The sequence below is a fragment of the Streptococcus sobrinus DSM 20742 = ATCC 33478 genome, assembly GCF_000686605.1.
Taxonomy (GTDB): Bacteria; Bacillota; Bacilli; order Lactobacillales; family Streptococcaceae; genus Streptococcus; species Streptococcus sobrinus.
Genome location: NZ_JMLC01000005.1, coordinates 1 through 57,401 on the forward strand (window position 1 = coordinate 1; position 57,401 = coordinate 57,401).

Below are 57,401 nucleotides of genomic sequence, written 5' to 3' on the forward strand. Positions count from 1 at the left end.
TGTCAATCGAAAATGACTTTGTCCCGTCAAAATCAAGTTGATAGGAGAAAAAATCTGCTATAATTGTAGGCGAGAAGCCTTGTTCTTCTCAGCTTGAAATTCTTCATAGGATTTTCCAATCTTATGAAGATATTGTTTGAAAGATGCAAGTTTCCACGGGTGTGATTGTGGAGGAATATACTTGCGTCTTTCTTTTTTCTTTTCTTGGGCTGGTTCAAATTCATCTGAATGGCGTTCGTGTTCCTGTAAAGGCCTAGTAGCATAAGTCTTGTCAGCGATATTGAGGTAGATGTCACCGTTAAAAGCCTCAATAACCAAGGCTTTCGTTTTTCGGGCAAAGAAGACTTCCTTGTCTCCCTCAGTGGGTAAGTAAAACTTGTTTTGATAACGAATATGGTGCCCACTATCAATCACTCTTTCACTCACCCTAGCTAGAAGTAGATTCCTCTGAGCAGGCTTAGGAGCCTCCTCAAAAACGGATAAGCTTGCTTTGGCTCCGAACTGCTTGTTAAACCGCTTGATCCAGCCTTTTAGGTAACGGTTGGCTTGGTCAATGCTTGTGATACCATGCCTTTGGAGGTCAATCGGAAGGCGGGACTGCAGGGTCTGATTGAGCCTTTCGACTCGCCCCTTGGCTTGTGGAATAGATGAGGTCTTGATGGCGATGCCCAGCTGATGGCAGGCGTAGCCAAATTGCGTGAAGGTGTCCTCTTCCATCTTTTTGGACTGTTTAGAGACATAAGTGAAGACTGTTCGCTTATCGGTCAGGAACTGAAAAGGGATGCCTTGGGTTGCAAGAATCTGTTCCAAAACATGGTAGTAGCCCTTCAGGGTTTCTTGGGTGTCAAAGTAAGCCCCGACAATATCACCAGAGGCATCATCAATGGCGACGTGAAGATGGGTTTCCTCTTGTCCAAACCAAAAGAATTGACTGGCATCCATTTGGATAAGCTCGCCTCTATATTTTTTTCTAGCCCGACTAGGATGGGCTTTCTCTGGTTCTTCTAAGAAGTCGCTAGCAGTAGGGAGGAGTGGCTCTTCTTTAGCTTGCTTGCGTTTCTTAGCCTCTTTTTTTAAGCGTTTCTTGGTTTTTCGTTGTGTCTTAGGTGAGAGAAACCCAGCTTGATAGAGGAGCTTTCTCACGGTAGTATCGGAGTAACAGATGCCGTCTTCCTCAGCTAGGAGCTCACAAAAATGAACAACATTAGGTCTCATAGCTCCATAGTCTCGATATTTCCCAATAATTCTTTCTTTGATTTCTGGAGGCATAGTGTGGGCTGGCTGTTTCTGCCTATTCCCATGGATAAAAGCCTGCTTACCCTTATTCTGATAGGCAATGACTAGGCGATTCACCTGCCTTTTGGATATGCCAAGCTCCACACAGGCCCTATTCTTTGTTTTCTTTCCGTCACAGACTGCTTTAATAGTGATATATTTCTTAGTCTCAGTCATGGTTAGCTCATTTTTCCTCATCATTCTAGTTTAACAGATGGGACATTTTCTCCTTCGACCTAACTAAGACATTATCACTTTCGAATGATACTTTTTTGAAAAGGGAAAAGTAAGGCTTGGCTTCTTTTTCATTTTATGTTATAATGGCGGTGGAGCAACAGTTCTGCGTGAAGTGGGTCAGGGGAGGAATCCAGCAGCCCTAAGCGAGTGTGGATTGTGTGCTCTTTTTGCGTATAGAAAATAAACCCTATGAAATCAAGGTTTCACAGTTTTTTTGTTAGGTCGGATATTGAAAAAGGGGAAAAAAAATTCAAATTGAGATAATAGCTCTTTAGTGAATATGCTATAATATTTTTTGACACAAACGACACCGCCTTGGAAAGGGGTGAGTTGTCCTATGTGGCAAGAAATTTTCATAAATATCGTCGCACCAATTATTGTTGGGGTAGTGCTTGCACTATTTTCTAAATGGCTAAATAAGAAAGATGACGATTGAGTGCCATTAGCTCGGAACTTGGTAGTCGCAACCAAGTAAAAAAGCCTCCTACTTTGTGGACGATGTAGGGGGCTTTTCCGTTGCCTATGTGTAGGCAAGAAATTCTCATTCGCAAGTCTATTTTATCGAAGTTTGGAAGGTTTGTCAAATTTATTGTTATTAGGATTTGCTAACTTCAAGCACCCCTTAATCTTGAAAAACTGCCCCTAGAATTTTGGCCTAATTTGGGCAAAACGAGGACCTCAAGGACTAGTTTCCTGACTTCCCTGGCATGGGGTTAAGTTCGCTAAGAAGGAGCTTCTTTTTGTCTGACAAGAGCAATGTTGCACTAGAAGGGGTTCCTTTTGTCTATTAAGTAAGCAAGGGCTTTTTCGTGAGGTCACCTCCATGGCCTTTGGTGAGGGGGTGGCCCTACTTTTCGTCCTTGTTACCGGTTTCCTTTTTTCGCTAAAAAGGTTGAAAAATCACTAATAAAAGAGTAAACTGTATAGGAATATTGTTTAAAAAGGGAGTACCATAATGGGACATATTAAATTTGATTATTCAAAAGTTCTAGATAAGTTCATCGCAGCTCATGAAATTGATTACATGCAGCCACAAGTAACTGCACTTGATAAGGTTTTACGTGATGGTTCAGGTCAAGGTGGTGAAATGACTGGTTGGCTTAATCTGCCAGAGAACTACGATAAGGAAGAGTTTGCCCGTATCCAAAAGGCTGCTGCCAAGATTCAATCTGACAGCCAGGTCCTTGTTGTTATTGGTATTGGAGGTTCTTACCTCGGTGCCCGTGCAGCTATTGATTTTTTGAATAATTCCTTTGTCAACTTGCAAGCGGCTGATAAGCGTAAGGCTCCACAAATTCTTTATGCTGGAAATTCAATTTCTTCAAACTACTTGGCTGATTTGGTTGACTATGTTGCTGACAAAGATTTTTCAGTCAATGTCATTTCTAAATCTGGGACAACAACTGAGCCGGCTATTGCCTTCCGTGTTTTTAAAGAGCTCTTGGTTAAAAAATATGGTCAAGAAGAAGCTAACAAGCGGATTTATGCAACAACAGATCGTGCTAAGGGAGCGGTCAAGGTTGAAGCAGATGCTAATGATTGGGAAACCTTCGTCGTTCCAGATAGCGTCGGTGGTCGTTTCACCGTCTTGACACCAGTTGGCCTTTTGCCAATTGCTGCTTCAGGAGCTGACATCACTAAGTTGATGGAGGGAGCCAATGCAGCTCGGAAGGCCTATTCATCAGATAAAATTGCTGAAAATGAAGCCTACCAATATGCTGTTATTCGCAATATCCTTTATAGAAAGGGTTATGTGACTGAAATCTTAGCCAACTATGAACCATCTTTGCAATACTTTAGCGAATGGTGGAAACAGTTGGCTGGCGAATCAGAAGGTAAGGATCAAAAGGGAATCTACCCAACCTCAGCTAACTTTTCGACAGACCTACATTCACTGGGTCAATTTATTCAAGAAGGAATGCGGAACCTTTTTGAAACCGTTGTTCGTGTTGAAAAACCTCGCAAGAATATTACAGTTCCAGAAATGGCTGAAGATTTAGATGGTCTTGGTTACCTACAAGGTAAGGATGTCGACTTCGTCAATAAAAAAGCGACTGATGGCGTTCTCTTAGCCCACACAGACGGCGGTGTTCCTAATACCTTCCTGACCATCCCAGAGCAAGATGAGTACACACTCGGCTACACGATTTACTTCTTTGAATTGGCAATCGGTCTATCTGGTTACCTCAATGGTGTCAATCCGTTCAACCAGCCAGGTGTTGAAGCCTACAAGAAGAACATGTTTGCCCTACTCGGTAAACCAGGCTTTGAAGATTTGGGTGCTGAATTAAATGCTCGTCTTTAAGATGAATGCTCAATAATACTCAAGCAGTTCCTTAACAGGTCCTGCTTTTTTTGTTAAGAATTAGTGTACGGTTTTTTTTCTGACTCCTAAAAAAAGTGTCTTAATTATTTTTGTAAGCGTTTTATAATAAAACTAGAAAAATTACAAAGGAGCAGACAAATGAAAGATTGGTTAAATATCGCAGGAAAAACTGTTATTGTGACAGGGGCTTCATCGGGTATTGGTCAGGCTATTGTTAAAGAATTGCTTGACTTAGAAGTTAATGTGGTCAACTTTGATATTGCAAACAATGACTTAGAACATGAACATTATCTTTTTGTAAAAGTTGATGTCACTTCCCGTCAAGAAGTTGAAGCCGGTGTAGCAGCTGTAGTTGAGCGTTTTGGTACAGTTGATGCTGTTGTCAATAATGCCGGAATAAATGTTCCCCGTCTTCTAGTTGACCCTAAGGACCCTCACGGTCAGTATGAATTAGATGATGCTATCTTTGAGAAAATTACCATGATTAATCAAAAAGGTGTTTTCTTAGTCAGCCAAGCCGTCGGTCGCCTCCTAGTTGCTAAAAAACAAGGGGTTATCATCAATATGGCCTCCGAAGCAGGTCTGGAAGGATCCGAAGGCCAGAGCGCCTATGCGGCAACCAAGGCAGCTGTCTATAGTTATACACGTTCCTGGGCCAAGGAACTTGGTAAGCATGGTGTTAGAGTTGTCGGAATTGCTCCAGGAATCATGGAAGCAACCGGCTTGAGAACGCTTGCATACGAAGAAGCCCTTGGTTATACTAGAGGGAAAACGGTGGATGATATACGAGCAGGCTATGCTTCAACAAGCACTACCCCACTCGGTCGTAGTGGTAAGTTGAGCGAGGTAGCTGATTTAGTCGCTTATTATATTTCGGATCGTTCCAGTTATATAACTGGGATTACAACCAATGTAGCTGGAGGTAAGACACGTGGATAGGTAAATAGAAAGGGGAGAGAAAGTGGCAGTCGTTAATCGCTGGTATCAAATCTTAAATACCTTGGTGGCTCAGCACCATGTTTCACTAGATGAAATGCTGGGAATTCTTGAGGTCAGCCCTCAGACCCTCCAAAACAGCATTGAGCAATTAAATGATATTTTAGATCGAGATGTCCAAATTAGACAAGAAGATAGTATGCTCTACCTGGATGTGCTTGATTATGCCCGTTTAGAGGAGATTTTATCGGGAAAGTTGAGAAGGGAAACAGACTTCAACTCTTCCAGTAAAAGAGTTGCTTATCTTATTAAGCGCCTTTTACAGGCCAACCAGCCCTTGCTGATTGATGATTTGGCAGAAGATATGGGGGTCAGTCGTTCAACAATCAATAAGGATTTAAAAAAAGTTAAACGTCTGGCCAGTGACTATCAGATTAACATCACAGGGACACCTAATCGAGGCTTGGAGGCGATGGGGAAAGAGTTAGACTATAGACTTTTTTATACTGATGAAGTTTATGCTTACTTTGAGCTCAGCCATCTCCAAGACGAGACGCTCTTGTTTTTAGATCAGCTCCGCGAGAATTATTCTTTGCCAAAGAAAACCGAGGAACAGCTTAAAAAAGCTTTAGCCATTGGTATTTCTCGCATCAAACGTCAACGATTTTTATCTGAGGAAATTCCCTATTTCACTAATGAACTGAGAGAATCTGAGCTAATGGAGAAGCTGATTTACCACGTGGAATTGAATTATCAAATCTCCTTGAGTCAATACGAGCAGGACTTTCTCAGTTATCCTCTCAATCTTCAGTTTATTGATGGCCTGGTTTATAAGCCCTCTCCTTCGGACAATCTGGAGCGGATTTATCAGGCTATGATTAGTGAAGTCAAGGAGAAGCTTGATATTGATTTTGATCAAGAAAAACTCTTCCAAAATTTACAAACACATTTTAAATTCTTGCTCAATCGCTTGATTTTTCACGCTCAAGCTGGTGATATTTTTCATGGGGAGATACGGTTAAAATATCCTCTGGCTTATGAAATATCACGGGTGGCAGTTGAAAAGTTGCAGACCTACCTTCATCATTCGGTATCCCCTTCTGAAATCAGCTACCTAGCTCTTTATTTTGAATTGATTTTGAATGAGCGGAATCACGACTCTAGTAGCACCCGTCCGCAGATTGCTGTGGTTTGTACAACTGGACGGGGAACCGCTGCCATGATTAGTCGCCAGCTCAGGCGTGTTTTGGGCAATAACGTAGAGATTACTCAATTTTCTGAAGAGAGTTTTAATCCGCAAAATGATGACAACTACTTTGCTATTTTTACAACGATTCCCTTAAAATTGGAACAGCTGAAATCTCCAGTCATTAAAATCAGTAACCTTTTTGATGACCAGTGGTTGCGAGATGAGTGGCAGAAGGTCAACGCCTACCATCAGAGCCATCTGGAAACAGTTCAACTGAGATTTGTCAGATTGGCTCCCAGTCAATCCTATCTGTCCTATCTGGAAAGGATGTGTCAGTTACTTGAAGATGAAGGCTTGGTGGATGGTGCTTTTAAAAGTCGTATTTTAAACCGTGAGCAAAGGCAGTCAACCATTTTTGGGAATGATATTGCCTTTCCTCACGCCATTAATCAAGCTAGTTCGCAAACAATTTTAATCTTAGGCTTATTAGAGGAGACCTATCAAGCCGAAGATAAATCTGTTGATTTCATCTTCATGGTAGCCATTTCTGAGCAGCTAGATAATCAAACAGAGATAGAGCTTTTAGATCTCTACGATGATATTTTCCGCCTTGCCGGTAACCAGTCTGCCAAGAAGGACTTAAAACTGATCCAGACTCAGGAAGATTTTCTCGCTTTAGCCAAAAGTAAAGGAGTATTCTAATGAATTTTATCTACACTTTTGCGGTCTTTGTGGTACTTGCCTACATTGTACAAGTTATCTTAGGACTGCGACAGTTGAAACATTTTAACCGAGTTTACGCTAGATTACGGAAAAAAGGCCGGGTAGCAATTGGCCGCAATTCGGGTCGGATCAAGGCTGGAACAATCGTTATGTTTGCCATTGACGAAGAGGGTAAGGTTTTAGAGGGACAAAAGATGCAAGGGGTCACAGTAATGGCTAAGTTTAAGTCCATGCCAGCCTATCTTGGTCAGGACATCCACTATTTCGATCATTACAATCCTTTGGTTCGTCAAGAGAATAAATTGCTGCAGTTGGCTATTGAGGATGCTAGGGATGTCTTTTTAAAGACAGAGGCTGGTGTCTATCACGATGCTCCCCGAACCAGTCCATTTTCGGACCTTGGTTTGCGAGCCAGACTGCTCCTAGGCCATTTGAAAAAGCATAGTCAGTAAGTCCGAGTATTAAGCTAAATATTAAAAACTTGCTTATATAAGCAAAAGATAAAAAAGGAGTTTTTTATGAATTACGTTACAAAATTTGCTGAAGGCTTTATGAAGCTCTTTCAGTCGGGTGGTGAAACCTTTATGTCTTGGATGACAGGAATCGTTCCAGTTGTCCTCATGCTCTTAGTAGCCATGAATGCTCTTATTGCCCTTCTAGGTGAGGAGAGGGTTAATAAACTGGCAGCGATTTCTGCCAGCAACCCCATCAGCCGTTATATGATTCTGCCCTTTATTTCAGCCTTTATGCTGGGGAATCCGATGGCCATTAGTATGGGGCGTTTTATGCCAGAATACTATAAACCAAGTTATGTCGCCTCCCAGATGCAATTCTGCCATACCTCAAATGGGGTTTTTCCCCATATCAATCCAGGTGAACTCTTCGTTTGGTTAGGGATTGCTTCGGGAATCAAAACATTGGGATTGAGTCAGATGGACTTAGCCATCCGCTATTTGCTGGTAGGGCTGATCATGAACTTCTTTGCCGGCTGGATTACTGATTTTACAACCGCTTGGGTTTGTAAGCAACAAGGTCTGAGCTTGAGTAAGACCTTGAAAGATAGGTAGGAACGAGAAAGAGGTCTCTTATGAGTTACAAAAGTATAAAAGTTGTTAAAGGTAATGGTGGTTTTGGGGGTCCTTTGGTCATTACCCCAACGGATGAGAAGCATAAATTTATCTATATCACAGGTGGGGGTGAAAAGCCAGCCATTGTTGATAAAATCGTGGAATTGACTGGAATGGAGGCTGTTAATGGCTTTAAGACTTCGATTCCAGACGAGGAAATTGCCCTAGCTATTGTTGATTGCGGTGGAACCTTGCGCTGTGGTATTTATCCCAAGAAGGGGATTCCAACCATCAATATTGTGGCAACTGGTAAAAGTGGCCCCCTAGCCAAATACATTACGGAAGATATCTATGTATCAGCTGTTGACCTCGATCAAATCACTGCTACTGATGAAGTGGGGCAAGCCAGTCAACCTGTCTCTGCCAGTGCGGAAAGCAAATCAGCCAGCAGTTATGATACCAGTAAAAAAATTACAGAGCAAAGGGCTGAGACCAGCTTTGTTGCCCGGATTGGTATGGGAGCTGGTAAGGTCGTGGCTGTCTTTAATCAGGCCGCGCGTGATGCCATTCAAACCATGTTGAATACCATTCTCCCCTTCATGGCCTTCGTGTCACTCCTGATTGGTATCATTAATGGTTCCGGAATAGGAAATTGGATTGCCAAGCTGATGATTCCCCTAGCTGGTAATATTTGGGGCTTAATCCTAATTGGCTTTATCTGTTCACTCCCATTCTTATCTCCACTTTTAGGGCCAGGTGCCGTTATCTCCCAAATTATCGGTACCCTGATTGGTGTTGAAATTGGGAAGGGTCATATTCCTCCTCAAATGGCACTGCCAGCCCTATTTGCTATCAATACGCAAAATGGTTGTGACTTCATTCCAGTAGCCTTGGGTCTTTCAGAGGCAGAGGTCGAAACCGTTGAAGTCGGTGTACCATCTGTTCTTTATTCTCGATTCTTGAGTGGTGTACCTCGTGTTATCGTCGCTTGGGTTGCCAGCATCGGTTTGTATCAATAAGGAAAGTAAATTAGAAAAGAGGCTTGCATGGCGAAGATATTTGAAACAAAAGTACTGGTAGTTGGTCCAGAGGCTCAAGAAATGATTGATGGAGCGGATATGATGATCCTCTTTGGAGAAGGTGCCCCTCAGGACTTAGCGGAATACTGTTTCATGATTGATAATAAGGATTTAACTGGACCAATCCAAGTCGGTGGTCATTTAGTTGTTGACGGGCAAGTCTTTCCCATAACCTCCGTTGGTGATGTGGTTGAAAAAAATCTAATCAATCTAGGGCACATTACCATTTCCTTTGATGGGGATAGTGAGGGAAGCTTGCCTGGGACTCTGCATGTTTCCGCCCCTGATAAAATTCAACTGAGCCAGGGTTCGCTCATCCAGTTATTTAATGATTAAACAATTACAAATCAACAGACTTGAGACATTGCACTCAAGTCTTTTTTGATGTTTTAGTCTAAAGGGGAGATATTCCGACAACCTTTGGCAGGGTGGAGTTTTTTGCAAACTTTCTTTGAAAAAAGGTCTACTTTTTAATATGATGAAAGCGTTTTATAATTTAAATAGATGGGGGAAGAATGGTATGAAGGACAGAACACAGGACATCTTAAACCGCTTGTTAGACTCAGAAATTCCTCTACCAGTAAAGTACCTTTCAACCAAATTTAAGGTTGGTGAGAGGACGATTCGTAATGAGATAGGCATCATTAACGAGCTCTTGAGACAGTGCCAGTTACCTCCAGTGAGCTCTATCCGTTCTAAGGGAATGCAAGTAAATCTATCTAAAACCGATAGACAGGAACTAGTGGACTTTATAAGTCATCATTCGGGTTTCAAATATCTTAGTCGGGAAGAAAGAGTACTGGATTTAATTTTGGACATAGCCTTTGGGGATAAACCTGTCTTTTTAAAAAAGAAGGAGGACTGTTATCAGGTGTCAAAATCTTCTATTGATGAAGACATCAGGCAGGTAAGGAAAAAACTAGCCCACTATCAGGTGGAAGTCCTTAGCATACCTAAGCAAGGCCTCCAGTTCCAAGCCAAAGAACAGTTTATCAGAACCATGCTTTTTTTCAATTTTGAGTTCAGTCTTAGTGGATGAGGATCAAGGGAAAAAACAGCTTGTTTATAAGTATCTCGATAAAGAACGCTTGCACCATTTAGATGCTATCTATAGCAGTGTTATTTCTCAGGTTGAGGTGAGTCCCTATCGGATAAACTTTAACCTTTTGGCCTATATCTGGCTTGACCGGCTGAGTCGTGGTAGCTATAGTGCTCCTTCCACTCGAAACATGAACTATAAAGAAAAAAATGATTGTATTTACAATTATATCAATAGGGTCCTGGACGAATTTAGGCTTGGGGCAGATATGGAGGAGAAACATTACATTTATTTTTTACTTAATAGCCCTAAGTAAAGAAGAAAACTACCACCCCTCCAATTGGTTGGACCTTCAGCTGTTGATTATGCAGCTGATTCAGTTTATGGAAGAGGAAACAGGGATACCCTTCAACAAAAAGGAGGCTCAATTTCAAGAAGCCTTGTACAGCCATATGGTTGGTATGGTTGAGCGTATAAAAATGGTCTGCAGTTAGTAAATCCCCTTAAAGATAAAATCAAACAGACCTATGGTCTGGTTTATGATGTCCTTGAAAAATTTTTGAGAAGAGAACAGGAAAAGCTTGGCGGTACCATCACCGATGATGAGATTGCTTTTTTAACCATCCATTTTTCGACAGCCTTGAGTGAACTCAATCAGAATAATGAATATTGGTATCGGGCGATAGTAATTTGTAATCATGGTATAGCAACAGGTCGTTTACTAGCAGAGAACTTAAAAGAGTACTTCAATATAGAAGTTTTAGCGGTTCTAAGCAGTCGAGAAATTAACTTGGTTGAAAAATTTGACGTTGATCTAGTTTTTTCAACGGTCAAGCTAGACTATCAAGTCAAGCCTATTATGATTATGGATACCATCTTTTACGAGGAGACAAAGTTAATGGTTCATAATTTTTTAGAGACCAATCGTCAATATCAGAGAGTGATTGCTAGAAAAAGTGACTATACGGAAATGTTTCAAGTGCTGCTAAAGAAAATAGAAGCTAATTTTGGAGAGTTGACTAAAAATTTTTATAACGATTTAGAAATTCTATTTCGGAAGAATGGGCTAACAATTAATCAGAAGGAGGTACAGCCTATGATTCAAGATGTATTATCTGATGATAATATCTCATTTGAAAAGGGAGATTTTACATGGCAAGAAGCAATTCAAGAAGTCTCAAAGCCCCTATTGAAAAAGGAAATTATTACCGAAAATTATGTCCGAACGATGATAGAGGATGTGGAAAAGTACGGCCCCTATATAGTGATTGGCCCTCATCTGGCTTTGGCTCATGATCGGCCAGAAGACGGGGCAAAGCGATTGGGACTGAGTTTGGCCATTTTTGTACAATCGGTTACCTATTTGAAGCTGGTGTAGCAAAGATATTTGGAGAACGCGGAGATAAAAAGAAATCTATGGAAGATATTGAAATGCCTAAGGCCTTTGAATTTTTACAAGACACCTATCTCTCGGTAATGGTTGTTATGGTACCTCTTTATATTATTACGGCAGCTTTCGCAGGATCGGAAGCTGTTGATACGGGTAGTCAAAACTATTTGATGTACGCCTTCCTACAATCCATTCAATTTGTTGTTGGTATCTACGTCTTGCTGGCTGGCGTTCGACTTTTACTTGGAGAGATTGTTCCCGCTTTTCGTGGTATCGCCATGAAATTGGTTCCAGATGCCATTCCTGCCCTAGATTGCCCGTCTTCTTCCCTTACTCTCCCAATGCTGTGATACTAGTTTTTATTACTACAACAATTGGTACTATAGTAGCCATGTTTATCCTGCCCATCTTTGGCTTGGCCATGATTCTGCCAGGGATGTTGACTAATTTCTTTGCCGGCGGTACTGCTGGAATATTTGGTAATGCTGTCGGTGGACGTAGAGGAGCAATTATTGGAGGAATTGCACATGGATTCTTTATCACTCTTCTGCCAGCCCTTTTGGTTACAGCCTTTAGCTCGTTAGGTTTTGTCAATGCAACAGCGACTGATGTTGATACGGTTACGGCAGCTCTACTCTACTATTGGATTTTAAGCCCAATCTTTAAAATGTTTTAGTTAACCTAGCAGCTTAAGAAAGGAGGATAACTATGTTTAATTTTTTAAAGAAAAAGGCTAAACCTAGTTCAGATGATCAAATAGATCTACCCGAGTATAGTCAGGAAGAGTTAGAAAGCTTTAAACAGGAATTGGAATCCCTCTTGCATGTAAAAGAAGCCCATATGAAAGAAGCTGCTTATTTTGAAAAAATAGGTCTACTCTACGCCAAACTATCTCAAGATGAAGCTGCCATCAGTCATTTAGAAAAGAGCTTATCTCTTAAATTATCCATGGGAGATGGTTATAAGAAACTGATGTCACTTTACAATCGAAAAAGGAGGGAAGCAGCTAAGTCCCAGGATGATGAGTTGATTGAGTATTATATGGGAAAAATGGATGACATGCGAAATATTGCTAAAAAAGTGACTCTAACAGCTAAGGAGGAATAACGATGTATAAAACTTTAAAAGAAATTACAGATTATGCAGACCAACTAAATATGACAGTCGGTGCCTTCAATATGCACAATTTGGAAATGCTCCCAGGAATGATAAGGGGGGCACAGGAACTTGGTCTGCCAATCGTGATTCAAACTAGTGTGGCAACGGCCCAATATATTGGTTACGATGTTATCGTAGCGGTCTGTAAACAGCTGGCTAATAATGATTTGGTTGATGTGGCCCTTCACTTAGATCACGCCAGAGACTTTGATGCCATTAGGGATGCTATCGAGGCTGGTTATTCGAGTGTCATGTTTGATGGCTCAAATTTACCCTTTAAAGAAAATATTGCCAAAACCAAGGCGGTTGTAGACTATGCTCATGCCAGAGGAGTTTCTGTAGAAGGGGAGCTTGGCACCATTGGAGGAACTGAGGAAGGTATTTCGGTTTCTGACGATGATAAAGAGTACACTAGACCTAATGATGCTGTTCGCTTCCTAGCAGAAACTGGTGTGGATGCTCTGACAGTTGGAATTGGAACTAATCACGGTCAATTTAAATCTAAAACCAATGTCCAAATCCCTTTGCTTAAGGAGATTCATAATCTTGTTGACGTTCCCCTGGTTATCCACGGTGGGACAGGAGTTAAGGAAGAAGATTATCCAGAATTAATCAATAATGGTATTAGAAAATTCAATGTTGGAACCGAACTCTTAGTCGGTTGGACAGCAACGGCTAAGGAAACATTTGGAGCAACCGAGGTAAATAAGTCTTTACGTTACAATATTATTCCTTGTAACGATAAGGTCAAAGAAATTGTCAAACACAAATTAAGCCTCTTCATGAATGAGGAGAGTCCTCTAAAATAGGAGACAGTAATGAAAAAGTATTTACTATTGATTGCTGGCCCACCCGCAACGGGGAAATCTTATCTTGTTAACTTAATTGAAGAAGAGCAACCAGATTTATATAAAATAAGTCCTGATGAGCTAAAAGACTCCATTGCGGATAGCAAGGGGTTTAACTGCTTAGAAGAAAAATCAGCTTTGGAAAAAATTGTATGGAAATCCTATTATCAAGCTTTAGAGGCTTATATGATGGTGGGGAAGAAGATTATCGTTAGTGAATATCCTTTTTCTGATAAACAAAAGCCAAGTTTGGCGGATTTAGCAAACCATTATTCTTATGATGTGATTACGATTAGGTTAGTAGCCGATTTTGAAGTTCTTTGGCAGAGACGATATCGTCGTGATCGAGAAAACAGTAGGCATCTAAGTCACATTATGACCCATTATCATTATGGTGATAACTTGATTAATCGTGAAGACGCAGACAATCATATTACTAAAAAGGAATTCTTAGATATTATTACCAATAGAGATTATAACCATTTTCAATTAGGTCAACTATTTGAATTTGATGTTAGTGATTTCTCAAAGGTTGATTATTCTGACCTTTTGTCTTATCTTGCGAAATTATAACTCCGTTATTAATAGAGAAAATAAATATTCTAATCTCCATCTAGCAATAACTTTCGGAAGTCAAAAATTGGCCCCACTAGCAATGTGGGACCTATTTTAACTTTAACTAGGGTTCTTTCATCGTATGGCGTTTTCCTGCAGCGATAGCCTCGCTCTCTTTCATTTGAACGACACGACTCCTGTTAGTGTTGCCCGGCATATTACCCATTGAGTACCAATAGACATCAGCCGTCCCATCACGGGCCACGTAGACGGTAGGGTCTTGTTCTTGAGGACTGGTCTCTTGGTCAGGAGCCTGAGGAGCAGGCTGGGGTTGACTAGAGGGTTCAGATGAACTATGCTTCGTTTTTCTTGTCCTTTTTGTCTTTCTTGTCTTTTTAGATTTCCTTACCTGTTTCGCTTTTACACTAGAGAAATGCCGAGTTGACTGGGTAGAACTTGGGGATAGTGTATTAGAGCTAACATCAGATTCACTAATAACTGACAAACAAAAGAGGCTTACAAATGTTATGAATAAATAGGTAATTTTTTTCATCAATTCTCTCCCAATTAACTATGAAAACGTTTGCAAGTCTATTATACAAGCTTTAGCGGGAGAAAACAAGAGATTTTTAAAAAATTACAAAAAGATTATAAAAATGATTGCTGAGTTAAGACCAAAACGGTCAATCTGAATAAGCAAAGAAATTCCTTACTCGAAATCAGTAGCAAAGAAGTAGGCTAACCGGATATTTATTGAATTTGAACAATAATAAACCACCCTAAGCCAATGTTGAGGGTGGCTCAATTTTCTTACTAGTTACTTAGGAGACTGGGATAGCCTCTTACTTTTCTTCCTTGCCAGCTAGTTCCTTACCAAGCTCAATGATGTAATCCTTGAGGTCATCCTTGACTTGAGGGTGCTGGAGGGCGTAATCGATGGAGGTCTTCATGAAGCCGAACTTATCACCAACGTCATAGCGTTTACCGGTGAATTCACGGGCAAAGACCCTTTGCGTTTTGTTTAGGGTGTCAATGGCATCGGTCAGCTGAACTTCATTGCCTGCCCCAGGTTCTTGGGTTTCTAAGATTTCAAAGATTTCCGGTGTCAGGAGGTAGCGGCCGATAATAGCCAAATCACTTGGGGCATCCTCAGGATTTGGTTTTTCGACAAAGGTTTCTACGGAATAGAGTCCGTCATGGCCCTGGCCTTGAGGTGCAATGACTCCGTAAGCAGAAACTTCGTCGTGGGGCACCGGCATAACGGCGATAGTAGAAGCATGGGTTTCCTTGTAATCGTTGATGAGCTGCTGAGTCAAAGGAACAGCCTTGTCATCGGTAATATCCATCAGGTCATCACCCAACATGACAACGAAAGGTTCATCGCCGACAAATGCCATGGCTTGCAGAACCGCATCTCCTAAACCACGTGGATGGCTTTGGCGGATGAAGTGAAGATTGATAGCCGTTGTATCATTGACCAGCTTGAGCAGGTCAGTTTTACCTTTTTGCTCCAAGTTGTATTCCAATTCGAAGTTGGAGTCAAAGTGGTCTTCGATAGAGCGTTTAGCCTTACCTGTCACGACCAAGATGTCTTCAATTCCTGACTTAAGGGCTTCCTCAACGATAAATTGGATAGTCGGTTTATCCACAATCGGCAACATTTCTTTGGCCAGAGCCTTGGTTGCTGGTAAGAAACGGGTTCCCAATCCAGCTGCTGGGATAACAGCTTTTCTAACTTTAGTCATACTATCTTTCGTTTCCTTCTTATTTATTTTTCTTCCGTTTATTTTTTATTATCCTGCCATTCATTTTCTGAACGCAGTTCATTGGACATCATATTAAAGATAGATTCCTTGATATCGGCTCCTTCGTAGATGGCCTTGTAAATGGCTGAAGTAATTGGCATGTAGACACCCAGCTGTTGAGCAAGTTCATAGGCCACCTTGGTGGTTGAAATTCCTTCGATGACCATACCCATATTGCGCTCAACATCTTCCAGTTTTTCACCGCGACCTAGTGCATCCCCAGCCCGCCAGTTGCGGGAGTGAACGGAGGTTCCGGTAACAATCAGATCCCCAACTCCAGACAGACCGCTGTAGGTTAGAGGATTGGCTCCCATTTTAACCCCAAGACGGGTAATCTCAGCTAAGCCACGAGTAATGATGGCAGCCTTGGCATTGTCGCCGTAGCCCATACCATGCAGGGCCCCAGCTCCGACAGCAATGATGTTTTTCAGGGCTCCAGCGGTTTCCACACCGATAACATCCTGATTGGTATAGAGGCGGAAGTAATGGTTACTGAAGATTGCTTGAACATACTTAGCGGCTTCCAAATCTTTGGAGGCCGCCGTAATCAGGGTGATATCGCGGACAATGGTTTCTTCGGCATGGCTCGGTCCTGAGACAACCACGATGTCGCTGCGCAAATCGGCAGGAATTTCTTCCTCCAGAATGGTTGAGAGACGTTCGTGAGTACCAGGTTCTAGCCCCTTAGAAGCGTGCATGACGACAACCTTGTGGTCGAGGATTTCCGCTACCTGCTTGGCGACCAGACGGGTCACCTTGGTTGGCACGACAAAGAGAATGGCATCAACCCCATCTAGGGTTTGGCCCAAATCCTTGTAAGCCTTAATCTTTTCATCCAGCACAATATCCTTGAAATAAAGGGTATTCATGTGCTTCTCATTGATTTCATCAATTTGTTCAGGGATATTTCCCCAAATGCGGACCTCGTGCCCATTGTCATTGAGAACCTGGGCAAGGGCAGTCCCCCAAGAACCCGGTCCCAAAACAGCAACTTTTTGTTTTGTCATAATAGGTCTCCATATCATAGTATCGCCTTCATTATATCATATTTAATGGTCGCAAAGAGAGGAAAAAAGGAAGGAGTTTTAGGAAATTGAGAGAAATAGGCTTTAGGTCATTATATCTTTGGTTCCAGCCCTGTATGAGCCTAGGAAGGTAGAAGAGAAGAACTATCAAAATTCAGTTTTGGAAATTTGATGCGTATAAATTATCGGACTGGGAAATTTTCCCTAGAAAATCACGAGATAAGCTAGTTTTTTCCTTTTTATTGCCGAATATCTTAGTGTATAATAGGAAACAGTAAAAAACTGTTGTGAGGTTAAATATGGCGAAAATTCGTGGTTTCGAGCTGGTCAGCTCATATGACAATCAAGATCTGCTTCCCAAGCGGGAGACGGCTCATGCGGCTGGTTACGATTTGAAGGTGGCAGAAACTACCCAAATTGAGTCAGGGCAAATCGTCCTGGTACCGACGGGGGTCAAGGCCTACATGCAACCAGGAGAGGTTCTCTATCTCTATGACCGCTCTTCTAATCCTCGCAAGAAGGGGCTGGTTTTGATTAACTCGGTTGGGGTAATTGATGGCGACTACTACGGTAACCCCAATAACGAGGGCCATATTTTTGCCCAGATGCAAAATATTACCAATAAAAAGGTGAGTTTAGAAGTCGGTGACCGGATTGTTCAGGCCGTCTTCGCCCCTTATCTGGTAGCGGATGACGACCAAGCGACCGGCACTCGTACCGGCGGTTTTGGCTCAACGGGGAAATAGGTGACAAGATGTCAGACTATCTATTGGTGATTGACATGCAGGATGATTATGTAGGTCCGGGAAAGCTCCATTCCAACCCCGACCTTGTTGGGGCCATCAATAACAAGATTGTAAGCTATCCCCAAGACAGGGTTGTCTATATTGTCAATCGTTTTTTCTGGGAATTTAGCCGGCAGGAAAAGAAGCTAATTGCGCCCCTACTCAAGGTCTCCAATCAGGTCTTTGAAAAGCGTCGAGCTTCCTGCTTCACTAATCCAGAACTCTTGAAATTTTTAAGGGACCATCAGGCTCGCTCCCTTGAATTTGTTGGTGTAGATGGCAATTGCTGTGTTAAGCATTCGGTGCTGGCATCAGCAAAACTGGGCTTTGAGACGACCGCAGACTTGTCCGCAATCGGTGTAGCTAACAAGAAGCATTTTCCAAAAACCAAGAAGAAATGGGAAGTTGCAGGGGTTAGAATTACCTCTGACTAATTCCGACGAGCAAGTAAGATAGACTTGCTTATCTTCAAGTTGTCAAGTCCTCAAGCAAATCATGGAAGAAAAGGAGTTTTATTATCGCTAAGAAAAAATCAACCTTTGTCTGTCAGGAATGTGGCTACAATTCGCCCAAGTATCTGGGCCGTTGTCCCAACTGTGGTTCCTGGTCCTCCTTTGTCGAAGAAAAGGAAGTCGAAGAGGTCAAGAATGCCAGGGTTTCCTTGACAGGCGAAAAGACCAAGCCAACCAAGTTGAAAGATGTTTCCTCCATTGATTATGCTAGGACCAAGACGGATATGGATGAGTTCAACCGTGTCTTGGGGGGTGGTGTCGTGCCAGGCAGTCTGGTCCTTATCGGTGGGGATCCCGGTATCGGGAAATCCACCCTACTCCTGCAAGTCTCCACCCAGCTGGCTAATAAGGGAACGGTCCTCTATGTTTCTGGGGAAGAATCTGCCGAGCAAATCAAGCTTCGTAGCGAGCGACTAGGTGATGTTGACAATGAGTTCTATATCTACGCGGAGACCAATATGCAAAATATCCGCACGGAGATTGAGCGTCTGCAACCAGATTTTCTAATTATCGATTCCATCCAGACGGTTATGAGTCCCGAAATTACTAGTGTTCAGGGCTCGGTTTCCCAGGTCCGAGAGGTAACTGCTGAGCTCATGCAGCTGGCCAAGAGTAATAACATTGCTACCTTTATCGTCGGGCACGTGACCAAGGAAGGGACCCTAGCTGGTCCGCGGATGTTGGAGCACATGGTGGATACAGTTCTCTATTTTGAAGGGGAACGCCACCATACCTTTCGAATTTTGCGGGCGGTCAAAAATCGTTTCGGTTCAACCAACGAAATCGGTATTTTTGAGATGCAGACGGGCGGTCTGGTTGAGGTCCTCAATCCCAGCCAGCTCTTTTTAGAGGAACGTCTGGACGGGGCAACGGGATCGGCTATTGTTGTCACCATGGAAGGAACCCGGCCCATCTTAGCCGAGGTGCAAGCCTTAGTCACACCGACTGTTTTTGGTAATGCCAAGCGAACCACGACAGGATTGGATTTCAATCGGGTTAGCCTGATTATGGCCGTATTGGAGAAACGCTGTGGACTCCTTCTGCAAAATCAGGATGCCTACCTCAAGTCGGCTGGTGGGGTCAAATTGGACGAGCCTGCCATCGACCTAGCTGTGGCAGTCGCCATCGCTTCCTCCTACAAGGAAGCACCGACCAATGCCCAAGATGCTTTCATCGGGGAAATCGGTCTGACTGGTGAAATTCGTCGGGTCAACCGTATTGAGCAACGCCTCAATGAAGCTACCAAACTGGGCTTTACCAAGGTTTACGCTCCTAAAAATGCCTTGCATGGCATTGTAATTCCTAAAAACATCCAAGTCATTGGCGTTTCAACCGTCGGGGAAGTATTAAAGAAAGTATTTAAGTCATGACAGAAAAACAAGCAAATGATGTCGTCTATGGGGTTCACGCCACCATCGAGGCCCTGGAGGCCAACACCGGCAATAAACTCTATATCCAGAATGACCTGAGGGGCAAGAATGTCGATAAAATCAAGGCTCTAGCGGGTCAAAAAAAGGTGGCCATTTCCTGGATACCCAAGAAAACCTTGTCCGAGATGACTCAGGGAGCGGTCCATCAGGGCTTTGTCCTGCGGGTTTCCCAATTTGCCTATAGCGACTTGGCGACCATTTTGGCCAAGGCGGACCAGGAAGAAAATCCCCTAATTTTGATTTTGGATGGTCTGACCGATCCCCATAATTTGGGGTCCATTCTTCGGACGGCTGATGCGACGGGCGTGGCTGGAATTATTATCCCCAAGCACCGAGCAGTCGGTGTCACCCCTGTTGTTGCTAAGACCTCGACAGGAGCGGTGGAACATGTGCCTATTGCTCGGGTAACCAATCTCAGCCAGACCCTAGATAATCTCAAGGCGGAAAATTATTGGATTTTTGGCACCGATATGGACGGTACGCCTAGCCACAAGTGGAATACCGCGGGCAAGATAGCCCTGATTATCGGCAATGAGGGTAAGGGAATTTCGGCCAACCTCAAGAAGCAGGTTGATGAAATGATTACCGTTCCCATGACTGGCCATGTCCAAAGCCTCAATGCCAGCGTGGCTGCAGCTGTTCTTATGTATGAAGTCTTCAGAAACAAGCTTTGAATGACTTTGCCCTAGCCCAGAGTGGGGGGCGGGTGAGCTAGATTGGAATAATCCCAGTCAACCTATCTATTACTCTGAGCTTTCTAAAAGTAGATAGCATTCTGGGCTCAGATGCCTGTAGTCTTCTGTGCTCAGACTTAGGTTTAGATAGGGTAAGCCTCTAGCTCTGCTTTCGCTCCTAGCACAAACTATCAAGGCCACCTCTTGGCCTTTTTATACTCTTTAAGGTTCAAAACCTGCTATTTTTTGCTTCAGCATGGACACAATTCGCTAAGATGCCGAGTACTTTAGTTAGATGACTGAAGGATAAAGTGATACTTTCGCCAAAGTGGTAGATTAGCAACAAGCACGGCCGTTGCTAATAATGGGAATTTTGAGAGAGATTTAGTCCGGTGGACTAAATCTGCCTGAGCTTAAAAACTCGAAAGCGAAGGGGCTCAAAATTTATCACGGGGCAAAGCCATCAGCTACTAAAGTAGCGATGTCTAACGCCAATCTCAATAGTGATTGGCTAGCCCCCTGATTAACTCGGTTAGGCCAGTAAAATCGGCTAGCCTAACCTCATGTCGTAATGAAACTCCGGAATTGAATGCGCCTACACCACTGTGGAAAAAGAGAAATCTGCCTTGGAGCTCTATTAGCTCCTTCGTCAGTCTTCCTATTTTCCTTTGCGGTGCTTAACGGCTCTGTATCTTGTGAGGAGTTTGCTTGCGTCCGCACTTTTTAACGACATTCCCTTTTCAAAATTGATATTATTTTGAAAAGGGAAATAGTAAGGTAGCTAGGTAAGTCGCTCTAGCGATTACCGTAGTTCATCAGGGATTTTAATCGCTGATGAACTTACTACGTTAGAAAGTATCAAAAATGAAAGTTTTGATGTTAAATGAGTATAAATTCACTCAAAAAGGAGGTTGCCATGAAAAAGAAGATTCTTTTGGTTGATGGCTACAATATGATTGCCTTTTGGCGGGAGACCTATCAGCTCTTCAAGACCAACCAGCTGGATGCTGCTAGGACCATCCTCCTGCAAAAGCTCAGTCATTATGCTAGTTTTGAAGATTTAGAGATTATTTGTGTCTTTGATGCCCAGTATGTTCCTGGCAGTCGCCAGAAATATGATGACTATGCTTTGACGGTTGTCTTTACTGAGGAGAATGAAACGGCTGATTCCTATATTGAGCGGATGGCGGCTGAGCTCAACAGCCCCCTCAATCGGGTTGAAGTGGCCACCAGCGACCTTAATGAGCAATGGACCGTCTTTTCCCAAGGAGCCCTGCGAGTCTCTGCCCGAGAGCTGGAGGAGCGGGTCAATGTGGTCAAATCAGACTTGGACAAGATGTCTAAAACTATTGACCTCTACACCCCTCGCCTAGGTTCGCTTGATGATGACCAGTTGGATAAGCTCCGCTCCATTTTGGACGACCTCTAGGACCTGAAAAGGACAAGTGACTAAGGGGTCTTACTTTTAAGTAAAAAAAATGGAAAGCCGTTGATTTAGAGGGATAAAATCATTTACAAATGCTCCAAAGTCGGTTATGCTAGTCTCTGGAGAGAGAAAATCAAATAATTCTTTGAGCATCAAAGCATTCCCATTCTTTGGTCTGCTTTTGGTATCCATTGAATTCTAGAAAAACGGAGGTTGGCATGACTTTTAAAATCATTACTGATTCGACTGCCGATTTAGACGAAAACTGGGCCCAGACTCAGGATATTGATATTCTCGGATTAACGATTACCCTAAATGATAAAACCTACCCCACAGCTGGTCCTGACCGGATTAGCAGTGAGGAGCTATTGCAGGCCATGAAAGATGGCGGTAAGCCAACGACCAGTCAGGTTAATGTCGGCCAATTTGAAGCTAGCTTTAGAAAATACGCCCAAGCAGAGCGACCAGTTCTTTATCTGGCATTTTCATCGGTTCTTTCAGGGACCTATCAGTCCAGCCAGATTGCTAGAGACTTGGTCTTAGAGGACTATCCAGAAGCCATCATTGAGATTATTGATACTAGGGCAGCTGCTGGCGGTGAGGGCTATCTTTCCATACTGGCGGCCCAGCTGCGAGACCAAGGGGCTAGTCTAGATGAAGTCAAGGCCAAGGTTCTGGATATTTTGCCTCGCCTGCGGACCCATTTCTTAGTAGATGACCTCTACCATCTTATGCGAGGGGGGCGATTGTCTAAGAGCTCTGCTCTGATTGGAAGCCTGGTCAATATAAAACCTCTTCTTTGGCTGGATACCGAGGGCAAGCTAGTTCCTCTGGCCAAACTGCGTGGGCGAAAAAAAGGTATCAAAGAGATGTTGACTCGGGCGATGACAAATGTGGAAGCTAGCACCGCTATCGTTGCCTATTCCAATGATGAGGCCAGCGCTCAAGACCTCAAGGAAAAATTGTTGGATAGTCCTGTTATTTCAGAAGTTCTCATCATGCCCCTAGGCCCAATTATCTCAGCTCATGTCGGCCCTAATACCCTGGCTGTCTTTACCATTGGCCATGACCCCCGTTAAATCCCAGCCTCGCGAGAAATCTCAAGATACAACGAACAAAGCAAATCTAGAATTGAGAAATCTTGCTTTGCAACGGTAGCCACCACCGCGGTCTGCCTATGCCTCTCACTAACTTCAAAAGAAAAGCATCACCACCGGCTTTCCTTTTTTCGTGTCGTCACGCATAAAGTCACTCTGCTGTCTTTTAGTTGAGTGGCTACGAAAGTTGCTAGTGCAACTTCCTATATTCCTGACTGACTCCAACCAGACAGTAAAAACGATTGTATCGTTATCATGTCGCTTCGTTAACTCACTTTGACCTACCTGCTGAAGGAAAACAAAGCCTTCTCCTTAAAACAGTTTTAGACAAAATCACTTGGATTTTCTTAGCCTTCTTTATTTTTTATTTAGACTTCAGCATGCAGAGTCTCTTGCTTGGCGGCAAAAATTTACATAATATGGGAGTTTCCCTGATTGCTAGTTTCGGATTTATTCTGGTGTCAGTTTTTCTTCTTCTCTTGATGCGGAAGCTCCAAGAACCACTATCCTTAAAGCCTTTGGCAACCACGAAATTTTCCCTATACTTTACAGCTTTTCCTGCTGTCATGGTTATTAATTTTTTGGGTAGCCTTGTGCGCATGTTTATGACTCACTCGACTACAAGCGCCAACCAAGCAGCTCTCAATAATCTGGAGATGCCATTTTACTTGTACTTCACTTTGGCAGTGCTTTTTGCGCCAATTGTTGAAGAACTCATTTTCCGAAAGTGTCTGCTGGAGAAGGTCTTTGGCTTTGATGGCTGGCTCAAGTGGGTTGGTTGGATTGTGACCGCCTTTCTCTTTGGCTACTTCCACCTCTACAGCGATCCTGGCGATATTGGTGGCTGGATTTCTTATGGAGGCATGGGGCTAGTCTTTGGCTTCGTCGCCATGCAGTCTAAGCGAATTGAGTACAGCATTGCCATCCACATGTCCATGAATGCTTTTGTTGTTCTGATGGGGTTTGTCGCGACATTGTTGCAACAACTTGCTCACTAGGATAAATAATTAAGATTAAGGTCGAGGAAGATAAGCTAGTCCCGACCTTATTTTTTGCCGGCAAAAAATGAAAAGAAGAATTTAAGAGCGAAAATTTACTTTTTACTGCAATCCCTGTCAAGAAGACAGTCAAATAGAGGATAGTTTAAGCAACCTTATTCCCGAATTCTAAAGGAGTCCGATTCTTGGCCATGCTTATAATTTAGCTGAAGAAGAAGTCTTGTCCGTTCAATATCACTTAGTTGAGGATTGTTATCTGCTGACTGACTGATATGCTGAAAGCACAGCCTTTTCTTGAATAAAAATATCCTCAGAAACCGAAATTCTGAGGAGTTTTACGAGTTCTAAAAGAAAAATTTTTAAGGCTATAGTTAATCCTAGAGTTCCTTGGCCCGAGCGATGGTCGCATCAATGCCGGAAATGACGGAAGCTGTTAAACCGGTCTTTTCCAAATCGGCTAAACCTGCAATGGTGGTGCCGCCAGGGCTGGAAATTTTATCCATCAAATCGTGGGGACTATCCTGACCTTGGCTGAGATTCTGAGCACTAGCCAGGACCGTTTGGGTCACGATGTCCACGGCTCGATTCTTAGGTAGTCCGTGTTTGACACCAGCCAGGGCTAAGGCTTCCATGAAAAGGTAGATATAGGCTGGACTAGAACCAGCCAAAGCCGTAAAGCTATCAAAGTCCTTTTCAGCAATCTCAAAGGTCGAGCCAAAGCTGTTGGTGATGGTCTTAGCCAGGTCCAAGAGTTGGTCATCCACCTGTTGATTGCGACAGATAGCCGTCGTACTTTGTAAAATCTGGGCATTGATATTGGGCATAATCCGAATCAGAGGCAGGCTTGGGTCGGTCAGTTCAGCCAAACACTCTAGGCTAACTCCAGCTGCCATGGACATGATGGGTTGGTGGAAAGTCAATTTGTCCAGAACTGAAGGCAGGACCTGAGGCTTGACAGCCAGGACAATCAGGTCAGCTTGGGTCACCAATTCGCTGTGTTGGGCTAGGGCTCTGACACCCAGTTCTTGGGCCTGACGGGCTGTTTTCTCAGGGTCCCGCCCTGCCACTAAAATCTCAAAGTCCGTTTTTTCTAGGCCCTTGATAATGGCTGTTGCCATCTTTCCTAGGCCGATAAATCCAATTTTCATAGTTCTAACCAAGACTTGCCCCGCTTGTATTCCAAAGAGCGGTCAGTCCAGTCCCTTTCCGTTAATAATTTTTGATAAGATCGACCGTTGAGCGGTCTAATTTTTTGAGGATGGCTTGCAAGAAGGCCTGAGCCTGATAGAAGTCGTCCAAGCTGTAAAGGGTTTGGTGGGAATGAATATAGCGGGCACAGACTCCAATGGTAGTCGAAGGTACACCACTATTTTGCAGGTGGGCAGCACCAGCATCGGTGCCACCTTTAGCGGCATAGTACTGGTACTTGACACCGGCTTCCTCCGCCGTTGTTAGCAGAAAGTCCCGCATATTGGCCAGCATAACATGGCCTGGGTCGTAGAAACGAATCAGCGTCCCATCGCCGATTTTGCCCTGTTCGCCATAGACGTCCCCGGCTGGCGAACAATCAAGGGCAAAGAAGAGCTCGGGGTCAAACTTGGTTGTCGAGACATGGGCTCCCCGCAGGCCAACCTCCTCCTGAACATTGGCTCCAGCAATCAGAGTGCTGTCCAACTGGCTATTTTTCAGACTTTCCAAAGCTTCAATCACCATGAGAATACCGTAGCGGTTGTCCCAGGCCTTGCTGATGACATTTTTCTGATTGGCCGTCAGAATGGCCTGACTATCAGGGACAATGATGTCGCCGGGCGTGATGCCAAAACTTTCAGTCTCTGCCTTATCGCTAAAGCCGCCATCAAAAATAATATCAGCGACCGTTGGCAGACTGGCTTGGCCCTTTTGGCCCCTTAGGAAATGTGGTGGAACCGAGCCTGAAATAAGGGGCAGTCTCTGACCAGAACGACTTATCAGGGTGAAGCGTTGCGAGGAAATCACCAAGGGATTCCAGCCACCGATGGCCACCGCCCGCAGGGTTCCGTCTTCCTTGATGTGGCTGACCATAAAGCCGACCTCATCCATGTGGGCTGCAATCATGACCCGAGGGGCTTGAGGTTCGGAGCTCTCCTTGATCCCAAAGAGGCCACCGAGACCGTCGGTTTCAATCCTGTCAACATTGGGGGCAATGGCCTGACGCAGGTAGTCTCGCACCTGCCCTTCATGGCCAGCCAAGCCCTTGAGACTGGTCACTTCTTGAATTTTACTAAATAAGTCTGTCATGACATCCTCGCTTTCTTATACTAATGAAAATCAAGATTTACCAAGGCAACGAAGTACAGACAGCTTTAAAGGTCTGGGAGACCTTTTGAAGTTGGAAATGGTGGAAACTTTGCTTTCCTCAGCAGAAACGGCAAAGTGAGTTAACGAAGGGAAATTTTGATTTTCGAAGGCTCTTAGTCTTATTTTAGCATAAAGCTAGCCATATGGCTGTCTCGCCTTGATTTTCTGTCTGTCGCCAAAGCCTTCTATTTATGATAAAATGAAAGACATGAAAAATAAGAAATTACTGCTGGCTGCCAGTCTGGCGGGTCTAGCAGGCCTAACAGCTCTAGGCTATGGTCTACAAGCAAAACTGGCCGACCGCAGGCAGGCCAAAATTTTGGCTGAAATCAGGGCTTATTTCAGCCAGATGGGGGACATTCAGGTTCTCTATATCAAGGATTACGAGAGCCAGGGGTCCAGTCTGTCAGGTGGTCTGGTCTTTGAAGATGGTCGTGTCCTTGATTTTGCCTATGATGCTGGCGATATTTTTTACAGTGAGGGTGATGCAGATGCTTAAACCAGACACTTATGAAGAATTAGCTACCTATTTGGAGCGAGAAGGCCGGATTGTCTTCTTGTTTACAGCGGACTGGTGCCCCGATTGTCAATTTCTCTATCCCTTCTTGGATGAGCTAGAGGCTAACAATCCAAGTCTGACCTTTGTCCAAGTGGACCGGGATGATTTTATGCTCCTGGCCCAGAAGTGGGATATTTTCGGCATTCCCAGTCTCATTGTCGTGGAAAATGGTCGGGAAATTGGCCGTCTGGTCAATAAACGCCGCAAGACCAAGGAAGAAATTAACCGCTTTTTAGCAGGATTAGAATAAAAAGAAGGAAGTCGCATCGCCATGATTTTTGCCTACAATAAAGAACAAGTCGGAGATGTCCTCATGGTCATCCTCCAAGATAGCAAGCCAATCGCCCGTCAAGTTGAGCGGAAAGGCAAGGTTGCCCGTGTTTATGCTGAAAAAGACGGTCGCACTCTGGCTTGGAATATTTTTGATGCCTCTAGCCTAATTGATTTGACGGGGAATGGTCAAGTTTTCCCTAGCGATAAGGATCTAGAGATTATCAATCAGGAATTGGCCCAGGAAGGCTTTGAGGAAAGGCTAGAAGCTACCCCAAATCCAGTCTTTGTCGTCGGTCAGATTAAGGAAATGGAAGCTCATCCAGACAGCGACCACCTCAATATCTGTCAGGTGGCTATTGGTCCAGGCCGGACCATTCAAATCGTGGCCGGAGCTCCCAACGCTGCTGTCGGACTCAAGACTATCGTGGCCTTGCCAGGTGCCATGATACCTAGTGGCAGCCTGATTTTCCCAGGCAAGCTCCGCGGTGTTGACAGCTATGGCATGATGTGTGCCCCCCGCGAATTAGACCTGCCCAATGCTCCCCAGAAGCGAGGCATTATCGAGCTAGATGATGCAGCCGTTGTTGGAGAGGCCTTCAATCCCGCCAAACATTGGCAAGGCTAAGGTTAGCCAAGCCTTCTATTCGCTAGAAAAATCTATAGAATTCAGAGGAAAAACAGAAAATTTTTCCTTTTTTTGTCTCCTTTTACGAATATAAAAGTAAGGAGGTGAACCTATGTATAACAAAGTCATTCTTATCGGTCGTTTGACAGCAGCTCCCGAGATGGTTAAAACACCCTCGAATAAATCTGTTACTCACATTACTCTAGCGGTTAATCGCCGTTTTAAAACTCAGGATGGCGAGCGGCAGGCTGACTTTGTCAATGTTGTTTTCTGGGGCAAGTTGGCTGAAAGCCTAGTTTCTTATGCCGGCAAGGGCAGTTTGGTTTCCTTAGATGGGGAAATTAGAACCCGCCACTACGAAAAGGATGGCCAGACCCACTATGTAACTGAAATCCTAGCCCAGTCCTTCCAGCTGCTAGAAAGCCGTGCCCAACGTGCCCTGAGGGAAAACAATGGAGCCAGTGACCTAACCGACCTAGTCCTCGAAGAAGAGGAACTCCCTTTCTAACATCCATTTTCTTTGTCCAATGTGATTCCCACTTCCCACAAGAAATCACATGAAAATTAGTCACCTGAGTTTGTCCATCGCTTGGGTGATTTTTGCTTTTCTCTAAAAAACTAATACTCATTAATCTTCAAAACTTTTAGCTGACGTCTCTGGCCTTGTTTAATCTTGTTAAAAAGGCACAAGATCCTAGCAAATGACGTAAGGATAGAGAGATACTTTCGCCAAAGTGGCATTATTAGCGACAACTGTCTTGTCGCTAATAACGGAAATTTTCGAGACAGTGGCTCGAAAATTAGCAATGAAACTCTGGAGGAGTTTGCTTGCGTCCGCACTTTTAAACGACATTCCATTTTCAAAATCGATATTATTTTGGAAATGAAAGAGTAAGGTGGCTAGGTAAGTCGCCATAGCGATTACCGTAGTTCATCAGTGATTTTTAATCTCTGATGAACTTGCTGCGTTAGAAAGTATCAAAATTGAAAGTTTTGATATTTGTTGAGTATAAAAGTGCCTATTGAAGAGAGACTGTTGGTAAAAAATAACCTTTAACTGACTAACCGTCAGCAGTGATGATTGCCTGACTAGCTCCTCCTTAAGCCCATAAAGTTGCTAAAATCGACCAACTTTATGGGGTAGGACACGAAACCGCAGATAATCCTTAGCTAGGGCAAAATGAGTTAACTAGGAATTTCTACCTGTCATCCCTAAATCCTAGCTACTATCCTGTGGGCAATGGGGTTTGACCACATACCCTTTCTTCTTAATTTCATAGTGAAGGAAAACAAAACCTAGAAAATGTTATAATGAAGGTAATTTAGGTCAAGGAGAAAAACTCATGCAAATTATTTTCAGTGACATAGATGGGACTCTGCTTAATCAGGAACATCAGGTGACTCGGGCAACGGCAAGAGCCATCAAGGCATGCGTAGATAAGGGACTATATTTTGTCCCCATCTCAGCTCGGATGCCGGAGGCTATTCGCCCAATTATTGATGAGATTGGTATCCCCAGCCCCATCATCGCCTATAATGGGGCCCTGATTCAGGCCCAGGATGGTACGGTTGTCGATAGCAAGATTATGGCCATGACTGAGGTCCTCTCGGTCTGCCATACCATTGAAAAGTTAGGCCAAGATCTAGCTTGGAATATCTATAGTTACAAGGCTTGGTATTCTTCCCAACAGGCCCACAATTTGGTTCACAATGAAGAAGTGGTCGTTGGCCTCAAGTCTCAGATTGCCGACCTGGACCAGTTGGCTAGCCTCAAGGAGGCCCACAAGGTCTTGGTTATGTGTCCGCCTGAGCGGACTGAGCAAGTCTTGCAGGCGCTAAAAGAAGACTATCCTGACCTGTCCATTGCCAAATCCCTCCCTCATCTGATTGAGGTCATGGCGACAGGTATTGACAAGGGTCAGGCTGTTAAGGCTCTTGCGGACTACTATTATGTGCCAATTTCTGAAACCATAGCCTTTGGCGATAACTATAATGACTTGGAAATGTTGGAGACCGTCGGTCAAGGTATCCTTATGGGCAATGCCCCTCAGGCCCTACAGGAAAGAATCGGAAAAGTCACGCTCGACCACAACCACGATGGCATCGCTCAGGTCTTAGAAAAAGAAATTCTCAAGTAAAAACTTGCCAGAGCTTGCCTTTGCAAAAATTAAGATCAGCCTCGCCATTAGAGACCTTCCTAGCCTTCCTTATCAGGTTAGTGATTTCCCTACCTAAGTAATTTAGAAAACTCTACGCGAATACTAAGTTAAAATCAAAATCTGACATTGTTTTCAAGTAGAAAAACTTTGTTGCGGGTTAATCTGCAAACGAAGTGAGCACAAACTGATATTTTCGCCGTAGTGGAATTTTCAGTGATAACAGAGGTATCACTGAAAACGGGGTTTTTGGGACTTGGGCTCAATCTTAAGAATGAAACTCTCAAAAAGAGTTTGCTTCCGTCCGCACTACTGTAAGAAAATATCAAAAATCGGATTTTGAAGTTTGATATGTATAAAATAGAGTTTTTTTCTTGACTAATTTTGACCAAATGATAGAATAATAACTGTAGCTAGCACTCGGATGATTAAAGTGCTAAAAAATCTTTTGGAGGTATGGTAATGTTAAAACCTTTAAGCGATCGTATCGTTGTAAAATTTGAAGAAGTAGAAGAGACCACAGCTAGTGGTTTTGTATTGGCGGGTAGCTCCCACGAAGCGACTAAGGCAGCCACTGTTTTGGCAGTCGGTCCTGGTAGTCGAACCCTGCATGGGGACCTGATTGCTCCAAGCGTTGCCCAAGGCGATAAGGTTTTGGTCGAAAATGGTGCTGGTCTTGATGTCAAAGATGGTGACGACAAGTTTTCTATCATCCGTGAAGCTGACATTTTGGCTGTGCTTGACTAAATTAGAAGCAAGCTCAGCTCAAGCAAAAGGTCAGTCTGCTTCTTAATGACTGACTAGAAAAATTTCTTGGTTTAGCTGGCCTAGCAGGATATGCTAGGTCTAGGATAACCCTAGCTTCTTCTTGCAAAGGACGAATTTGAGCTCCAAGTTGGAATCAAATTGCCCTTGTGAAGCCGCTAATCCAAGCAAGAGATAGATAAGAAAGACAGGTAAAATAAATGGCAAAAGATATTAAATTTTCAGCAGATGCACGCTCTGCCATGGTGCGTGGTGTTGACGTTTTGGCGGATACTGTTAAGGTAACGCTTGGCCCTAAAGGCCGCAATGTCGTATTGGAAAAATCCTTTGGATCACCTTTGATTACCAACGATGGGGTAACCATTGCCAAGGAAATCGAATTGGAAGACCACTTTGAAAATATGGGTGCCAAACTGGTATCAGAAGTTGCTTCCAAGACCAATGACATCGCTGGTGACGGGACAACCACCGCAACCGTTTTGACCCAGGCTATCGTTCGTGAAGGCCTCAAAAACGTCACAGCAGGTGCTAACCCAATCGGCATCCGTCGTGGTATTGAAAGGGCTGTTTCAACTGCTGTTGATGAACTTAAGGCAATCGCTCAACCCGTTGCCAACAAGGAAGCCATCGCTCAGGTTGCTGCCGTATCTTCTCGCTCTGAAAAGGTCGGTGAATACATCTCTGAAGCTATGGAAAAGGTTGGTAATGATGGGGTTATTACCATTGAAGAATCTCGTGGTATGGCAACCGAATTGGATGTCGTTGAAGGGATGCAATTTGACCGTGGTTACCTCTCTCAATACATGGTGACCGACAATGAAAAGATGGTCGCAGACCTAGATAACCCTTATATCTTGATTACAGACAAGAAGATTTCTAACATCCAAGACGTGCTGCCACTCTTGGAAGAAGTGCTCAAGACCAGCCGTCCTCTCTTGATTATTGCTGACGACGTGGATGGTGAAGCCCTCCCAACTCTGGTTCTCAATAAGATTCGTGGTACCTTCAATGTTGTGGCTGTCAAGGCTCCTGGCTTTGGTGACCGTCGCAAGGCCATGTTGGAAGATATTGCCATCCTGACCGGTGGTACAGTCATTACCGAAGACCTTGGTTTGGAACTCAAGGATGCTAGCATTGCTTCCCTTGGTCAAGCAGCCAAGATTACCATTGATAAGGATTCAACCGTCATTGTGGAAGGTGCTGGCTCAGCTGATGCCATCGCCGAACGTGTTGCTGTTATCAAATCACAATTGGAAAGCACCACATCAGAATTTGACCGTGAAAAACTGCAAGAACGCTTGGCGAAATTGTCCGGCGGTGTCGCAGTCATCAAGGTTGGTGCCGCAACCGAAACCGAACTCAAGGAAATGAAACTCCGCATTGAAGACGCCCTCAACGCTACCCGTGCTGCCGTTGAAGAAGGCATCGTTGCCGGTGGTGGTACCGCTCTGGTTAATGTCATTGAAAAGGTTACTGCCCTTGATTTGGCTGGTGACCAAGCAACAGGCCGTAACATCGTCCTTCGTGCTCTGGAAGAACCTGTTCGCCAAATCGCCCGCAACGCTGGTTATGAAGGTTCTGTTATCATTGAAAAACTCAAAGCAAGCAAGTCAGGAACTGGTTTCAATGCTGCCGATGGTAGTTGGGTCGATATGGTTGAAGCCGGTATCATTGACCCTGTCAAGGTCAGCCGTTCAGCCCTGCAAAATGCAGCTTCCGTTGCTAGTCTGATTTTGACAACCGAAGCTGTTGTCGCAGATCACCCAGAAGAAAATGCTCCCGCAGCTCCAGCCATGGACCCAAGCATGATGGGTGGGATGATGTGATAGGATAAGTAAAACTGGGTGCTAAAGGCACCTGTTTTACAACGGTAGCCCCGATGGTGGGCTACCTAATCCTACCACTAATTCAAAGGACGAAGTATTATCGACTTCGTCCTTTTCATGTCGTGTCCAATAAATTTAAGGGCGGCACTAAGGCCTAGGGATATCTGGCCAGCCCTTTGCTTGATTCAAGAGAATAATAAAAGAGGAAATCCAATCGGATTGCCTCTTTTTCGTGTCTTAATATGAGAGTATTACTTTAATCAGCTAATGCTTCTGGATTTTGAGCGACTAGGTTGCGGTAGAATTCCGCACGCGTTGTTTGCATGTAAGGATGGAGCCAAAGATAACCGATACCAAAGGTCAAACTTGCCAGGATAATCCAACCCAGGAAGCTGAGGTCCAGAACGAAGAGGCCCCATTATGGCCATCCATCAGACGGCGAGATTTAGTGATGGCTTCAGTGGCCGATAGGTTCTTGCCTTGACGCTTAAGGTCATCGACAATATAGGTGGACATAGCATAAGAGTAGGTTTTGATGATTCCTGGAATAAAGAAGAGCAGGCCCCAAAGAACTATGAAAATATATTGAAGAATCCAATTCAATAGGAATGCTCAAATACGACCTTCTGTAAAGCCTGCAAAAGTACTAGCAATGACATTTTCATCCTTACGATTATCAATAAAGTGAAGGAAACCAAGTGTAGCACTGGAAGCGATCAGCCCTAGAGTGAAGCCTCCTGCGCCAGTGAAAGGTGAGGTATGGAAGGTAAAGCGGAAGCTATCAGTCGTATTGGTTGTCGCATCATAATTAGTGACCCACTCTGCTGATGTTAAGATACTATGAATAATATCTAATTGAAGTAGGAACTGGATGAGCCAAACGACGGCAACAACTCCCACAGCCCATTTCCAATTACCAGAAAGTTTTTGTTTAGCTCTAGCTTTCAATTCACTGCGTGTCATAATCTTTCTCCTTTTTATTGTTAATGTGAAATGCTGACACAATAATGCTCTAAGGTTTTGTCTAATTGAACTACTTCCTTACTACAATAAGTATAATTATTTTCTGAAAATTGTAAAGCTCTAAATTAAAAATTTAATAATATTCTGCTCATAAGCTTAAAAAGCCCCACCCTATTTAGGCAAGCCTTTTTCAAAACTAGTTGATTGAGCCTTAATAATGACTTTTTCTCTGGTGAAAGGGTGGATAAAACTGAGTTGGTGGGCGTGGAGCATGAGGCGCCTGGCAGGGACCTTACTATAAAGGGGATCACCGATAATGGGGTGGCCGTGATGGGCTAGGTGGACCCGGATTTGGTGGGTGCGACCGGTTTCCAGTTGACAGTTAACCAGACTGGATGGTCCCTTAGGGCCAGAAAATTCCTTGAATCTGCGGACATGGGTGATGGCCGCTTTCCCCTTTGCTGTCACTAGGCGTTTCTTGCGGTCATGGCGGTCTCGGCCAATCTTATCGCGGTAAGTGCTGGTTCTGTTTGTTAGCCTCCCTTGTACCAGGGCCCAGTATTGTCGAGAAATTTTCTTGTCTTCTAAGAGGTGATTAAGGATGGGGAGGACAAAGGGATTCTTAGCCAAAAGGACTAGACCGCTGGTTTCCCTGTCCAGCCGGTGGACCACATAGCAGGCCTGTCCCACGTAGGCCGAAACATGGTTAAGGAGGGCGATTTCACCAGGCTGGTTGGCATGTGTCTTCATGCCTTCAGGTTTGTTAACGATGATAAGATGCTGATCCTCATAGAGGCAGTCCACCAGCTCCGCTTGACCAAAGGGAACGGCCTTCTTAGGATAATCGTCTTCATCGAAAAGGAGTGTAAGCTCATCACCGGCTCTGACGGGATTTTGCCAGCTACAAGTCTGTCCATTTAGCAGGAGGTGTCTCTTGCTTCTTAGGAAATGTCGAATTTTTTTGGGGACTAGCCATTGCCTTTCTAGGAGCTCCTCAACTGTCATTTCAGCAAAGGAGCTGGGGATTGGAATTTGGAATTTCATGCCTTTGATTTTAGCACAAATCAGGGTTTCTCTCTAGGTTTTTGGAAGAAACTTGCTATAATAGGGCTATGAAATTATTAGAAACAATCAAAGAAGGGGCCAAGAAATTTGGCCAGAAATTTTTGACTTCAAATAAAAAACAAAAGAAGAGAGGCCCTGCTAAGGCAGAGTCTGCCGATGGTGATGAACTGTCCATGACCCAAAAATTAGAGTCGGTTCCAGTGCACGAAAGTGCCTATCACCGCAGTCATGCGCCTCATCATCAGAGTCGACTGGACAAGTTGGTTGAGAAATACCCTAAGCTGGCCTTTCTCAAGATTATCATTCCCGACAAGCAGTCTTGGATTCGGCGTTTCTGGCGGCGGTACAACCTCAGCCGAATTTTAGCCATTGCTGTTGCAGGTTTTGTTCTCTTTACAGCGGCTTATCTTTTCTACCTGGCCAAGACCACCAATGTCTCTGACCTCCAGGATGCCCTCAAATCCTCGACAGTTATTTATGACCGCAAGGGTAAGGAAGCCGGCACCCTCATGGGAAATAAGGGAACCTATGTCGAGCTGGACCAGATTTCTGATGACTTGGAACATGCGGTGATTGCAACCGAGGATCGGACCTTTTATAAGAACCACGGTATCAACTATAAACACTTCGTTCTAGCCATTCTGACTGCTGGTCATTTTGGGGGTGGCTCAACCATTACCCAACAGTTAGCTAAAAATGCCTACCTCAGTCAGGAGCAGACAGTCACGCGGAAGGCCAAGGAATTTTTCCTAGCGGTCGAGCTTAATAAGAAGTATTCCAAGAAGCAAATTCTAACCATGTATCTCAACAATGCCTACTTTGGTAATGGGGTCTGGGGAGTTGAAGATGCCAGTCAGAAATACTTTGGGACTTCAGCGGCCAATCTAACCACCGACGAGGCCGCCACTCTAGCCGGTATGCTCAAGGGACCGGGAATCTATAATCCCCTCTATTCCACAGAAAATGCGACTAACCGCCGCAATACCGTTCTCCAGAACATGGTCAATGCAGGCTATCTCAAGGAGGCAGATGCCAAATCCTTTAAGGCCGTTGACATGTCCAGCCGCCTTCAGGACACCTGTTCGGGTAAGGATGAGAAGTATAATTACCCGTCCTACTTTGATGCGGTGGTCAACGAGGCCATCAATAAATACGGCATATCAGAAAAAGACATCCTCAACAACGGTTACAAGATTTATACTGAATTAGACACCAACTACCAGGATGGTATGCAGACGGTCTATGCAGACACTTCCCTCTTTCCAACCTCACCAACAGATGGCTCATCTGCCCAGTCCGCTAGCGTAGCTATTGATCCATCGACTGGGGGCGTTCGCAGTCTGGTTGTTCGCCTTAACTCAACCGATAATCCGACCTTTAGGGCCTACAATTATGCCACCCAGTCTTCTCGCAGTCCGGGTTCGACCATCAAGCCTCTGGTGGTCTATTCACCAGCTGTAACTGAAGGCTACGATATTGATGAAGACCTGCCCAATACGGTTCAAGATTATGATGGTTATGCCCCATCCAACTACGGTGGCATTGAATCTGAGAAGGTCCCTATGTATCAGGCCTTAGCCAACTCCTACAACATTCCAGCCGTCTATCTCCTGCATGAAATGGGCGTGGATACGGCCTTTGATTATGGTAAGAAATTTGGCCTCAATATGGACAAGGTGCCTAAAAATCTGGGGGTTGCCCTAGGTGGCAGTGTCACCACCAATCCTTTGGAGATGGCCCAAGCCTATTCGACCTTTGCTAATGGCGGGGTTATGAACGAGTCCCACTTTATTACCAAGATTGAGACGGCTTCAGGCAAATCTGTGGTTGAGTACAAAAAGGCTTCGTCGCGTGTCGTCAGCAAGTCGGTCAGTGACAAGATGACCAGCATGATGCTGGGTACCTTCTCCAACGGGACAGCGGTCAGTGCCAATGCTTATGGCTATACCATGGCTGGTAAGACTGGGACTACCGAGACCAGCTTCAACGAAGACCTGATTGGTGATGAGTGGGTCATCGGCTACACGCCTGACGTGGTTATTGCTCAGTGGATGGGCTTTGAGCACACCGATGAAAATCACTATATAATTGATAATTACGGAGCTTCGGACAATGTTTTCAGTCAGACTGCCAGCTACATTCTCCCTTATACCAAGGGAACAGAATTCACCCAAAAGAATGCCTATGCTTCTGACGGCCAAGACTTGACCTATGATGCTAGCAATAAGAACAGTAGTAGTAATTCCGATGAATCAAAGGGAATTATTGATAAAATTCAGGATGCTGCCGATGATGCTAAGAAGAAGGTCGACAAGGCTGTTGATGATTCAGGTATTGTTGAAAAAGCCAAGGATGCTTGGAATACCATCAAGGGATGGTTTGAGTAAGTTCTTGGCTTAGGAAAAACATTGAATTCGCCTAATCCTAATATTCACGGGAGCAAACCTTGCCCGTCGGCAGGCATATCATCACATAAAGAAAGTTAGGGGAGCCAGTCTCCCCTAACTTTTTTAGCCCAAAATAGTCGTAGAGAAGGCCAAGTGGAAAATGATAAAGGCCCCTCCTCCTTAACTGTCAAGAAGCGGTGGGTGAGTCTGAATCTTATTCCATGAAACAGTGCAAGGCCTTGACTTGCCTGCCAGCTTAATTCATGGTAAAATGATTAAGATTAAAACGGAGGCAATCATGTCGCAGAAAAAAGCCAGCCTAGCTTGCTCGGAATGTGGCTCACGCAATTATTCAATCAGTGTGAGTTCTACACCAAAGCCGACTCGCTTGGAAGTAAACAAATATTGTAAACATTGTAAGAAATATACCCTGCATAAGGAAACCCGCTAGTTAGCTAGCAGAAAGAGAGAGAAGCGTGAAATTTTTAGCCGGAATTTTTCAAATTTTAGAACATACTAGTTGGCCTACGCCAAGACAACGTTGGAAGGACTTCTTCGCAATTTTGGAATATACCTTATTCTTTACGGTAATCATTTATGCATTTGATTTTGTCCTGGTTGGGGAGTTAATTACCTCCTACAAAATGTAAACCTACCTTTTAAATAAGAACAGAAAAAAACCTAGCAAGGACGCTAGGTTTTTTGTCTGTAATGAGGGAGTCTTGCTTATCCCTACTGATCCGCTAGGCTCCTTAGCCCCTCTTCTAACATGCTCATGACTAAAAGTGTTTCTTGATCTTTAACCAATTTATTGGCTCCCTCTTCTAGGGTCTCGTAGAGGGTCTGGTAGTAAAGGCTATAGTCGCCTACCTCGGAAACGACCTTTTCTTGATGGTAGTTACCTTGAACATCCAGATAGGTTAAGCTGCCGTAGTCCTCAGGTCTATCTAAGCCAAAGTCTGCATGATCTGGTAGGTAGAAATGTTTGAGGTCCTCTTCCTGTCGGTCTTTTTTAGCCTTAATAAAAGTCCCCTTTTTGCCGTAAAGGGCAAAGCTAGGGCGGGCTTGAAGCCTAAAGTAGCTAGACTTGACAGAAACTTTGCAGGCACCATAATAGAGATCCAGATCAAAATAGTCATTCATTCGTTCTGACCCCAAGAGCTGGCGAACATCATAGTGAACCTGCTCAGGGGGACCAAAGAGGGAGATGACCTGATCTAAGGTATGACAAGCATGGGTGTAGAGGAAGCTCTCTTCCGGTTTGAAGGACTTGTTGGATTCAGGCACTTGGGGACGGTAATAGTCAAAATGCATTTCCATCTCGAGTAAGTCCCCCAATTTTCCACTAGCTAAGACTTTTTGGACCGTCAAAAAATCTGAGTCAAAGCGTCAATTTTGGTAGGCTTGGACAACTAGCCCCTGGGATTTAGCGAATTCAAAGAGTTCCCTGGCTTGGGCAAGATTATTCGTAAAGGGCTTTTCAACCAAGACATTTTTGCCAGCCTCAAGGCAGGTCTTGGCCAATTCATAGTGGGCAGACTGGGGCGTACAGATGGCTACTAGGCTAATTTCAGGGTCACTTAAAATATCATCTAGGTCGTGCGTGTAGTGAATGCCTTCTAATTCTGGCCAGCTGCTGTTGCTGCGTTGATAGATGGTCTTTACCAGAATTTTGTCAGCCAACTTTCTCACAAACGGCAGATGATAGCGATTGGTGCTCTTACCATTTCCAATATAAGCCATGGTTAACATAGGAGAAGCTCCTCTCTAACGGTGTTAAAGTATTTATTAAAAGAATGATGGACTTAGAGTTGTTCGGAGGTGATTTACATGATTGCTTACTTTCATAGATGAAGGCCCAGTCTCACCCTACTCACATTTTTTGGCTGAGAGCAAATTCCTCAAGCGACTCTAGCTCTGCCAGCAATGGCAGATAGGCTTATTGTAACCTTTTTTCAAGCATGAGCAAAGGATTTTTGCCTGATGAGCAAAATAAAACCCCCGAGACCTTAGTCTCAAGGATTGTCAATGATTATCCAGCTTGAAAGCCGCTAGTACCTGAATTAGAACTACTATTGTCATTGCCATCGTCATATTGTTCTTTCACATAGTCTTCAAGATTCTTGTAGCTCTTTTGGACCTTAGAACGGACGCTTTTTGCTTGGGATGTAGACATAGAGCGATAGGTTTCTCTGTAGTAAGGTTTAGAACCATCGTAATAGACAAAGATTAGTTCATCCCCTTTCCTAAAGTATCTTACCTTATAGTCGTCAAGACTTTCTGACTTTTCTGGTTTGCTAGGTGAATACAGGTAAGCATAGTCGTCATCAGTTCGGTGCGAAGCTGTTTGCTTTTGCTTATTGACAGTCAAAGTTCTTGTTGGATGTTCGTAGGAGGAGAAAGATACGGAATCACTACTAGCATCAAAGTAATTATAAAGAACGAAATTCCCGTCTTTATTGGATAGGTAGTATTTAAAGGTTACTTCACTGCTATCACTACCTGCGCGAGTGTCCTTATCATCCTTAAAATTTCCATTCTCGTAGTAGGTATCCCAGTCACCATCCTTATAGTAGGCAGATTCTTTGAGCTCCCAATCACCATTAGCAAGCTTGGTAGTGAGTTGTCTTTGAGAATGATGTCCCCAGAAGCCAGCCCCTAGTAGCGCTAAGGCGATAAGAACCATAATACCGATGTTGAGCCAAAGGGGCCAGCCCTTCTTGCCCCCCTTTTTCTTGAAGACTTGCCCCATCTTTTTGAAGGCAGAGGTTTTATTGGCCTGTCGCGCAACTGATGCTGCAGCCAGCGGTTGACCTTGGACAAGGGGAGCGGTAGGATTAGTTGTACCTGCTGGGGCATTCGGTGTTGCTACTCCTGTATTGATAGCTTGGTTAGCTGGTTGAGTTTGCAGAGGAGTTGAAGCCTGAGTTTGAGGGGCAGCGGTCTGCTCAGGAATTGCCTGATTAGGAATTTCTTGGGCCTTAGCTTGCTCAGTAGCTTGGACAGTTGTCTCAGGTTTAAATTCACCAGCCGAAGCAGCCTTTTGATAATCCTCCGGCAGAGGTTTCCGTCCTTGAGTTAGTTCGAAAAACTCGGCCCATTCTTTTTCATTCATCATAGTAATGGTCTCCTTAGTTAAATTTTCTCCTAAAAGAGTCAGATAGCAATAGTATATCATTTTTTGGTAAATTTTAAAAATTAGGAGGAAATTCTTTCTAAGTGCCAGAAATGTGCTATAATAAGGTGGCAAAGCCAAAGGAAGGCTTTTTTATATTGCTCTTGGTAACTAAGAAGGAATGAAAGGAAAATTAAAATGCTAGATTCATTTGATAAGGGCTGGTTTGTCCTGCAAACTTATTCAGGTTACGAAAATAAGGTCAAGGAGAACCTCTTACAGCGTGCGCAAACCTACAATATGACCGAAAATATCCTGCGCGTGGAGATTCCCACTCAAACCGTTAATGTTGAGAAGAATGGTAAGACAAAAGAAGTGGAGGAAAATCGCTTCCCAGGTTATGTTTTGGTTGAAATGGTCATGACCGATGATGCTTGGTTTGTCGTTCGGAATACTCCGAACGTTACCGGCTTTGTCGGATCTCACGGGAACCGTTCAAAGCCAACCCCGCTCTTGGAAGAAGAAATTCGTCAAATTTTAGTCTCAATGGGGCAAACAGTTGAAGTCTTCGACACTAATATCAAGATCGGTGATGTCGTGCAAATCATTGATGGAGCCTTTATGGGACAAGAAGGTCGCGTAATCGAAATCGAAAATAACAAGGTCAAAATCATGATTAACATGTTCGGCTCCGAAACCGCCGCCGAAGTAGAGCTCTATCAAATTGCCGAGCTAAATTAAGATAAAAAGCTGAGTCTAGGAAAACTCCTTGGCTCAGTTGTTTTTTGTCTATTGATACATATAATCCCTGGTCATGGGCATGGTGGATTTGGTATTTCCCTTGGAAAGCAGGTATTGAACCACGTCAATATTTCCGGCTTCAAAGGAGCCAGCACAGGCTTGCAGGTAGAGCTCCCACATACGAATGAAGCGCTCGTCATGAAGTTTTCGAACCTCGGGCAGATCCTTGTGGAAGTTCTCTGTCCAGATTTCCAGGGTCCTTTGATAGTGGCGCCGTAGAAACTCAATATCGGCAACTTGCAGACCAGCATCAGAAATGTGGTCTAAATTTTCAGTTAAACGAGGGCTATAGTCATCAGGGAAGATATACTTATTAATCCAGCCATTATAGCCATTGCCGTGATTGCCCCCTGCTTGACCAGAAATCCCGTGAATCAGGGCAAGGCCATCATCCTTGAGGTAGTTAAAGACAGTTTCAAAATATTGGCCCAGATTTTCTTTCCCCACATGCTCAAACATACCGACACTAGTGATATAGTCGTAGGGACCCTCTTTAATATCGCGGTAATCCTTAAGAATAATCTTGGCCCGACCTTCCAAGCCTTTTTCCTTAATCTTTTGGTTCACGAAGTTGACCTGTTCTTCACTGAGGGTAATTCCCGCAACATTCAATCCGTATTCTTCACAGGCCGTCAGCATGAGAGTACCCCAGCCGCAACCAATGTCCAAGAGGGCCTTGCCAGGCTGTGGATTGAGCTTCTTCCAAGCTGTCATCTTCGTGCTCAAAATAGGCACAAGAATAAGTCGCAGTCTTGTCCAGCCAAAGACGATAGAAGTCATTCCCGATATCATAGTGGCTTTGGACATCTGATTTACTGTCATCTTTAGTATGGGATTGCTTTGGCAGCAAGCGAACAAACTTACTATTTTTCAGGAAACTATCCGAAGCCCGATAGGCCGAGACAATCAGTTCTTGAATGGAGCCCTCAATTTCGATATCCCCATCCATAATCGCTTCTCCCAAAACGATAGAAGCATTTTTCGAAAGATTGGTTACCGAAATCTTCTTATTGAATTTTATTTTAACCTGTGGATTATCACCGTTATAAACCTCAGTCTTACCATTGGGGTAGGTGACCTGCAAGGGAATATCAAACGAGTTTTTTATGAGTTGTTTAACAATTAAGTTATTCATCATGAGAGCAACCCCCCCCTAATCATAATAAGCTCATTATAGTCCTCCCAAAGCACGATGGTAAATGATTGGCTTGGTCATTAGACAGAATAGACATACCTGTCCAATTTATTTGTAAGGTTCTTGCTTAAGGCTCTTTTATTTCCAAAACTTGCATCCCTTCTTTATTTGGTCTATGATAGAAAGAAAGTTTAAAGTGAGGTATCACCATGTCAAGTTTTGCTGAAGCTGTTGCCGCCTTTGAGGAAATTTCCGCACAAGCAGCTAAAGAAAGGATTGATTCCAAGGGAAAATTTATCCTCTTTGTCGGTCGTCCGACCTGCCCTTTCTGTCGTCGCTTTGCCCCTAAGTTGGCCCAAGTCGTTCAAGAAACTAGAGCCAAGGTTGCCTATCTTCACAGTGAGGATATGAGCCAAATTGAAGAAATTGCTGCCCTGCGGAAGCGTTACGGTATTGCGACTGTTCCGGGCCTCCTAGTGGCCAAAAATGGCTCAGTCAAGGTAGTCTGCGACTCCTCTCTAGACCCCGAGGATATTAAAGACTTTATCGCCTGATGGCATTTATAAAAAAGGCTCTGCCAGTTTTTTTACTAGCAGAGTCTTTCTTTATTATACTTCTGGGAAGAGCTTTTCAACGACCTTGGTGGTGATGACTTGACCAGGTCCCTTGGCACAATAGGTGTGCATATACATGAGGGGGTTAAAGTTGAGCTCAATACAGGTGGCATTCCTAGCCTCCTTAGTGTAAGGCAGGCTGTAGTCTGGGATAATTAAGTCCACCCCGCAGACCCAGGCTCCCATGGCCTTGGTCATCTGAGCCGCCAGTTCCAAGTAAGAAGGGTGCATCTCTTCGGTCATGTCAATGGAATCTCCACCAGTTGAGATATTGGAATTTTCTCTCAGATTGACACGAACATCCTTGTCAGGAATAGAGTCTAAACCGTAGCCCTGCTGGTCCAGCATCAATTGCTCAATCTCTCCTAACTGAATTTTTTCTAAGGGAGAGCGGTGGCCAGTTCCCCGCAGGGGATTGGCGTTTTTCTTTTCTACTAGTTGGGCGATGGTGGATTTACCGTCACCAACAACATTAGCCGCCTGACGCTCGACCACTCCCAGGGTCTCGCCATCCAGAACGAAGAAACGATACTCAGTCCCTGGGATAAATTCCTCAATCAAAACACTCTCATCCTCAGCAAAGGCCAGCTCCAGAGCCTTTTGGTAGTCTACCCGACTGGCCCCTTCCTTGAAAATGGAAATGCCTAGTCCAAAATTAGTGGACTTGGGTTTGATGACAATGGCCTTGGTGGCAAAGTTAGGGTAGGCGCTCAGGGCTTCTCCCAGCTGGTTAAATTCAGCCCCTGCAGGGACAGGAAAACCGGCCTTCTGCAAGATTTTCTTGGTGACAGTTTTATTTTCCATAGCTAGGGGAACGATAAAATTATCCTTGGCTGTCATATTGCCATCTTTGACGTATTCAATATGGTCACCCACCGAGAGCTTCAAAAATTGGTCGGACTCATCTAAGATTTCCAAGTTGATGCCCTTTTGGATGGTATCAAACATAATCAGCTGGGTTGAGAGCTCCATACCTTCAAAGCCCTTGAGGGCATAAGGAGCCTGCCAGGCTAAATAACTAAAACTTTGGCCCTGACTGCGACCAAATTCTTCCAGCGACCCATCCTTGATTTCCTTGACTAGACGACCACCAATAGTCAAGCTGGGGTCAGCCAACTGTTTCTCCAGCTTATCAACCAACTGACAATAGTAGCTAGGGACTTGGAAGTGCCTAATCAGTTCTCGCATAGCTGAGATGATTGATGAACTATCAGCCTCCCTAGGCAATTTAGCCAAGGGATGGGCTCTAGCGACTTGCTCATTAAGTTCCTCAGCACTTTGCAACTCTTGGTTAACGGTTTGGGGACCATCCAACCAGAGCAGAGCCAGGGCCAGAAGGTGAACCGTGTCCAAGGTCTCCTGAGCAATCCCCTGTTGGTCAAAGGGGTCAATGTCAAAGCAACGAAATTCTAAGTAGGTGATGCCTTGGCTAAGATAGTCCCGACTCCGTTTAGCTCCCCGCAGGCGAACTGGGGAGTAGAATTCTTTTTCGGCAATGAGACGACCATCGGCCACACAGGCCTCAATGTCCTCTACGTACTGCTCCAAGCTACTGTAGGACACTTTGACAGAATCATGATTGACATAGCCTAGAGAGCTGTTGCGAATGGAGCGAAGGGGACCGTCCAATTCTTGGTCAAAAAATCCTTTTTCAGCAAGAGGAGTAGCCCCGTAGAGGTAGGTTAGAAGCCAGCGGTATTTGATAAAGTTCTGGGCCAGTTTGAGGTAGAGGTCATTTTTAAAGGTAGCCAGATTCTTGTAACCACTGAGCTTAAAGAGTTGGTTCAGCAAATCTTGCCCCAGGCCATAATTATAGTGGATACCTGAAATGGTCTGCAATCTTTTGCCATAGACCTTGGCCAGATGCTGACGATAGCGACGCTCGAAGTCGTCCTCCAGTTGGGCAATGACAATCTCTTCTTCTGAGACCTGGGGTGGCATGGACAGGGGCCAAAGGTAGTCCTCCTTGTTTAAGCTACGACCGGCAACATCGGCAATCCCAGTTAGAAAACGTCGGGCTTCTTTGGTTGAGCTAGCAATAGGCGTAATCAGTTCAATCTGAGGCTCGCTGTAGTCGGTCTGGATATAAGGATGGAAATTGCGGGAGCCCAGTTTTTCGGGATGGGGTTTTTGGGATAAACGGTTAGTCTGGCGATCAATCCGCAAACTTTCGTGTTCGAGACCAAAAGTCCCCTGAAGAATTGGCAGGCTGGTGGGGCTATCTTGTAAGAGCTGGTCGACGGTCATAAAATCTCCTTTACTTGCAGTGCCTTATCAGAAAAAAAGTCAATCTTATCTCCACTATACAACGAAAAACCTTGACTTTCAAACTTCGGCTATAAATTGGTCATAATTTTTCCTTATGATAAAAGAGAAAATACTAGAATTTTAAAAATGTTCGGAATTTACCTATAAAATGAAGCAGAATAAAACCATTCCTTCATCTTTAGCCGATTTCATTGGTCAAATCTTGAAAAAAAGTCAGAAATTTCCTATAATAAGGTGTTGTAGAAAGCTGATAGGTGAGAGTCCTATCGTCTATTTTCCAGAAAGGGGAAAGGGCCTTATCTGGCCCTTTCGAAGTAAGCATATGACATCAGTAGTAGTCGTTGGAACCCAGTGGGGAGACGAAGGTAAAGGTAAAATTACAGACTTTTTGAGCCAGGACGCCGAAGTTATTGCCCGTTATCAGGGTGGTGACAATGCCGGCCACACCATCGTGATTGATGGCAAGAAGTTCAAACTCCACCTGATTCCTTCTGGTATCTTTTTCCCAGAGAAAATTTCTGTTATCGGTAATGGAGTCGTTATCAATCCTAAGTCCTTGGTGACAGAGCTGGACTACCTGCATCAGGAAGGCGTAAAAACCGACAGCCTGCGGATTTCGGATCGGGCCCATGTTATCCTGCCCTACCATATTAAATTGGACCAGCTGCAAGAAGCAGCCAAGGGAGATAATAAAATCGGTACGACCAACAAGGGTATCGGCCCTGCCTACATGGACAAGGCGGCCCGTGTTGGCATTCGGATTGCTGACCTCTTGGACAAGGACATCTTTGCCCAACGCCTCAAGGCAAACCTGGCTGAAAAGAACCGCCTCTTTGAAAAGATGTACGAATGTCAGCCCCTAGTCTTCGATGAGATTTTTGAAGAATACTACCAATATGGTCAAACCATCAAGGACTATGTGACCGATACTTCGGTTATCCTCAATGATGCCCTTGATGCCGGTAAGCGAGTCCTTTTTGAAGGGGCCCAAGGTGTCATGCTGGATATTGACCAGGGGACCTATCCTTTCGTGACCTCCTCCAATCCTGTGGCTGGTGGGGTGACCATTGGTTCCGGTGTCGGTCCAAGCAAAATCAATAAAGTTGTTGGTGTCTGCAAGGCCTACACCAGTCGGGTTGGCGATGGTCCCTTCCCAACAGAACTCAATGATGAGACCGGTAATCGCATTCGTGAAGTTGGCCATGAATACGGGACAACAACCGGTCGCCCACGTCGGGTCGGTTGGTTTGACTCGGTTGTCATGCGTCATAGCCGTCGGGTGTCAGGAATTACCAATCTTTCCCTCAATTCCATCGACGTCCTCTCAGGCCTACCAACAGTCAAGATCTGCGTGGCTTACGATTTGGACGGCAAACGTATTGACCACTACCCAGCTAGCTTGGAACAACTCAAACGCTGCCAGCCTATCTATGAAGAACTACCGGGATGGGAAGAAGACATCACCGGTTGCCGCGGCCTTGATGAACTGCCCGAAGCAGCTCGTAACTATGTTCGCCGGGTCGGTGAACTGGTCGGTGTTCGTATTTCTACCTTCTCGGTCGGGCCAGACCGAGACCAAACCAATATCCTTGATAGCGTTTGGGCTAATATTTAAGACAGTAAGACAGAGTCCTTGGGAATTTTTCCAAGGGCTTTTTCTATGCTTGATTTTTGGTCTGCAGTCATTTTTGGAACAAAGTGATTGACAGCAGTTCCCTAAAGTTTTAGAATTTAACCTGTAATAAAAATAGTAACAAAATAGAGTGAGTCGAAAACTCAAGCTCCTAAGGAGGTTTATATGAAAATTGCAGTTGTCGCAGCAAATGGGAAGGTCTCTCAATTAGTGATTGAAGAGGCACTTAAACGTGGTCATGAGGTTGTAGCCTTTTCCCGTAGTCAAAATCGCTCAAAAGCTGAAAACTTTGTTCAAAAGGATATTTTGGCTATGACCAAGGAAGACCTGACTGGCTTTGATGCAGTAGTTGATGGATTTGGTGCTTCAACACCAGAGACCCTGCCTCTACATACCAGAACTTCCCAACACTTGGCGGATTTACTTTCAGGCAGTAAGACCCGCTTAATTATTGTTGGTGGGGCTGGCAGCCTTTATATGACTGCTGAACATGATGTCCAACTCTGGCAAACACCGGATTTCCCTGAAGTCTTTCGACCTATAGCTGAGGCCCAAGCTGATGAACTAGCAGAGCTTCGTAAGCGTCACGATGTCAACTGGACCTTTATCAGCCCAGCCGCGGATTTTCAAGCGGATGCTCCAGCAACCGGTAGCTACCTTCTAGGTGGTGAAGAATTCTTTCTTAATGATCAAGGAGAAAGTGTCATTTCTTACGCTGACTATGCTAGAGCCCTAGTAGATATTCTGGAATCGGACGACCATATTCAAGAACGCATCAGCTTGGTTCGCAAATAGCTGGGTAAACCGATTTAAATAGATTTAATCCAATAAAAAGAGCGGAGTCCCTAATTAAGACTTCGCTCTTTTATGCTAGCTAAAAAGGACTGGATTCCTTTTATTTTTCCTGGGTCTTAGCGTTTAGCCATAGTGACAAAGGTAAATTTATCGGGACGGTAACTGATGGTACCGTATTGGAAGAGCTGACCGTTGGATAGATAGGTCAGGCTGGTAACGACAGCTACCATATTGAACTTGCCCAAGTCCGTATTATCCTTTTCTTCTTGGGTGGCATAGCGGAAGGAGATTTCTCGGCGGGAATGGGTAATCTTCAAGCCTAGCTGATTTTCTAGGTACTGATAGATTGATTTCTCAGCAATTTCCTTATTAAGATAAGGGACTACCCGACGATCAAAGTAAGAAAGCTCGAACTCAATCTTTTCACCAGCGATAATGCGACTGCGACCGACACGGTAGAAGTCTACGCTGTCATCCACCTTGAAAATGTCCATGATTTCTTGCTCACCTTGGATGATATAGAGGTTGTCCAATTGTGTCGTAATGTCAAGGTGTTCATCACGGTTGAGCTCATCAGAGGTCTTGATTTCAGAGAGGTAGTTATTTTTAGTCCGCCCATGCTCCATCACGATGGAATTACGGCCCCGCATTTTTTGAATATAGCCATCCAATTCTAAAAGCGACAGGGCTTTGCGAATGGTATCCTTAGAGTAACCATAGACCTCCATCAGTTCATTTTCAGTTGGCAACTCTTGGTTGGCTTGGAGTTTGCCTTCCTCAATTTGCTTTTTGATGTCCTCGTAGACCTGCTTATACTTGCTCATCATATCGTATTTTCCTTTAGTTTTATAGGATAATTCTACCATAAATTCTTACTTTAAGCCAGTTTTATACGTATCATTCATAAAAAAATCAAAAAGAATTACGTAAAACCATTGACAAAGAAAAACGCTTCCACTATAATTAGGCTGTAAAAATGATAATAAAAAGTCAAACTAGGAAGAATTAACCCAAACTAACCTAGTTAATGGAGGAATTTATGGGAAAACGAAAAAGTGGTGTCTTGATGCACATCACATCACTAGCAGGTGACAGAGGTATTGGTTCCTTTGGTCAGGCAGCCTATGACTTTGTTGATTTCTTGGAGGAAACCAAGCAAACCTACTGGCAAATCTTACCCTTGACGACGACCAGTTATGGGGATTCTCCCTATCAATCATTCTCAGCTGTTGCCGGCAATACTAATCTGATTGATTTGGATCTCTTGGTAGAAGATGGTTGGCTGAAGGCAGCAGACCTTGAAGCGGTTGACTTTGGGGATAACCCAGCTAGTGTTAATTACGGCCATCTCTTTGATGTTCATCGCCCCCTCTTGGAAAAGGCAGTCAAGGCTTTCTTACTTGATAAAAATGCCCAAGCAGCCCTAGCCAAATTTGAAGCTGATAACCAATCTTGGTTGGCTGATTATGCAGACTTCATGGCCTTCAAGGAACACTTCGACCTCAAGGCCCTCCAAGAGTGGGACGATAAGAAAGCCATCCAGCGTGACAAGGCGACTTTAGAGAAGCTTCGCAAGAAATTAGTCGATGTCATCGCCTACCACAAGGTGACACAATTCTTCTTCTTCCAGCAATGGCGGGCCCTTAAGGCCTATGCCAATAAGGCAGGCATCGAAATCATTGGCGACATGCCGATCTATGTCTCTGCTGATAGTGTGGAAATGTGGACCCAGCCCCAGCTCTTTAAGGCCGATAAAAATCGCAAACCACTCTATGTCGCAGGTGTCCCTGCCGACGAATTCAGCGATGAAGGTCAGTACTGGGGTAACCCAATCTATGATTGGGAGGCTCACAAGAAGTCTGGCTATGCTTGGTGGATTTACCGCATGCAAGAAGCCCTCAAGCTCTACGATGTCATTCGGATTGACCACTTCAAAGGTTTCTCTGATTTTTGGCAGGTCGATGCCAGCCATGATACCGCTAAATATGGCACCTGGCAGCCAGGCCCTGGCTATGACCTCTTTGCAGCTATTAAAAAGGCTCTGGGTGACCTACCAATTATCGCTGAAAACCTTGGTTATATTGATGAGAAGGCTGAAAAGCTCTTGGCGGATACGGACTTCCCTGGTATGAAGATTTTGGAATTTGGTCTCCAAGGACCAGATCCCCTCAATATGGACCTGCCTCACTTCTATACCAGTCATTCGGTAGCCTATACTGGTACCCATGACAATGAAGTGGTGCGGGGCTGGTACCACGGATTGGACGAAGAAGCTAGAGCCTACACCGATACCTACACCCATCGGGCACCAGGAGAACCGGTGACCCAGGCTATGCTGAGGACCCTTTATGCATCGGTCAGCGATATTGCTATCGCTACCATGCAGGATATCTTGGATCTTCCAGCTTCCAGCCGGATGAATACGCCAAATACCGTTGGCACCAACTGGCAATGGCGGATGACAGCCGATCAATTAACTGACGACAAGAAAGAATTTTTAAAAGCAATTACGCAGACCTATCACAGAGGATAAGAAAATGAGTTTTACGCAATATATAGAAGATAAAAAGGGAAGTAAGTTAGCAGATTTGGACAACAAGACCATTTATTTGGGCCTCATGGACTACGTTAAGGAAAAAGCTCAAGGTCTTGCTAAAAATACTGGTAAACGCAAGGTTTACTACATTTCAGCAGAGTTCTTGATTGGGAAACTGCTCTCTAACAACCTGATTAACCTAGGTATCTACAAGACGACCAAGGATGAACTGGCAGCAGCTGGCAAGGACATTGCCCAAATTGAAGATGAAGAACTGGAACCATCACTAGGAAATGGTGGTCTGGGCCGTTTGGCTTCATGTTTTATTGACTCCATCTCAACCCTGGGTATCAATGGGGAAGGTGTCGGCCTTAACTACCACTGTGGTCTCTTCAAACAAGTCTTCCGCAACAATCAACAAGAAGCTGAGGCCAACTACTGGATCGAAGATGATTCTTGGCTGGTTCCGACTGACATCAGTTATGACGTGCCTTTCAAGGATTTCACCCTCAAGTCACGTCTAGACCGGATTGACGTTCTCGGCTACCACAAAGACACCAAGAACTACCTCAATCTCTTTGACATTGACGGCTTGGACTACGGTTTGATTAAAGATGGGATCACCTTTGACAAGACCCAAATTCAAAAGAACCTGACCCTCTTCCTCTATCCAGATGATTCTGATAAGACTGGGGAACTTTTGCGAATTTACCAACAATACTTCATGGTTTCCAATGCCGCTCAACTCTTGATTGATGAAGCCTTGGAACGTGGTTCTAATCTCCATGACTTGGCGGATTATGCCTATGTGCAAATCAATGATACCCACCCTTCTATGGTCATTCCTGAGCTTATCCGTCTCTTGACTGAAAAGCATGGTTTCGACTTTGAAGAAGCGGTTGCTGTGGTTTCTAAGATGGTGGGCTATACCAACCATACCATTTTGGCCGAAGCCTTGGAAAAATGGCCTCTGGACTACCTCAATGAAGTTGTCCCTCACTTGGTTGTCATCATCGAAAAATTGGCTGCCCTCATTCGTGAGAAATATGCTAACCCAGCTGTGCAAATCATTGATGGAGACAAGCGGGTTCATATGGCCCACATGGACATCCATTTTTCAACTAGTGTTAATGGGGTGGCTGCCCTGCACACGGAAATCCTCAAGAACAGTGAGCTCAAGGATTTCTATGAGCTTTACCCAGAGAAATTCAACAACAAAACCAATGGTATTACCTTCCGTCGCTGGTTGGAATTTGCTAACCAAGATTTGGCAGCCTACCTCAAGGAAATCATTGGTGACAGCTATCTGACTGATGCCACTAAGTTGGAAAAACTCTTGGCCTTCGCTGATGACCCAGCTGTCCAAAAACGCTTGGCTGAGATTAAATTCAACAATAAATTGGCCCTCAAACGCTACCTTAAGGAAAACAAGGGCATTGACTTGGATGAAAATTCGATCATTGACACCCAAATTAAACGTTTCCACGAGTACAAGCGTCAACAAATGAACGCCCTATATGTTATTCACAAGTATCTGGAAATCAAGCGTGGCAAGCTACCAGAAAAGAAAATCACAGTTATCTTTGGTGGTAAGGCAGCGCCTGCCTATGTCATTGCTCAGGATGTTATCCACCTCATCCTCAGTCTGTCTGAGTTGATTAACAATGACCCTGAGGTTAGCCCTTATCTCAATGTCTTCTTGGTAGAAAACTACAATGTCACCGTAGCGGAACACCTGATTCCAGCGACCGATATTTCCGAACAAATTTCCTTGGCTTCTAAGGAAGCTTCAGGAACTGGGAACATGAAGTTCATGCTCAATGGTGCTCTGACCTTGGGGACCATGGATGGTGCTAACGTCGAAATCGCTGAGCTAGCTGGTCAGGAAAACATCTACAGCTTCGGTAAGGATTCCGACACCATCATTGACCTCTATGCCAAGGGTGGCTATGTTTCTAAGGATTACTATGACGGAGATCAAGTTATCAAGGAAGCGGTGGACTTCATCGTTAGCCCCGAACTCAAGGACGTTGGTAATGAAGAACGCCTGGTTCGCCTCCACCATGAACTGATTTCAAAAGACTGGTTCATGACCCTGATTGACCTCAAGGACTACATTGCTACTAAGGAACAAATGTTGGCCGACTACCAAGACCAAGCAACTTGGAACCGCAAGGTTATCAATAATATTGCCAAGGCTGGCTTCTTCTCATCTGACCGGACCATCGCCCAGTATAATGAAGACATCTGGCACAGCAATTAAATAACTGTCTAACAAACTGGCAAAGATACCTGAGCTGGAAGCAAAAGCTTCCAGCTTTTTTTGAGTGCTAGATAGTACTAAAAATAGCTTTTATCCCATTATCTTTGTAGAGAATCGCTTTTGATTTCGGAAAAAAATCAAAAAGTTAAAAAGAATTCCGTAAAACCTATTGACACTGGAAAACGTTTACAGTATAATTAAACCATGCTGAAGAGAACGATTTCAAATTGAAGTCGTTGACTTTGGAAAGGAGTCTGGAGATGAATTTATTGAGCTTGAATGTTCACGCTTGGATGGAAGACCATCAAGACCAAAAGCTTGAGCATCTTGCGGATACCATCGCAGCGAAAGATTATGACCTGATTGCTCTGCAAGAGGTCAACCAGACGATTGCAGCTCCGATAGCTGATGGAGAGGTTAGAGCAGATAATTATGGGCTCATCCTCTTAGGATTGCTTGAGCAACGCGGGGTGGCTGGTTATTCCTATCACTGGTCCACGTCTCATATCGGCTACGACGTCTATGATGAAGGCATTGCCCTTCTCAGTCGCTATCCAGTTTTGGAGGCCGAAGGTTTTTACACTTCAAAGAGTCAGGACATTCACACCATTGATTCCCGGAAAATTATCCGGCTTAAGGTGGAAGTGGATGGTCAGGCTGTGGAAGTGTATTCCTGCCACATGAATCTACCAACCAGCCAAACCGAAAATCAGGTTGATAATCTTAAGCGATTGGTTAGTCATACGGATTTCGCTGGGGTCAAGATTTTTATGGGGGACTTCAATACCGATGCTATCAGTAATCCCCAGGCCTACCAAACCATCCTGGATCAAGGCTTGCTGGATACCTACCAGCTGGCTGAGACTAAGGATTCTGGTGTCACGGTCTGCAAATCTATTGACGGTTGGAAGGGCCAGAGTCAGGACAAGCGTCTTGATTATGTCTTCGTCAACCAGGAGGTTCCAGTCCAAACCAGTCGCGTCATCTTCAATGGCCAAAATCAGGAGGTCGTTTCCGACCACTTTGGTCTGGAAGTGAGCCTGACGATTTAACTTACGTGAATACGGGCGGAAAGCTTGGGAAATGGATAGCCTGGCTAGAAAATCAGGATTTTCTGCCAGCCTCCTAACTTTCAGTCGCTTTCTTATCGCCCTTAATATCATAAATTTATAAAGGAGTAGCTTTAAATGAAAAACCTTAAAAGCTTAGCTAGCTTCGAATTTTGGCAAAAATTCGGGAAATGTTTGATGGTGGTTATCGCTGTCATGCCTGCTGCAGGTTTGATGATTTCTATCGGTAACTCACTTGCCTTGATTGCCCCTACAAACACAACTTGGGTGCAAATCACTAACTTGATTGCCCAACTTGGTTGGGGCTTTCTGAACAACCTTCACTTGCTCTTTGCCTTGGCTATCGGTGGTAGCTGGGCTAAGGAAAAAGCCGGTGGTGCCTTTGCTGCAGGTATTTCCTTCATCCTGATTAACCTGATTACGGGGAACTTCTACGGGGTTCAAGTAGCAGATGTTAACGATGCGACCAGCAAGGCAGTGGTTCACAATATTTTCGGTGGAACCATGCGGGTTGCGGACTACTTTGTCAATGTCCTCAACCAACCAGCCCTTAACATGGGGGTATTCGTTGGTATTATCGCTGGTTTCGTTGGTGCGACTGCCTACAACAAATACTATAACTACCGTAAATTGCCAGATGTCTTGACCTTCTTCAATGGTAAACGTTTCGTACCTTTCGTGGTTATCCTCCGTTCTACTATCGTTGGTTTGATCATGGCAATCTTCTGGCCACTGGTTCAATCCGCTATTAACGGCTTTGGTCAATGGTTGGCCAACTCACAAAATACAGCACCAATCCTGGCACCATTCCTCTATGGTACCTTGGAACGTCTGCTCTTGCCATTTGGTCTGCACCACATGTTGACCATCCCAATGAACTACACCCAACTTGGTGGTACCTACTTTATCCAAACAGGTGCCCAAGCCGGTAAAGCTATGTTGGGACAAGACCCACTCTGGTTAGCCTGGGTAACTGACTTGATTCACCTTAAAGCGGGTGACCCAAGTAAATACCATCACACTTACCAATACACCTTGCAACACTGGACTCCAGCTCGTTTCAAGGTTGGTCAAATGATTGGTTCTTCTGGTATCTTGATGGGTATGACGGTTGCTATGTACCGCAATGTTGACCCTGACAAGAAGAAAAAATACAAATCAATGTTCATCTCAGCAGCGGCTGCAACCTTCCTAACAGGGGTTACAGAACCACTTGAATACATGTTCATGTTCGCAGCTGTTCCACTTTATGTCGTTTACGCTATCATCCAAGGTTGTGCCTTCGCAATGGCTGATATTGTTCACCTGCGTGTTCACTCCTTCGGTAACATCGAACTCTTGACTCGTACCCCAATGGCTATTCGAGCTGGTTTGGGTATTGATGTCATCAACTTTGTTTGGGTAACGATTCTATTTGGTTTAATTACCTACTTCATTGCCAACTTCATGATTCAAAAGCTGAACCTAGCAACTGCTGGACGTAATGGTAACTACGATAGTGAAGAAGTTGACGAAGCTATCCATGCCAACAACGGCGATGCTAATACATCTGTTGACTCTCAAATCGTACAAATCATCAACCTCCTTGGTGGGCAAGATAACATCGATGATGTTGATGCCTGCATGACCCGCCTGCGTGTGACGGTTAAAGATCCAGAACTCGTCGGTGGTGAAAATGACTGGAAGAAGGCTGGCGCTCTCGGTCTGGTTGTTAAGGGCCATGGTGTTCAAGCGGTTTATGGTCCTAAGGCAGATGGCCTCAAATCCGATATCCAAGACCTACTTGACTCAGGTGCTCGCATCCCAGTTGTTGATTTTTCTAAGAAAGAAGAAGCTGCTGCTCCTGAAAATAACTTCAAGGGCGTGACAGAAAATGTTCTCTCTGTTGCTGATGGGGAAATTATCCCAATTGACCAAGTGAATGATCCTGTCTTCTCCGGTAAGATGATGGGGGATGGTTTCGCTGTTAACCCAACAGATGGTAATGTTTATTCACCAGTTGCTGGTGTCGTTACTAGTGTCTTCCCTACCAAACACGCTTATGGTCTCTTGACTGACGAAGGTTTGGAAGTTCTGGTTCACATCGGTATTGATACCGTTAGCCTCAACGGAATTCCATTCTCACCTAAGGTGACCGATGGTCAACATGTTGAAGCTGGAGACCTCTTGGCAGTAGTTGACCTAGATGCTCTAGATGCTGCAGGTAAGGAAAAATCTGTTATTGTAGTCTTCACCAACGCTGCAGAAGTTAAATCTGTCACCCTAGAAAATACTGGTAAACAACCAGCTAAGACTTTAGCTGCCAAGGTTGAAATCTAAGAATAAGTCGGGCAACAAAACTCAAAAAGTTTATTTGTCATGACTGATAGGAAAGAATGTTAAGAAGTCGGGCTTGTGCCCGGCTTCTTTTTGGCTTACAAGCAACGGCCACATATTTGGGGACAATCATGAGTTTCGTAACTAGCAGTTCCACCACCTGCTATCACAGGTGACATCCCCTTCATATTTTGATAGAATAGTAAGGCTAAAGTCGCCCTTGCGAGGGGCTTACAGGGGGAAAATATCACAATGACTGATGTTCCGATTAAGTATCGTCTGATTAAAAAAGAAAAACACACAGGAGCCCGGCTGGGTGAGATTATCACCCCCCACGGGACCTTTTCAACGCCCATGTTTATGCCAGTCGGAACCCAGGCAACCGTTAAAACCCAGTCGCCGGAGGAACTCAAGGAGATGGGCTCAGGTATTATTTTGGCCAACACCTACCATCTCTGGCTGCGACCTGGTGATGACCTAGTAGCTGATGCCGGTGGCCTCCACAGGTTCATGAACTGGGATCAAGCTATTCTGACCGATAGCGGTGGCTTCCAGGTGTATTCGCTGGCGGACAGTCGTAATATCACCGAAGAAGGGGTAACCTTCAAGAACCATCTCAACGGGGCCAAGATGTTCCTCTCGCCGGAGAAGGCCATCTCCATCCAAAACAATTTGGGCTCTGACATCATGATGTCCTTTGATGAGTGTCCCCAGTTCTATCAACCTTACGACTATGTTAAGAAATCTATTGAGCGGACCAGTCGTTGGGCTGAGCGGGGACTCAAGGCTCACCGCCGTCCGCATGACCAGGGACTCTTTGGAATTGTTCAAGGGGCGGGTTATGAAGACCTGCGCCGTCAATCGGCTGCTGACTTGGTCAGTATGGACTTTCCTGGCTATTCTATCGGCGGCCTAGCTGTGGGTGAGAGCCATGAGGAAATGAATGCTGTTCTGGACTTTACCACTCCGCTTCTACCAGAGAACAAGCCCCGCTATCTGATGGGAGTTGGGGCACCTGATAGTCTAATTGATGGTGTCATTCGTGGGGTAGATATGTTTGACTGTGTGCTTCCAACCAGGATTGCCCGCAATGGCACTTGTATGACCAGTCAAGGCCGCTTGGTGGTGAAAAATGCGGCCTTTGCCAGAGACTTTAGTCCCTTGGATCCGGACTGTGACTGCTATACCTGCTGCAACTACAGTCGAGCCTACATCCGTCACTTACTCAAGGCGGATGAGACCTTTGGTCTGCGGTTAACCAGCTATCACAATCTTTATTTCTTGGTTAACCTCATGAAGAAGGTGCGTCAGGCCATTGTGGATGATAATCTCTTGGAATTCCGCCAAGATTTCCTTGATCGCTATGGTTATGGTAAAAATGGCCGGAATTTCTAAGTAAATTGGCTCCTTGCAAGAGGAGCTTAATTTTTGCTCTAATGTCAACCTATTTATTTAAAACGGTTGACAAGTAAAAAATAAGGTGTTAGGATAAGGGCAATAAGAGAGGAAAGCTATGCTAAAGATTTTAGGCCTAGACTTGGATGAGGCGGGTCGTTGCAGCCATTACCATGGTTCCAATGATATTGTCGCCTTAAAGTGTGGTTCCTGTCAGGCTTTTTATGCCTGTTACCGCTGCCATGATGCCATCTGCGACCATTCTTTTAAGGCTTTAGATAAGACGAAATCCAAGATAATCCTTTGCGGTGCTTGTCGGACGCTCATAGATTGGCAGGACTATCACAAGGGGGGCTGCCCATCCTGCCACCATTCTTTTAACCCTAAATGTTCGCGGCATAGTGAGATATACTTTAACTAAGAAAGGGATTCTAATGAAAACCAAAGATCTTGTTTCCGTTGCCATGATGACGACACTGCTGGTCGCCCTCAGTTATGTTCCAGCCATTCCTCTAGGCTTTATCCCTGTTCCAATTGTCTTACAAAACCTTGGGGTCATGTTAGCAGGTTGCCTGCTAGGCGGGAAAAAGGGGAGCCTATCTGTCCTTCTGCTCTTTTTAGTCGGCTTGGTCATCCCCGCTTTTTCTGGTTTTTCTACGACCATTAAAGTTTTGATTGGCCCGACAGCTGGCTATGTCTGGGCTTGGCTCTTTGTTCCTCTGCTGATTAGTTGGGGAGTCACCCATCTACCCAAAGGAGGAGCGCTAGCCAGATTTATCGTCATCTGGCTAGCCGGAGTCTTCCTTGTTGACCTGCTAGGAGGGCTATATTTGGCATTTTATACTGGTATGCCACTCTTTACAGCGGTGGTGTCTAGTAGTCTAGCCTTTATTCCAGGCGACACGATAAAAGTCCTGGTGGCAACTTTAG

The 57,401-nt window shown here is 44.5% G+C and carries 54 protein-coding genes, 1 other RNA gene and 4 pseudogenes (1 of these 59 running past the window's edge); 44 read left to right on the top strand and 15 right to left on the bottom strand.

Annotation, left to right across the window (positions count from 1 at the left end):
- Nucleotides 1-57: 57 nt before the first annotated feature.
- Nucleotides 58-1,452, bottom strand: coding sequence for an ISNCY family transposase (locus BS63_RS0103320; RefSeq protein ID WP_028798431.1), 1,395 nt, complete (start codon nt 1,450-1,452; stop codon nt 58-60).
- A 141-nt stretch (nt 1,453-1,593) separates the two neighbouring features.
- Between BS63_RS0103320 and ffs the strand changes: the two genes are divergently transcribed.
- The 16 genes and pseudogenes from ffs to BS63_RS0103400 all read left to right on the top strand — a co-directional run bounded on the left by ffs (nt 1,594) and on the right by BS63_RS0103400 (nt 13,840).
- Nucleotides 1,594-1,691: signal recognition particle sRNA small type (gene ffs, locus BS63_RS1000000111690), an RNA gene on the top strand.
- 158 nt (nt 1,692-1,849) lie between these two features.
- The gene (locus BS63_RS1000000112040; protein ID WP_019771180.1) at nt 1,850-1,948 is read left to right on the top strand and encodes a type I toxin-antitoxin system Fst family toxin; all 99 of its coding nucleotides are present in this window, start codon (nt 1,850-1,852) and stop codon (nt 1,946-1,948) included.
- Between the two features lie 519 nt (nt 1,949-2,467).
- Nucleotides 2,468-3,817: a glucose-6-phosphate isomerase gene (locus BS63_RS0103330; RefSeq protein WP_002961708.1), complete on the top strand. Its 1,350-nt coding sequence runs from the start codon at nt 2,468-2,470 to the stop codon at nt 3,815-3,817.
- 159 nt (nt 3,818-3,976) lie between these two features.
- A complete protein-coding gene (locus BS63_RS0103335) occupies nt 3,977-4,777 on the top strand; it encodes an SDR family oxidoreductase (RefSeq protein WP_002961706.1) in 801 nt (266 codons plus the stop codon).
- Nucleotides 4,778-4,799: 22 nt separating this feature from the next.
- A complete protein-coding gene (locus BS63_RS0103340) occupies nt 4,800-6,665 on the top strand; it encodes a BglG family transcription antiterminator (RefSeq protein WP_028798432.1) in 1,866 nt (621 codons plus the stop codon).
- Complete coding sequence (locus BS63_RS0103345; protein WP_002961701.1) at nt 6,665-7,138, top strand: transcriptional regulator GutM; 474 nt, start codon at nt 6,665-6,667, stop codon at nt 7,136-7,138. The genes BS63_RS0103340 and BS63_RS0103345 overlap by 1 nt, the downstream gene beginning before the upstream one ends.
- Nucleotides 7,139-7,204: 66 nt before the next feature.
- A complete protein-coding gene (srlA, locus tag BS63_RS0103350) occupies nt 7,205-7,753 on the top strand; it encodes a PTS glucitol/sorbitol transporter subunit IIC (protein ID WP_002961700.1) in 549 nt (182 codons plus the stop codon).
- Between the two features lie 20 nt (nt 7,754-7,773).
- Nucleotides 7,774-8,772 carry a PTS glucitol/sorbitol transporter subunit IIB gene (gene srlE, locus BS63_RS0103355; RefSeq protein ID WP_002961699.1) on the top strand — a complete coding sequence of 333 codons (999 nt, stop codon included), beginning with the start codon at nt 7,774-7,776 and terminating at the stop codon, nt 8,770-8,772.
- A gap of 27 nt (nt 8,773-8,799) precedes the next feature.
- Nucleotides 8,800-9,168, top strand: a complete 369-nt coding sequence (locus BS63_RS0103360; RefSeq protein ID WP_002961696.1) for a PTS glucitol/sorbitol transporter subunit IIA — start codon at nt 8,800-8,802, stop codon at nt 9,166-9,168.
- 184 nt (nt 9,169-9,352) lie between these two features.
- Nucleotides 9,353-9,871 carry an HTH domain-containing protein gene (locus tag BS63_RS1000000112255; protein WP_231910491.1) on the top strand — a complete coding sequence of 173 codons (519 nt, stop codon included), beginning with the start codon at nt 9,353-9,355 and terminating at the stop codon, nt 9,869-9,871.
- Between the two features lie 209 nt (nt 9,872-10,080).
- Nucleotides 10,081-10,365 carry a hypothetical protein gene (locus tag BS63_RS1000000112260; protein ID WP_231910490.1) on the top strand — a complete coding sequence of 95 codons (285 nt, stop codon included), beginning with the start codon at nt 10,081-10,083 and terminating at the stop codon, nt 10,363-10,365.
- A gap of 38 nt (nt 10,366-10,403) precedes the next feature.
- Nucleotides 10,404-11,249: a PTS sugar transporter subunit IIA gene (locus BS63_RS1000000111295; protein WP_231910505.1), complete on the top strand. Its 846-nt coding sequence runs from the start codon at nt 10,404-10,406 to the stop codon at nt 11,247-11,249.
- Nucleotides 11,207-11,937: pseudogene (locus BS63_RS1000000111300) on the top strand (PTS transporter subunit IIC); the annotation flags it as partial. The gene BS63_RS1000000111295 and the pseudogene BS63_RS1000000111300, both read left to right, overlap by 43 nt.
- Nucleotides 11,938-11,969: 32 nt before the next feature.
- Nucleotides 11,970-12,368 (top strand): hypothetical protein, encoded by a 399-nt coding sequence (locus BS63_RS0103390; RefSeq protein ID WP_002961694.1) that lies wholly within the window; start codon nt 11,970-11,972, stop codon nt 12,366-12,368.
- Nucleotides 12,369-12,370: 2 nt separating this feature from the next.
- Complete coding sequence (locus tag BS63_RS0103395; RefSeq protein WP_019775839.1) at nt 12,371-13,228, top strand: class II fructose-bisphosphate aldolase; 858 nt, start codon at nt 12,371-12,373, stop codon at nt 13,226-13,228.
- Between the two features lie 9 nt (nt 13,229-13,237).
- Nucleotides 13,238-13,840 (top strand): P-loop nucleotide/nucleoside kinase family protein, encoded by a 603-nt coding sequence (locus BS63_RS0103400; RefSeq protein ID WP_002961692.1) that lies wholly within the window; start codon nt 13,238-13,240, stop codon nt 13,838-13,840.
- A 106-nt stretch (nt 13,841-13,946) separates the two neighbouring features.
- Here BS63_RS0103400 and BS63_RS0103405 read toward each other — a convergent pair whose 3' ends face one another.
- From BS63_RS0103405 to BS63_RS0103415, 3 genes are all read right to left on the bottom strand, one after another.
- A complete protein-coding gene (locus BS63_RS0103405; RefSeq protein ID WP_002961690.1) occupies nt 13,947-14,375 on the bottom strand; it encodes a hypothetical protein in 429 nt (142 codons plus the stop codon).
- A 289-nt stretch (nt 14,376-14,664) separates the two neighbouring features.
- Nucleotides 14,665-15,567 (bottom strand): UTP--glucose-1-phosphate uridylyltransferase GalU, encoded by a 903-nt coding sequence (galU, locus tag BS63_RS0103410; RefSeq protein WP_002961687.1) that lies wholly within the window; start codon nt 15,565-15,567, stop codon nt 14,665-14,667.
- Between the two features lie 38 nt (nt 15,568-15,605).
- Nucleotides 15,606-16,634 carry an NAD(P)H-dependent glycerol-3-phosphate dehydrogenase gene (locus BS63_RS0103415; protein ID WP_002961685.1) on the bottom strand — a complete coding sequence of 343 codons (1,029 nt, stop codon included), beginning with the start codon at nt 16,632-16,634 and terminating at the stop codon, nt 15,606-15,608.
- Nucleotides 16,635-16,951: 317 nt separating this feature from the next.
- On the opposite strand from BS63_RS0103415, the gene BS63_RS0103420 reads away from it, so the two are divergent.
- The 7 genes from BS63_RS0103420 (at nt 16,952) to BS63_RS0103450 (ending at nt 23,574) form a co-directional block, all read left to right on the top strand.
- A complete protein-coding gene (locus tag BS63_RS0103420; RefSeq protein ID WP_002961683.1) occupies nt 16,952-17,398 on the top strand; it encodes a dUTP diphosphatase in 447 nt (148 codons plus the stop codon).
- An 8-nt stretch (nt 17,399-17,406) separates the two neighbouring features.
- Entirely contained in the window at nt 17,407-17,871 is a 465-nt protein-coding gene (locus tag BS63_RS0103425) for a cysteine hydrolase family protein (protein WP_002961681.1), read from the top strand.
- A gap of 83 nt (nt 17,872-17,954) precedes the next feature.
- Nucleotides 17,955-19,319, top strand: a complete 1,365-nt coding sequence (radA, locus tag BS63_RS0103430; RefSeq protein ID WP_028798434.1) for a DNA repair protein RadA — start codon at nt 17,955-17,957, stop codon at nt 19,317-19,319.
- A complete protein-coding gene (rlmB, locus tag BS63_RS0103435; protein WP_002961675.1) occupies nt 19,316-20,053 on the top strand; it encodes a 23S rRNA (guanosine(2251)-2'-O)-methyltransferase RlmB in 738 nt (245 codons plus the stop codon). Before radA ends, rlmB begins: the two co-directional genes overlap by 4 nt.
- Nucleotides 20,054-20,969: 916 nt before the next feature.
- Nucleotides 20,970-21,482 (top strand): NYN domain-containing protein, encoded by a 513-nt coding sequence (locus tag BS63_RS0103440; protein ID WP_004205759.1) that lies wholly within the window; start codon nt 20,970-20,972, stop codon nt 21,480-21,482.
- 215 nt (nt 21,483-21,697) lie between these two features.
- Nucleotides 21,698-22,558: a DegV family protein gene (locus BS63_RS0103445; RefSeq protein WP_004205757.1), complete on the top strand. Its 861-nt coding sequence runs from the start codon at nt 21,698-21,700 to the stop codon at nt 22,556-22,558.
- A gap of 260 nt (nt 22,559-22,818) precedes the next feature.
- Nucleotides 22,819-23,574, top strand: coding sequence for a CPBP family intramembrane glutamic endopeptidase (locus BS63_RS0103450; RefSeq protein ID WP_004205755.1), 756 nt, complete (start codon nt 22,819-22,821; stop codon nt 23,572-23,574).
- A gap of 377 nt (nt 23,575-23,951) precedes the next feature.
- Here BS63_RS0103450 and proC read toward each other — a convergent pair whose 3' ends face one another.
- On the bottom strand, nt 23,952-24,722 hold the full coding sequence (gene proC, locus BS63_RS0103455; protein WP_004205752.1) for a pyrroline-5-carboxylate reductase: 771 nt from the start codon (nt 24,720-24,722) through the stop codon (nt 23,952-23,954).
- A gap of 61 nt (nt 24,723-24,783) precedes the next feature.
- Nucleotides 24,784-25,851, bottom strand: coding sequence for a glutamyl aminopeptidase (gene pepA, locus BS63_RS0103460; protein ID WP_004205750.1), 1,068 nt, complete (start codon nt 25,849-25,851; stop codon nt 24,784-24,786).
- A 268-nt stretch (nt 25,852-26,119) separates the two neighbouring features.
- Here pepA and BS63_RS0103465 point away from each other — a divergent pair, with 268 nt between their 5' ends.
- The 7 genes from BS63_RS0103465 to groL all read left to right on the top strand — a co-directional run bounded on the left by BS63_RS0103465 (nt 26,120) and on the right by groL (nt 32,115).
- Entirely contained in the window at nt 26,120-26,410 is a 291-nt protein-coding gene (locus BS63_RS0103465) for a DUF4651 domain-containing protein (RefSeq protein WP_004205748.1), read from the top strand.
- Nucleotides 26,403-26,720: a thioredoxin family protein gene (locus BS63_RS0103470; protein ID WP_004205745.1), complete on the top strand. Its 318-nt coding sequence runs from the start codon at nt 26,403-26,405 to the stop codon at nt 26,718-26,720. Before BS63_RS0103465 ends, BS63_RS0103470 begins: the two co-directional genes overlap by 8 nt.
- A 21-nt stretch (nt 26,721-26,741) precedes the next feature.
- Nucleotides 26,742-27,368, top strand: a complete 627-nt coding sequence (gene ytpR, locus BS63_RS0103475; protein WP_004205742.1) for a YtpR family tRNA-binding protein — start codon at nt 26,742-26,744, stop codon at nt 27,366-27,368.
- Nucleotides 27,369-27,480: 112 nt separating this feature from the next.
- Nucleotides 27,481-27,876, top strand: coding sequence for a single-stranded DNA-binding protein (locus BS63_RS0103480; RefSeq protein WP_002962590.1), 396 nt, complete (start codon nt 27,481-27,483; stop codon nt 27,874-27,876).
- An 835-nt stretch (nt 27,877-28,711) separates the two neighbouring features.
- On the top strand, nt 28,712-29,506 hold the full coding sequence (locus BS63_RS0103485) for a Cof-type HAD-IIB family hydrolase (protein WP_028798435.1): 795 nt from the start codon (nt 28,712-28,714) through the stop codon (nt 29,504-29,506).
- A 480-nt stretch (nt 29,507-29,986) separates the two neighbouring features.
- Entirely contained in the window at nt 29,987-30,271 is a 285-nt protein-coding gene (gene groES / locus BS63_RS0103490) for a co-chaperone GroES (RefSeq protein WP_002961824.1), read from the top strand.
- A 218-nt stretch (nt 30,272-30,489) separates the two neighbouring features.
- Nucleotides 30,490-32,115, top strand: a complete 1,626-nt coding sequence (gene groL, locus BS63_RS0103495; protein WP_019772051.1) for a chaperonin GroEL — start codon at nt 30,490-30,492, stop codon at nt 32,113-32,115.
- Nucleotides 32,116-32,371: 256 nt separating this feature from the next.
- On the opposite strand, the gene BS63_RS1000000112370 is transcribed toward groL, so the two are convergent.
- The 4 genes from BS63_RS1000000112370 to BS63_RS0103510 form a co-directional block, all read right to left on the bottom strand.
- Nucleotides 32,372-32,479, bottom strand: coding sequence for a hypothetical protein (locus tag BS63_RS1000000112370; protein WP_282705101.1), 108 nt, complete (start codon nt 32,477-32,479; stop codon nt 32,372-32,374).
- Complete coding sequence (locus BS63_RS1000000111305; protein WP_282705102.1) at nt 32,476-32,718, bottom strand: DUF975 family protein; 243 nt, start codon at nt 32,716-32,718, stop codon at nt 32,476-32,478. The genes BS63_RS1000000112370 and BS63_RS1000000111305 overlap by 4 nt, the downstream gene beginning before the upstream one ends.
- A gap of 9 nt (nt 32,719-32,727) precedes the next feature.
- Nucleotides 32,728-33,078: a hypothetical protein gene (locus BS63_RS0103505; protein WP_019769497.1), complete on the bottom strand. Its 351-nt coding sequence runs from the start codon at nt 33,076-33,078 to the stop codon at nt 32,728-32,730.
- 171 nt (nt 33,079-33,249) lie between these two features.
- Nucleotides 33,250-34,122, bottom strand: coding sequence for an RluA family pseudouridine synthase (locus BS63_RS0103510; protein ID WP_002961822.1), 873 nt, complete (start codon nt 34,120-34,122; stop codon nt 33,250-33,252).
- A 68-nt stretch (nt 34,123-34,190) separates the two neighbouring features.
- Between BS63_RS0103510 and pbp2a the strand changes: the two genes are divergently transcribed.
- The 3 genes and pseudogenes from pbp2a to secE all read left to right on the top strand — a co-directional run bounded on the left by pbp2a (nt 34,191) and on the right by secE (nt 37,197).
- On the top strand, nt 34,191-36,530 hold the full coding sequence (gene pbp2a / locus BS63_RS0103515) for a penicillin-binding protein PBP2A (protein WP_002961821.1): 2,340 nt from the start codon (nt 34,191-34,193) through the stop codon (nt 36,528-36,530).
- 298 nt (nt 36,531-36,828) lie between these two features.
- Nucleotides 36,829-36,981: a 50S ribosomal protein L33 gene (gene rpmG, locus BS63_RS1000000111705; RefSeq protein ID WP_002961820.1), complete on the top strand. Its 153-nt coding sequence runs from the start codon at nt 36,829-36,831 to the stop codon at nt 36,979-36,981.
- 25 nt (nt 36,982-37,006) lie between these two features.
- A pseudogene (gene secE / locus BS63_RS0103520) lies at nt 37,007-37,197 on the top strand (preprotein translocase subunit SecE).
- A 65-nt stretch (nt 37,198-37,262) separates the two neighbouring features.
- Here secE and BS63_RS1000000111310 read toward each other — a convergent pair.
- Nucleotides 37,263-38,282 (bottom strand): annotated as a pseudogene (locus BS63_RS1000000111310) (Gfo/Idh/MocA family oxidoreductase).
- A 280-nt stretch (nt 38,283-38,562) separates the two neighbouring features.
- A complete protein-coding gene (locus tag BS63_RS0103530) occupies nt 38,563-39,648 on the bottom strand; it encodes a hypothetical protein (RefSeq protein WP_028798436.1) in 1,086 nt (361 codons plus the stop codon).
- Nucleotides 39,649-39,843: 195 nt separating this feature from the next.
- Between BS63_RS0103530 and nusG the strand changes: the two genes are divergently transcribed.
- On the top strand, nt 39,844-40,386 hold the full coding sequence (gene nusG / locus BS63_RS0103535) for a transcription termination/antitermination protein NusG (protein WP_002961817.1): 543 nt from the start codon (nt 39,844-39,846) through the stop codon (nt 40,384-40,386).
- A gap of 48 nt (nt 40,387-40,434) precedes the next feature.
- On the opposite strand, the pseudogene BS63_RS1000000111315 reads toward nusG, so the two are convergent.
- Nucleotides 40,435-41,584 (bottom strand): annotated as a pseudogene (locus tag BS63_RS1000000111315) (class I SAM-dependent methyltransferase).
- Nucleotides 41,585-41,790: 206 nt separating this feature from the next.
- Here BS63_RS1000000111315 and BS63_RS0103545 point away from each other — a divergent pair.
- Nucleotides 41,791-42,135 (top strand): DUF6568 family protein, encoded by a 345-nt coding sequence (locus BS63_RS0103545; RefSeq protein WP_002961816.1) that lies wholly within the window; start codon nt 41,791-41,793, stop codon nt 42,133-42,135.
- A 54-nt stretch (nt 42,136-42,189) separates the two neighbouring features.
- On the opposite strand, the gene gshAB is transcribed toward BS63_RS0103545, so the two are convergent.
- Nucleotides 42,190-44,442: a bifunctional glutamate--cysteine ligase GshA/glutathione synthetase GshB gene (gene gshAB, locus BS63_RS0103550; RefSeq protein WP_028798437.1), complete on the bottom strand. Its 2,253-nt coding sequence runs from the start codon at nt 44,440-44,442 to the stop codon at nt 42,190-42,192.
- 343 nt (nt 44,443-44,785) lie between these two features.
- Here gshAB and BS63_RS0103555 point away from each other — a divergent pair, with 343 nt between their 5' ends.
- The gene (locus tag BS63_RS0103555) at nt 44,786-46,078 is read left to right on the top strand and encodes an adenylosuccinate synthase (RefSeq protein WP_028798438.1); all 1,293 of its coding nucleotides are present in this window, start codon (nt 44,786-44,788) and stop codon (nt 46,076-46,078) included.
- 183 nt (nt 46,079-46,261) lie between these two features.
- A complete protein-coding gene (locus tag BS63_RS0103560) occupies nt 46,262-46,891 on the top strand; it encodes an NAD(P)-dependent oxidoreductase (protein ID WP_002961808.1) in 630 nt (209 codons plus the stop codon).
- A 116-nt stretch (nt 46,892-47,007) separates the two neighbouring features.
- On the opposite strand, the gene BS63_RS0103565 is transcribed toward BS63_RS0103560, so the two are convergent.
- Nucleotides 47,008-47,718 (bottom strand): UTRA domain-containing protein, encoded by a 711-nt coding sequence (locus BS63_RS0103565; protein WP_028798439.1) that lies wholly within the window; start codon nt 47,716-47,718, stop codon nt 47,008-47,010.
- Nucleotides 47,719-47,930: 212 nt separating this feature from the next.
- Here BS63_RS0103565 and malQ point away from each other — a divergent pair, with 212 nt between their 5' ends.
- From malQ to BS63_RS0103595, 7 genes are all read left to right on the top strand, one after another.
- A complete protein-coding gene (gene malQ, locus BS63_RS0103570; RefSeq protein ID WP_002961803.1) occupies nt 47,931-49,424 on the top strand; it encodes a 4-alpha-glucanotransferase in 1,494 nt (497 codons plus the stop codon).
- Nucleotides 49,425-49,428: 4 nt separating this feature from the next.
- Nucleotides 49,429-51,690, top strand: coding sequence for a glycogen/starch/alpha-glucan family phosphorylase (gene glgP / locus BS63_RS0103575; protein WP_002961802.1), 2,262 nt, complete (start codon nt 49,429-49,431; stop codon nt 51,688-51,690).
- A 260-nt stretch (nt 51,691-51,950) separates the two neighbouring features.
- A complete protein-coding gene (locus BS63_RS0103580) occupies nt 51,951-52,742 on the top strand; it encodes an endonuclease/exonuclease/phosphatase family protein (RefSeq protein ID WP_019775623.1) in 792 nt (263 codons plus the stop codon).
- Nucleotides 52,743-52,877: 135 nt separating this feature from the next.
- Nucleotides 52,878-55,079, top strand: a complete 2,202-nt coding sequence (locus tag BS63_RS0103585) for a PTS transporter subunit IIBC (protein ID WP_028798440.1) — start codon at nt 52,878-52,880, stop codon at nt 55,077-55,079.
- A gap of 249 nt (nt 55,080-55,328) precedes the next feature.
- Nucleotides 55,329-56,471, top strand: coding sequence for a tRNA guanosine(34) transglycosylase Tgt (gene tgt / locus BS63_RS0103590; protein WP_002962587.1), 1,143 nt, complete (start codon nt 55,329-55,331; stop codon nt 56,469-56,471).
- Between the two features lie 118 nt (nt 56,472-56,589).
- The gene (locus tag BS63_RS1000000111710) at nt 56,590-56,892 is read left to right on the top strand and encodes a CHY zinc finger protein (RefSeq protein WP_002962586.1); all 303 of its coding nucleotides are present in this window, start codon (nt 56,590-56,592) and stop codon (nt 56,890-56,892) included.
- Nucleotides 56,893-56,905: 13 nt separating this feature from the next.
- Nucleotides 56,906-57,401: the 5' portion of a biotin transporter BioY gene (locus tag BS63_RS0103595; protein ID WP_002962584.1), read on the top strand. The gene runs 35 nt beyond the window's last position; the window shows 496 of its 531 coding nt (coding positions 1-496); the start codon lies at nt 56,906-56,908; its stop codon lies beyond the right edge, outside the window.

Excerpts from the sequence above, each read along its gene's own strand:
- BS63_RS0103425 (WP_002961681.1), top strand. The coding sequence starts at position 17,407 with ATGTCAGACTATCTATTGGTGATTGACATGCAGGATGATTATGTAGGT.
- BS63_RS0103440 (WP_004205759.1), top strand. The coding sequence starts at position 20,970 with ATGAAAAAGAAGATTCTTTTGGTTGATGGCTACAATATGATTGCCTTT.
- groL (WP_019772051.1), top strand. The coding sequence starts at position 30,490 with ATGGCAAAAGATATTAAATTTTCAGCAGATGCACGCTCTGCCATGGTG.
- BS63_RS0103330 (WP_002961708.1), top strand. The coding sequence starts at position 2,468 with ATGGGACATATTAAATTTGATTATTCAAAAGTTCTAGATAAGTTCATC.
- BS63_RS0103560 (WP_002961808.1), top strand. The coding sequence starts at position 46,262 with ATGAAAATTGCAGTTGTCGCAGCAAATGGGAAGGTCTCTCAATTAGTG.
- ytpR (WP_004205742.1), top strand. The coding sequence starts at position 26,742 with ATGATTTTTGCCTACAATAAAGAACAAGTCGGAGATGTCCTCATGGTC.
- BS63_RS0103565 (WP_028798439.1), bottom strand. The coding sequence starts at position 47,718 with ATGATGAGCAAGTATAAGCAGGTCTACGAGGACATCAAAAAGCAAATT.
- malQ (WP_002961803.1), top strand. The coding sequence starts at position 47,931 with ATGGGAAAACGAAAAAGTGGTGTCTTGATGCACATCACATCACTAGCA.
- rlmB (WP_002961675.1), top strand. The coding sequence starts at position 19,316 with ATGACAGAAAAACAAGCAAATGATGTCGTCTATGGGGTTCACGCCACC.
- BS63_RS1000000111710 (WP_002962586.1), top strand. The coding sequence starts at position 56,590 with ATGCTAAAGATTTTAGGCCTAGACTTGGATGAGGCGGGTCGTTGCAGC.
- BS63_RS0103510 (WP_002961822.1), bottom strand. The coding sequence starts at position 34,122 with ATGAAATTCCAAATTCCAATCCCCAGCTCCTTTGCTGAAATGACAGTT.
- BS63_RS0103530 (WP_028798436.1), bottom strand. The coding sequence starts at position 39,648 with ATGATGAATGAAAAAGAATGGGCCGAGTTTTTCGAACTAACTCAAGGA.
- groES (WP_002961824.1), top strand. The coding sequence starts at position 29,987 with ATGTTAAAACCTTTAAGCGATCGTATCGTTGTAAAATTTGAAGAAGTA.
- nusG (WP_002961817.1), top strand. The coding sequence starts at position 39,844 with ATGCTAGATTCATTTGATAAGGGCTGGTTTGTCCTGCAAACTTATTCA.
- BS63_RS0103580 (WP_019775623.1), top strand. The coding sequence starts at position 51,951 with ATGAATTTATTGAGCTTGAATGTTCACGCTTGGATGGAAGACCATCAA.
- gshAB (WP_028798437.1), bottom strand. The coding sequence starts at position 44,442 with ATGACCGTCGACCAGCTCTTACAAGATAGCCCCACCAGCCTGCCAATT.
- BS63_RS1000000112260 (WP_231910490.1), top strand. The coding sequence starts at position 10,081 with ATGATTGTATTTACAATTATATCAATAGGGTCCTGGACGAATTTAGGC.
- BS63_RS1000000112040 (WP_019771180.1), top strand. The coding sequence starts at position 1,850 with ATGTGGCAAGAAATTTTCATAAATATCGTCGCACCAATTATTGTTGGG.
- rpmG (WP_002961820.1), top strand. The coding sequence starts at position 36,829 with ATGTCGCAGAAAAAAGCCAGCCTAGCTTGCTCGGAATGTGGCTCACGC.
- BS63_RS0103405 (WP_002961690.1), bottom strand. The coding sequence starts at position 14,375 with ATGAAAAAAATTACCTATTTATTCATAACATTTGTAAGCCTCTTTTGT.
- BS63_RS0103445 (WP_004205757.1), top strand. The coding sequence starts at position 21,698 with ATGACTTTTAAAATCATTACTGATTCGACTGCCGATTTAGACGAAAAC.
- BS63_RS0103465 (WP_004205748.1), top strand. The coding sequence starts at position 26,120 with ATGAAAAATAAGAAATTACTGCTGGCTGCCAGTCTGGCGGGTCTAGCA.
- galU (WP_002961687.1), bottom strand. The coding sequence starts at position 15,567 with ATGACTAAAGTTAGAAAAGCTGTTATCCCAGCAGCTGGATTGGGAACC.
- BS63_RS0103555 (WP_028798438.1), top strand. The coding sequence starts at position 44,786 with ATGACATCAGTAGTAGTCGTTGGAACCCAGTGGGGAGACGAAGGTAAA.
- BS63_RS0103345 (WP_002961701.1), top strand. The coding sequence starts at position 6,665 with ATGAATTTTATCTACACTTTTGCGGTCTTTGTGGTACTTGCCTACATT.
- srlA (WP_002961700.1), top strand. The coding sequence starts at position 7,205 with ATGAATTACGTTACAAAATTTGCTGAAGGCTTTATGAAGCTCTTTCAG.
- BS63_RS0103545 (WP_002961816.1), top strand. The coding sequence starts at position 41,791 with ATGTCAAGTTTTGCTGAAGCTGTTGCCGCCTTTGAGGAAATTTCCGCA.
- proC (WP_004205752.1), bottom strand. The coding sequence starts at position 24,722 with ATGAAAATTGGATTTATCGGCCTAGGAAAGATGGCAACAGCCATTATC.
- BS63_RS0103485 (WP_028798435.1), top strand. The coding sequence starts at position 28,712 with ATGCAAATTATTTTCAGTGACATAGATGGGACTCTGCTTAATCAGGAA.
- srlE (WP_002961699.1), top strand. The coding sequence starts at position 7,774 with ATGAGTTACAAAAGTATAAAAGTTGTTAAAGGTAATGGTGGTTTTGGG.
- BS63_RS0103390 (WP_002961694.1), top strand. The coding sequence starts at position 11,970 with ATGTTTAATTTTTTAAAGAAAAAGGCTAAACCTAGTTCAGATGATCAA.
- pbp2a (WP_002961821.1), top strand. The coding sequence starts at position 34,191 with ATGAAATTATTAGAAACAATCAAAGAAGGGGCCAAGAAATTTGGCCAG.
- BS63_RS0103420 (WP_002961683.1), top strand. The coding sequence starts at position 16,952 with ATGGCGAAAATTCGTGGTTTCGAGCTGGTCAGCTCATATGACAATCAA.
- glgP (WP_002961802.1), top strand. The coding sequence starts at position 49,429 with ATGAGTTTTACGCAATATATAGAAGATAAAAAGGGAAGTAAGTTAGCA.
- tgt (WP_002962587.1), top strand. The coding sequence starts at position 55,329 with ATGACTGATGTTCCGATTAAGTATCGTCTGATTAAAAAAGAAAAACAC.
- BS63_RS0103585 (WP_028798440.1), top strand. The coding sequence starts at position 52,878 with ATGAAAAACCTTAAAAGCTTAGCTAGCTTCGAATTTTGGCAAAAATTC.
- BS63_RS0103320 (WP_028798431.1), bottom strand. The coding sequence starts at position 1,452 with ATGACTGAGACTAAGAAATATATCACTATTAAAGCAGTCTGTGACGGA.
- BS63_RS0103400 (WP_002961692.1), top strand. The coding sequence starts at position 13,238 with ATGAAAAAGTATTTACTATTGATTGCTGGCCCACCCGCAACGGGGAAA.
- BS63_RS0103470 (WP_004205745.1), top strand. The coding sequence starts at position 26,403 with ATGCTTAAACCAGACACTTATGAAGAATTAGCTACCTATTTGGAGCGA.
- pepA (WP_004205750.1), bottom strand. The coding sequence starts at position 25,851 with ATGACAGACTTATTTAGTAAAATTCAAGAAGTGACCAGTCTCAAGGGC.
- BS63_RS0103505 (WP_019769497.1), bottom strand. The coding sequence starts at position 33,078 with ATGACACGCAGTGAATTGAAAGCTAGAGCTAAACAAAAACTTTCTGGT.
- BS63_RS1000000112255 (WP_231910491.1), top strand. The coding sequence starts at position 9,353 with ATGAAGGACAGAACACAGGACATCTTAAACCGCTTGTTAGACTCAGAA.
- BS63_RS0103415 (WP_002961685.1), bottom strand. The coding sequence starts at position 16,634 with ATGACAAAACAAAAAGTTGCTGTTTTGGGACCGGGTTCTTGGGGGACT.
- BS63_RS0103395 (WP_019775839.1), top strand. The coding sequence starts at position 12,371 with ATGTATAAAACTTTAAAAGAAATTACAGATTATGCAGACCAACTAAAT.
- BS63_RS0103335 (WP_002961706.1), top strand. The coding sequence starts at position 3,977 with ATGAAAGATTGGTTAAATATCGCAGGAAAAACTGTTATTGTGACAGGG.
- BS63_RS0103360 (WP_002961696.1), top strand. The coding sequence starts at position 8,800 with ATGGCGAAGATATTTGAAACAAAAGTACTGGTAGTTGGTCCAGAGGCT.
- BS63_RS0103480 (WP_002962590.1), top strand. The coding sequence starts at position 27,481 with ATGTATAACAAAGTCATTCTTATCGGTCGTTTGACAGCAGCTCCCGAG.